61 protein-coding genes and 3 riboswitches (2 of these 64 running past the window's edge) are annotated in these 55,090 nt (G+C 54.9%); of the genes, 12 read left to right on the top strand and 49 right to left on the bottom strand.

What is annotated here, in order from left to right; genetic code table 11:
* From ACFSO0_RS16755 to ACFSO0_RS16745, 3 genes are all read right to left on the bottom strand, one after another.
* Positions 1-23, bottom strand: the beginning of a protein-coding gene (locus tag ACFSO0_RS16755) for a M23 family metallopeptidase (RefSeq protein ID WP_376882064.1). It extends 856 nt beyond the left edge of the window; only the first 23 of its 879 coding nucleotides appear in the window; its start codon is at positions 21-23; its stop codon lies beyond the left edge, outside the window.
* An 89-nt stretch (positions 24-112) separates the two neighbouring features.
* Entirely contained in the window at positions 113-370 is a 258-nt protein-coding gene (locus tag ACFSO0_RS16750; protein WP_376882063.1) for a hypothetical protein, read from the bottom strand.
* Between the two features lie 205 nt (positions 371-575).
* Positions 576-776, bottom strand: coding sequence for an alpha/beta-type small acid-soluble spore protein (locus ACFSO0_RS16745; protein WP_376882061.1), 201 nt, complete (start codon positions 774-776; stop codon positions 576-578).
* Between the two features lie 246 nt (positions 777-1,022).
* On the opposite strand from ACFSO0_RS16745, the gene ACFSO0_RS16740 reads away from it, so the two are divergent.
* Positions 1,023-1,901 carry a 5'-3' exonuclease gene (locus tag ACFSO0_RS16740; RefSeq protein ID WP_376882059.1) on the top strand — a complete coding sequence of 293 codons (879 nt, stop codon included), beginning with the start codon at positions 1,023-1,025 and terminating at the stop codon, positions 1,899-1,901.
* A 76-nt stretch (positions 1,902-1,977) separates the two neighbouring features.
* Here ACFSO0_RS16740 and ACFSO0_RS16735 read toward each other — a convergent pair whose 3' ends face one another.
* Both ACFSO0_RS16735 and ACFSO0_RS16730 read right to left on the bottom strand, forming a co-directional pair.
* A complete protein-coding gene (locus ACFSO0_RS16735; RefSeq protein WP_376882058.1) occupies positions 1,978-3,687 on the bottom strand; it encodes a hypothetical protein in 1,710 nt (569 codons plus the stop codon).
* A gap of 12 nt (positions 3,688-3,699) precedes the next feature.
* Positions 3,700-5,001: an AAA family ATPase gene (locus tag ACFSO0_RS16730; protein WP_376882056.1), complete on the bottom strand. Its 1,302-nt coding sequence runs from the start codon at positions 4,999-5,001 to the stop codon at positions 3,700-3,702.
* A 230-nt stretch (positions 5,002-5,231) separates the two neighbouring features.
* Here ACFSO0_RS16730 and ACFSO0_RS16725 point away from each other — a divergent pair, with 230 nt between their 5' ends.
* Both ACFSO0_RS16725 and ACFSO0_RS16720 read left to right on the top strand, forming a co-directional pair.
* Positions 5,232-6,629, top strand: coding sequence for a hypothetical protein (locus ACFSO0_RS16725; RefSeq protein WP_376882054.1), 1,398 nt, complete (start codon positions 5,232-5,234; stop codon positions 6,627-6,629).
* A gap of 137 nt (positions 6,630-6,766) precedes the next feature.
* Complete coding sequence (locus ACFSO0_RS16720; protein ID WP_376882052.1) at positions 6,767-7,795, top strand: YkvI family membrane protein; 1,029 nt, start codon at positions 6,767-6,769, stop codon at positions 7,793-7,795.
* Positions 7,796-7,874: 79 nt separating this feature from the next.
* Here ACFSO0_RS16720 and ACFSO0_RS16715 read toward each other — a convergent pair whose 3' ends face one another.
* On the bottom strand, positions 7,875-8,855 hold the full coding sequence (locus tag ACFSO0_RS16715) for an Abi family protein (RefSeq protein WP_376882050.1): 981 nt from the start codon (positions 8,853-8,855) through the stop codon (positions 7,875-7,877).
* A gap of 281 nt (positions 8,856-9,136) precedes the next feature.
* Here ACFSO0_RS16715 and ACFSO0_RS16710 point away from each other — a divergent pair, with 281 nt between their 5' ends.
* Positions 9,137-9,574: a VOC family protein gene (locus tag ACFSO0_RS16710; protein ID WP_376882048.1), complete on the top strand. Its 438-nt coding sequence runs from the start codon at positions 9,137-9,139 to the stop codon at positions 9,572-9,574.
* Positions 9,575-9,692: 118 nt separating this feature from the next.
* Here the strand turns inward: ACFSO0_RS16710 and ACFSO0_RS16705 are convergent, their stop codons facing one another.
* The 5 genes from ACFSO0_RS16705 to ACFSO0_RS16685 all read right to left on the bottom strand — a co-directional run bounded on the left by ACFSO0_RS16705 (position 9,693) and on the right by ACFSO0_RS16685 (position 13,225).
* Entirely contained in the window at positions 9,693-10,340 is a 648-nt protein-coding gene (locus ACFSO0_RS16705; RefSeq protein ID WP_376882046.1) for a nitroreductase family protein, read from the bottom strand.
* Between the two features lie 111 nt (positions 10,341-10,451).
* The gene (locus ACFSO0_RS16700) at positions 10,452-12,107 is read right to left on the bottom strand and encodes an AAA family ATPase (protein ID WP_376882044.1); all 1,656 of its coding nucleotides are present in this window, start codon (positions 12,105-12,107) and stop codon (positions 10,452-10,454) included.
* Between the two features lie 222 nt (positions 12,108-12,329).
* On the bottom strand, positions 12,330-12,623 hold the full coding sequence (locus tag ACFSO0_RS16695; RefSeq protein ID WP_376882043.1) for a hypothetical protein: 294 nt from the start codon (positions 12,621-12,623) through the stop codon (positions 12,330-12,332).
* Between the two features lie 70 nt (positions 12,624-12,693).
* Positions 12,694-13,002 carry a YolD-like family protein gene (locus ACFSO0_RS16690; RefSeq protein WP_376882042.1) on the bottom strand — a complete coding sequence of 103 codons (309 nt, stop codon included), beginning with the start codon at positions 13,000-13,002 and terminating at the stop codon, positions 12,694-12,696.
* 13 nt (positions 13,003-13,015) lie between these two features.
* Positions 13,016-13,225, bottom strand: coding sequence for a hypothetical protein (locus ACFSO0_RS16685; RefSeq protein ID WP_376882041.1), 210 nt, complete (start codon positions 13,223-13,225; stop codon positions 13,016-13,018).
* 124 nt (positions 13,226-13,349) lie between these two features.
* Between ACFSO0_RS16685 and ACFSO0_RS16680 the strand changes: the two genes are divergently transcribed.
* A complete protein-coding gene (locus ACFSO0_RS16680; protein WP_376882040.1) occupies positions 13,350-13,766 on the top strand; it encodes a hypothetical protein in 417 nt (138 codons plus the stop codon).
* Positions 13,767-13,918: 152 nt separating this feature from the next.
* Here the strand turns inward: ACFSO0_RS16680 and ACFSO0_RS16675 are convergent, their stop codons facing one another.
* Positions 13,919-14,122 carry a cold-shock protein gene (locus ACFSO0_RS16675; protein WP_055744215.1) on the bottom strand — a complete coding sequence of 68 codons (204 nt, stop codon included), beginning with the start codon at positions 14,120-14,122 and terminating at the stop codon, positions 13,919-13,921.
* A gap of 426 nt (positions 14,123-14,548) precedes the next feature.
* Here ACFSO0_RS16675 and ACFSO0_RS16670 point away from each other — a divergent pair, with 426 nt between their 5' ends.
* Both ACFSO0_RS16670 and ACFSO0_RS16665 read left to right on the top strand, forming a co-directional pair.
* Positions 14,549-14,893: a rhodanese-like domain-containing protein gene (locus tag ACFSO0_RS16670; RefSeq protein WP_376882039.1), complete on the top strand. Its 345-nt coding sequence runs from the start codon at positions 14,549-14,551 to the stop codon at positions 14,891-14,893.
* Between the two features lie 72 nt (positions 14,894-14,965).
* Positions 14,966-15,120: riboswitch (cyclic di-AMP (ydaO/yuaA leader) on the top strand.
* A 6-nt stretch (positions 15,121-15,126) separates the two neighbouring features.
* On the top strand, positions 15,127-15,813 hold the full coding sequence (locus ACFSO0_RS16665) for a CAP domain-containing protein (protein ID WP_376882037.1): 687 nt from the start codon (positions 15,127-15,129) through the stop codon (positions 15,811-15,813).
* 89 nt (positions 15,814-15,902) lie between these two features.
* Here ACFSO0_RS16665 and ACFSO0_RS16660 read toward each other — a convergent pair whose 3' ends face one another.
* Positions 15,903-16,913, bottom strand: coding sequence for a homoserine dehydrogenase (locus ACFSO0_RS16660; protein ID WP_376882036.1), 1,011 nt, complete (start codon positions 16,911-16,913; stop codon positions 15,903-15,905).
* Positions 16,914-16,940: 27 nt separating this feature from the next.
* Positions 16,941-17,465 (bottom strand): peptide deformylase, encoded by a 525-nt coding sequence (def, locus tag ACFSO0_RS16655; protein WP_376882034.1) that lies wholly within the window; start codon positions 17,463-17,465, stop codon positions 16,941-16,943.
* Between the two features lie 181 nt (positions 17,466-17,646).
* Here def and ACFSO0_RS16650 point away from each other — a divergent pair, with 181 nt between their 5' ends.
* Positions 17,647-18,954, top strand: a complete 1,308-nt coding sequence (locus ACFSO0_RS16650) for an aminotransferase class I/II-fold pyridoxal phosphate-dependent enzyme (protein ID WP_376882032.1) — start codon at positions 17,647-17,649, stop codon at positions 18,952-18,954.
* 136 nt (positions 18,955-19,090) lie between these two features.
* Here the strand turns inward: ACFSO0_RS16650 and ACFSO0_RS16645 are convergent, their stop codons facing one another.
* Positions 19,091-20,260, bottom strand: coding sequence for an acyltransferase (locus ACFSO0_RS16645; protein ID WP_376882030.1), 1,170 nt, complete (start codon positions 20,258-20,260; stop codon positions 19,091-19,093).
* Between the two features lie 263 nt (positions 20,261-20,523).
* On the opposite strand from ACFSO0_RS16645, the gene ACFSO0_RS16640 reads away from it, so the two are divergent.
* The gene (locus tag ACFSO0_RS16640; protein WP_376882029.1) at positions 20,524-20,658 is read left to right on the top strand and encodes a hypothetical protein; all 135 of its coding nucleotides are present in this window, start codon (positions 20,524-20,526) and stop codon (positions 20,656-20,658) included.
* Positions 20,659-20,717: 59 nt separating this feature from the next.
* Here ACFSO0_RS16640 and ACFSO0_RS16635 read toward each other — a convergent pair whose 3' ends face one another.
* The 12 genes from ACFSO0_RS16635 to ACFSO0_RS16580 all read right to left on the bottom strand — a co-directional run bounded on the left by ACFSO0_RS16635 (position 20,718) and on the right by ACFSO0_RS16580 (position 33,572).
* Positions 20,718-21,893, bottom strand: a complete 1,176-nt coding sequence (locus tag ACFSO0_RS16635) for a Ger(x)C family spore germination protein (RefSeq protein ID WP_376882028.1) — start codon at positions 21,891-21,893, stop codon at positions 20,718-20,720.
* Positions 21,890-22,591, bottom strand: a complete 702-nt coding sequence (locus tag ACFSO0_RS16630) for a YqjF family protein (protein ID WP_376882026.1) — start codon at positions 22,589-22,591, stop codon at positions 21,890-21,892. The genes ACFSO0_RS16635 and ACFSO0_RS16630 overlap by 4 nt, the downstream gene beginning before the upstream one ends.
* Positions 22,592-22,688: 97 nt before the next feature.
* Positions 22,689-24,101, bottom strand: a complete 1,413-nt coding sequence (locus ACFSO0_RS16625; protein WP_376882025.1) for an FMN-binding glutamate synthase family protein — start codon at positions 24,099-24,101, stop codon at positions 22,689-22,691.
* Positions 24,102-24,185: 84 nt separating this feature from the next.
* The gene (locus ACFSO0_RS16620) at positions 24,186-25,373 is read right to left on the bottom strand and encodes a Ger(x)C family spore germination protein (RefSeq protein ID WP_376882024.1); all 1,188 of its coding nucleotides are present in this window, start codon (positions 25,371-25,373) and stop codon (positions 24,186-24,188) included.
* A 2-nt stretch (positions 25,374-25,375) separates the two neighbouring features.
* On the bottom strand, positions 25,376-26,503 hold the full coding sequence (locus ACFSO0_RS16615) for a GerAB/ArcD/ProY family transporter (protein WP_376882023.1): 1,128 nt from the start codon (positions 26,501-26,503) through the stop codon (positions 25,376-25,378).
* Positions 26,504-26,556: 53 nt separating this feature from the next.
* The gene (locus ACFSO0_RS16610; protein WP_376882021.1) at positions 26,557-27,666 is read right to left on the bottom strand and encodes a GerAB/ArcD/ProY family transporter; all 1,110 of its coding nucleotides are present in this window, start codon (positions 27,664-27,666) and stop codon (positions 26,557-26,559) included.
* A 22-nt stretch (positions 27,667-27,688) separates the two neighbouring features.
* Positions 27,689-27,907: a hypothetical protein gene (locus ACFSO0_RS16605; RefSeq protein ID WP_376882020.1), complete on the bottom strand. Its 219-nt coding sequence runs from the start codon at positions 27,905-27,907 to the stop codon at positions 27,689-27,691.
* Positions 27,904-29,427 (bottom strand): spore germination protein, encoded by a 1,524-nt coding sequence (locus tag ACFSO0_RS16600; RefSeq protein ID WP_376882018.1) that lies wholly within the window; start codon positions 29,425-29,427, stop codon positions 27,904-27,906. The genes ACFSO0_RS16605 and ACFSO0_RS16600 overlap by 4 nt, the downstream gene beginning before the upstream one ends.
* A 312-nt stretch (positions 29,428-29,739) precedes the next feature.
* Positions 29,740-31,077 carry a branched-chain amino acid transport system II carrier protein gene (gene brnQ / locus ACFSO0_RS16595; protein WP_376882016.1) on the bottom strand — a complete coding sequence of 446 codons (1,338 nt, stop codon included), beginning with the start codon at positions 31,075-31,077 and terminating at the stop codon, positions 29,740-29,742.
* Between the two features lie 223 nt (positions 31,078-31,300).
* Complete coding sequence (locus ACFSO0_RS16590; protein WP_376882015.1) at positions 31,301-32,023, bottom strand: YheC/YheD family protein; 723 nt, start codon at positions 32,021-32,023, stop codon at positions 31,301-31,303.
* Positions 32,024-32,034: 11 nt separating this feature from the next.
* Entirely contained in the window at positions 32,035-32,427 is a 393-nt protein-coding gene (gene panD, locus ACFSO0_RS16585) for an aspartate 1-decarboxylase (RefSeq protein ID WP_376882014.1), read from the bottom strand.
* A gap of 80 nt (positions 32,428-32,507) precedes the next feature.
* The gene (locus tag ACFSO0_RS16580; RefSeq protein ID WP_376883239.1) at positions 32,508-33,572 is read right to left on the bottom strand and encodes an Ldh family oxidoreductase; all 1,065 of its coding nucleotides are present in this window, start codon (positions 33,570-33,572) and stop codon (positions 32,508-32,510) included.
* Between the two features lie 288 nt (positions 33,573-33,860).
* Between ACFSO0_RS16580 and ACFSO0_RS16575 the strand changes: the two genes are divergently transcribed.
* A complete protein-coding gene (locus tag ACFSO0_RS16575) occupies positions 33,861-34,403 on the top strand; it encodes a hypothetical protein (RefSeq protein ID WP_376882013.1) in 543 nt (180 codons plus the stop codon).
* Between the two features lie 428 nt (positions 34,404-34,831).
* Here ACFSO0_RS16575 and ACFSO0_RS16570 read toward each other — a convergent pair whose 3' ends face one another.
* From ACFSO0_RS16570 to ACFSO0_RS16465, 22 genes are all read right to left on the bottom strand, one after another.
* Positions 34,832-35,857: an ABC transporter substrate-binding protein gene (locus tag ACFSO0_RS16570; RefSeq protein ID WP_376882011.1), complete on the bottom strand. Its 1,026-nt coding sequence runs from the start codon at positions 35,855-35,857 to the stop codon at positions 34,832-34,834.
* Between the two features lie 13 nt (positions 35,858-35,870).
* Positions 35,871-36,647 (bottom strand): ABC transporter permease, encoded by a 777-nt coding sequence (locus tag ACFSO0_RS16565; RefSeq protein ID WP_376882009.1) that lies wholly within the window; start codon positions 36,645-36,647, stop codon positions 35,871-35,873.
* Positions 36,647-37,447, bottom strand: a complete 801-nt coding sequence (locus tag ACFSO0_RS16560; protein ID WP_376882007.1) for an ABC transporter ATP-binding protein — start codon at positions 37,445-37,447, stop codon at positions 36,647-36,649. Before ACFSO0_RS16560 ends, ACFSO0_RS16565 begins: the two co-directional genes overlap by 1 nt.
* Positions 37,441-38,112 (bottom strand): thiaminase II, encoded by a 672-nt coding sequence (tenA, locus tag ACFSO0_RS16555; protein ID WP_376882005.1) that lies wholly within the window; start codon positions 38,110-38,112, stop codon positions 37,441-37,443. The genes ACFSO0_RS16560 and tenA overlap by 7 nt, the downstream gene beginning before the upstream one ends.
* A gap of 7 nt (positions 38,113-38,119) precedes the next feature.
* Positions 38,120-39,406: an acetylornithine deacetylase gene (locus ACFSO0_RS16550; RefSeq protein WP_376882003.1), complete on the bottom strand. Its 1,287-nt coding sequence runs from the start codon at positions 39,404-39,406 to the stop codon at positions 38,120-38,122.
* 1 nt (position 39,407) lies between these two features.
* Entirely contained in the window at positions 39,408-40,178 is a 771-nt protein-coding gene (locus tag ACFSO0_RS16545; RefSeq protein ID WP_376882002.1) for a thiazole synthase, read from the bottom strand.
* A gap of 6 nt (positions 40,179-40,184) precedes the next feature.
* Positions 40,185-40,388, bottom strand: coding sequence for a sulfur carrier protein ThiS (gene thiS, locus ACFSO0_RS16540; RefSeq protein WP_376882001.1), 204 nt, complete (start codon positions 40,386-40,388; stop codon positions 40,185-40,187).
* A gap of 175 nt (positions 40,389-40,563) precedes the next feature.
* A riboswitch (TPP riboswitch) is annotated at positions 40,564-40,674 on the bottom strand.
* A 37-nt stretch (positions 40,675-40,711) separates the two neighbouring features.
* Positions 40,712-41,092 (bottom strand): sporulation phosphorelay system protein KapB, encoded by a 381-nt coding sequence (gene kapB / locus ACFSO0_RS16535; protein ID WP_376881999.1) that lies wholly within the window; start codon positions 41,090-41,092, stop codon positions 40,712-40,714.
* Between the two features lie 28 nt (positions 41,093-41,120).
* Positions 41,121-42,341 (bottom strand): alanyl-tRNA editing protein, encoded by a 1,221-nt coding sequence (locus tag ACFSO0_RS16530; protein ID WP_376881998.1) that lies wholly within the window; start codon positions 42,339-42,341, stop codon positions 41,121-41,123.
* 276 nt (positions 42,342-42,617) lie between these two features.
* Positions 42,618-42,845: a hypothetical protein gene (locus ACFSO0_RS16525; protein ID WP_376881997.1), complete on the bottom strand. Its 228-nt coding sequence runs from the start codon at positions 42,843-42,845 to the stop codon at positions 42,618-42,620.
* A gap of 173 nt (positions 42,846-43,018) precedes the next feature.
* Positions 43,019-44,302, bottom strand: coding sequence for a glycoside hydrolase family 18 protein (locus ACFSO0_RS16520; protein ID WP_376881996.1), 1,284 nt, complete (start codon positions 44,300-44,302; stop codon positions 43,019-43,021).
* Positions 44,303-44,367: 65 nt separating this feature from the next.
* Positions 44,368-44,676 (bottom strand): thioredoxin family protein, encoded by a 309-nt coding sequence (locus ACFSO0_RS16515; protein ID WP_376881995.1) that lies wholly within the window; start codon positions 44,674-44,676, stop codon positions 44,368-44,370.
* Positions 44,677-44,910: 234 nt separating this feature from the next.
* Positions 44,911-46,407, bottom strand: coding sequence for a long-chain-fatty-acid--CoA ligase (locus ACFSO0_RS16510; protein ID WP_376883237.1), 1,497 nt, complete (start codon positions 46,405-46,407; stop codon positions 44,911-44,913).
* A gap of 275 nt (positions 46,408-46,682) precedes the next feature.
* A complete protein-coding gene (gene nrdF / locus ACFSO0_RS16505; protein WP_376881993.1) occupies positions 46,683-47,636 on the bottom strand; it encodes a class 1b ribonucleoside-diphosphate reductase subunit beta in 954 nt (317 codons plus the stop codon).
* A gap of 57 nt (positions 47,637-47,693) precedes the next feature.
* Positions 47,694-49,778 carry a class 1b ribonucleoside-diphosphate reductase subunit alpha gene (nrdE, locus tag ACFSO0_RS16500; RefSeq protein WP_376881992.1) on the bottom strand — a complete coding sequence of 695 codons (2,085 nt, stop codon included), beginning with the start codon at positions 49,776-49,778 and terminating at the stop codon, positions 47,694-47,696.
* On the bottom strand, positions 49,765-50,124 hold the full coding sequence (nrdI, locus tag ACFSO0_RS16495) for a class Ib ribonucleoside-diphosphate reductase assembly flavoprotein NrdI (RefSeq protein WP_376883235.1): 360 nt from the start codon (positions 50,122-50,124) through the stop codon (positions 49,765-49,767). Before nrdI ends, nrdE begins: the two co-directional genes overlap by 14 nt.
* A gap of 140 nt (positions 50,125-50,264) precedes the next feature.
* A riboswitch (cobalamin riboswitch) is annotated at positions 50,265-50,463 on the bottom strand.
* A gap of 160 nt (positions 50,464-50,623) precedes the next feature.
* On the bottom strand, positions 50,624-51,136 hold the full coding sequence (locus tag ACFSO0_RS16490) for an ACT domain-containing protein (RefSeq protein ID WP_376881991.1): 513 nt from the start codon (positions 51,134-51,136) through the stop codon (positions 50,624-50,626).
* 35 nt (positions 51,137-51,171) lie between these two features.
* Positions 51,172-51,501: a hypothetical protein gene (locus tag ACFSO0_RS16485; protein WP_376881990.1), complete on the bottom strand. Its 330-nt coding sequence runs from the start codon at positions 51,499-51,501 to the stop codon at positions 51,172-51,174.
* 16 nt (positions 51,502-51,517) lie between these two features.
* Positions 51,518-52,636: a tRNA 2-thiouridine(34) synthase MnmA gene (gene mnmA / locus ACFSO0_RS16480; RefSeq protein WP_376881989.1), complete on the bottom strand. Its 1,119-nt coding sequence runs from the start codon at positions 52,634-52,636 to the stop codon at positions 51,518-51,520.
* Between the two features lie 150 nt (positions 52,637-52,786).
* Complete coding sequence (gene tlp / locus ACFSO0_RS16475) at positions 52,787-53,011, bottom strand: small acid-soluble spore protein Tlp (protein WP_376881987.1); 225 nt, start codon at positions 53,009-53,011, stop codon at positions 52,787-52,789.
* A gap of 128 nt (positions 53,012-53,139) precedes the next feature.
* Entirely contained in the window at positions 53,140-53,484 is a 345-nt protein-coding gene (locus ACFSO0_RS16470; RefSeq protein ID WP_376881986.1) for a DUF952 domain-containing protein, read from the bottom strand.
* 30 nt (positions 53,485-53,514) lie between these two features.
* Complete coding sequence (locus ACFSO0_RS16465) at positions 53,515-53,757, bottom strand: hypothetical protein (protein WP_376881985.1); 243 nt, start codon at positions 53,755-53,757, stop codon at positions 53,515-53,517.
* Positions 53,758-53,934: 177 nt separating this feature from the next.
* Between ACFSO0_RS16465 and ACFSO0_RS16460 the strand changes: the two genes are divergently transcribed.
* Together ACFSO0_RS16460 and ACFSO0_RS16455 are read left to right on the top strand one after the other, a co-directional pair.
* Complete coding sequence (locus ACFSO0_RS16460; RefSeq protein ID WP_376881984.1) at positions 53,935-54,933, top strand: glycerophosphodiester phosphodiesterase family protein; 999 nt, start codon at positions 53,935-53,937, stop codon at positions 54,931-54,933.
* 99 nt (positions 54,934-55,032) lie between these two features.
* Positions 55,033-55,090 carry the start of a hypothetical protein gene (locus ACFSO0_RS16455; RefSeq protein ID WP_376881983.1) on the top strand. The gene runs 152 nt beyond the window's last position, so the window shows 58 of its 210 coding nt (coding positions 1-58); it begins with the start codon at positions 55,033-55,035; the stop codon falls past the right edge of the window.

Here is a 55,090-nt window from a genome sequence, read left to right as displayed (position 1 = left end):
AATCCGACCATAGATTGCAACATAGCCGTTCCCTCCCAATTTCCAGTATAGCAAAAGACAGGGCGAAAGGAAAAAGAAAAAGAAGGCTGGAAAGCAAGCCTTCTCCAATTTGTTACAATTTTTTGGTGTAGTCGGCCATCATATCCATAATGGACTGGACGCTATTGAGCATCTCGCTGGCACGTTTGGTCTTCTGGGAGATTGTATGGAAATCGAGCCTCCCTTTTTTGCGGTCGCTCCATTGCTTGAACAATTCCTCTGCTGTTCCTGGATTGGTGCGAACGGCGCGCACGCGGGCCTCGTCTTCCATCAGCCACGATTCAAATTCAGGATGCTCCTTCAAGAGACGTTTGACTTCTTTTCTTTTCATCCGCGGACATCCTCCCCTCCGTGTACAAACGTACGTAGATATTTGTTCGTTACACCATATGACTAGTCCGCGAATATGCTTGTGTGTTTTCACCAGTTCGCAAAGAAAGGGCGTATGCGCAAATCCAATCCTGCCCAAAACAGAGAAAGGCCCCAGAGAGGGACCTTTCTGCATCCAGCTATTTACTTGTGTTGAGGCACGCGACTTAGCGACCAGCCAATTGCGATTCAGCGTAGCTTACCAGACGCTTGGTGATCTCTCCGCCAACAGAACCGTTTTGACGGGAAGTTGTGTCTGGTCCGAGATTCACACCGAATTCGGCTGCGATCTCATACTTCAGTTGATCCAGTGCTTGGTTCGCTTGAGGAACTACCAGGTTGTTGCTGCTGCCGTTGTTGTTCGCCATGATTGATTCCTCCTAACGCGTTTTTGTCTTCCGGGACGGGGTTGAACCGTCAGCGACGCTGCTTCTCGCCGGTCGAGACCGGAAGATGATTTTGAAGGAAGAGGTGTTTGTTCGCCTCTTGTGATACTATCATCCCACCATGGCGGTCATCCATACACCCATTCGGAATGTAAAATCTGTCAAGGTCCTGCCTCGCCTATGTGCTATAATGATGCTTATCTCTTACATTTGAGAGGAGCTGCCAACGTGAGTCAAACGGGTAAAGTTCTGCTCATCGATGGAATGAGCTTTTTATTTCGCGCCTTTTACGCATCTGCCTGGGGGGGCGGCTATCGCCAGACTTCAGCGGGCGTGTACACCAATGCCGTCCACGGCTTTACGAAAATGATGCTGGATTACGCCGACCTGATCCAGCCCACCCATCTGGCCGTCGGCTGGGACGTGGCCTCCCGTGAATCTCTCATCCGCAGCCAGTGGTACGACGGCTACAAGTCCAACCGTCAAGCACCGCCCGAGGAACTGATTCCGCAGTTTGATCTGGTCAAGGAAGTGACGGAAGCCTTTTCCGTGCCGAATCTCGGATGCCCGGGCTATGAAGGCGACGATATATTGGGGACGCTGAGTACGCGCTTATCCTCCGAGGGCCATCAGGTGGTCATTGCGACCGGCGATTACGACAGCCTCCAGCTCGTCTCGGAACTGGTGAGCGTGAAAATCTTGAAAAACGGCGGGAAACATGAGCATTACAACCCTGCCAGCCTGCTGAGTCTCCGCGGCATTTCGCCCGAGCAGGTAGTCGATGTAAAGGCGCTGATGGGCGACGCCTCCGACTGCATTCCGGGCTGTCCGGGAATCGGCGAAAAAACGGCGACGAAACTCATTACCGAACACGGCAATCTGGATCGTCTCTACAGCAACCTGCACATCTGCACGGCAAAAATGCGCAGCAAGCTCGAAGACCATCGCGAGCAGGTCTATTTGAGTCAAAAGCTGGCGACCATCATCCGCGACGTTCCTATCGAGTTTTCGTTGGACGAGGCCGTCTGGGAGTACGACCCGGACAAGGTCCGCAGCAAATTCGAGGAGCTGGAATTTGGGCGCAGCCTGGCTGCACGGGTAGGCTGAGGCAGCTTGCGCGCGAATACAAACAAAGACCAAAACATCCTGTACAAACACGGGAGGTTTTGGTCTTTTTTGTGCGTCATGCCTCAAAGACGTCGAGCAGCAAGCCGTCCCTTTGCTCCTGATCTTCCCACGATGCCGCGAAACGGACGCGGTGGGACACCCCCAGGATGTCATACGTCTGCACCAGATGCTGGCGCGCGGAACCGACGATGAGCGTGTGCAGGCGAACCTGCATGCGTTTCCCCAACTCCGCCAGCTGTTCCTGGACGTACCTGGAAATTCCTCCCACACCGTCCGTGACCATGACGAAATCTGCGCCCCGCAGCGACTTGTCCGCCTGCACCAGCTCGATCCCCCGCTTCATCGGGGAGTCGAAGTGCGTGCCCCCGCCAAACGCCATTTGCGCCAGACTGTAAAAGGCGGCCCAATCTGGCTGTTTGTGATACAGCTGCTGTTCCCGCAGCTCTCCCTTTGCCCCGAAGAGCAGCAGGACAAAATTGCGCTTCTCCAGCATGGCGAGCGCAGCAAACGTCATGACGAACACTTGCGCCAGCCGCAGCTTTGCGCCGCGCATCGAATGCGACGTATCGAGCATGCAGATGACTGGCCCTTTTGGCGGTTCCTCCACCCAGCCGGATGTGTCGTAGGTCATGAGCTTCTGCTCGACCCACTTGAGCATGAAATAAGTCTCGTAATCCGGGTCGGCCAAAAGGACTGCTTCCCCTGGCAGCATGTGGGCAATATCGCCGGATTGCCGCAAGTCGTAATATTCTTCCGGCAGCTGCTTCGTCCGCATTTCCTTGCGCCTGACGCGAAAATGCTGGACATTGCGGCCGACCTCTTCGAGAAAGGCGAGCAGGTCTGGATGTCGTTTCAGCTTTTCCACCCATTTGAGATACTGCTCAAAGCTTTGCCGGCGCAACCTGCCCAGATCATGTCCCCAGCTGCGGTTGGCAAAGCGCTGGCTCGCCGCAAACAGCTCCTCCACGAACAGCGTATCGAGGTCTTCCGTGGAAAGGGATTGCTTGAGGGACGATTCCAGCCATTGCCCCAGCTCGCTCTCGAAAGCCGCGATCGCTTCCTTTTCCTGCCGATGCAGGCGCTCCAGCTGCTTCTCCCGCTGTCCGAGCTCTTCCTCCAGCTTTTTCACCTTTTGCAGCAGCTTGGCACGCTTCGTAAACTGGATTGCCATCTCTTCCCGCAGCCCGGAAATCCGCTCCTTCAAGGTGCGAATCTCCGCGCGGACGAGCGGCTTCGTATCCAGCGCCTCCTGCTTGTCCTCGACCATCCGTTTGCCCTGCTGGAGCGTATAGCCGACCAGTTGCAGCCTGGCGATCTGCTTTTCCGTCAACAGCTCGGACAGCCGCGCTTCCTGGCTGCCTTCCTCGCCTTGCTGCTCCGTAAGCCCTGCCACCAAAGGGGTGAGCTTTTGCTCCTTTTCCCGCTGCTTGACTTCCGCTGCGAATGTCTCCGTCAGCCAGAGCAGCGCTTTAATCGCCGTCTTGAACGCGGCACTCTCCTGCCCTACCGTCCGCGGGTGAATCATCCGGGTGAAGTGCTGCTTCATCAATGTCCGAATCATCCATTGATGAAAGGGAGTCGACTCCTGCGTCAAATCGACCTCGGGCTTTTCCAAATAAAAGACGAGGAAAAAATCGGCAAACAGCTCCAGATCAAACCAGGAAGCCCGCGCCTGCGCTTCCCTGACCCATTCCTGGGCCGTGCGGGACGATGCAAGGTACGTGTCAAACAAATACCGGTCCACCTGACTGGCGCGAATGATCATGGCTTCCACCTCCTAGAGCGTGTAGTCGTACTCTGTTCCCGGTATTTCCTGATCGAACACCGTCCGGTACGCCTTTTGCAGCTGTTGCAGGAGCCGTTCGCCTTCGATGCGCAAGTAGGCGTATTTCACCGTGTACGTCTCCACGTTATGGATCAGCCGGTTTTTTTCCAGTATGTAGTCTGCCAGACCCTGTTCCCGCTTCTGCCATTGCAAGAGGCGGTTGCGCAAGTCTCTGGCCGTCTCTTCGATTTCCACGCGGCTTTCTTCCAGCAGCTGCCGGTTGCGCTCCAAAGCCTCCTTGCCCATTTTCGCCCCGACCTCTTTTTTGAACTGGAAGGCGTGTAGCTCGGATTCCTTCCCCTTCCATTTGTCGGCGATCTGTCCGAAATGGCGCAGGGGAAGCTCATCTTCCAGCTCTGCCTTGATCATTTCCGTAAACTGGCGCTCAAACAGCTCGCGCATCACGGGCAAGTCTTCCGGAACGTCCCACATCATATGCGGCGTAAAAACCGTGTCCCAGATCGTCACCTGCTCGCGGCCGTGCAGGGCAGCAGATGTCTTCCAGACGTTGGCGATTTTGCTCCAGCGCCGGTCAGAGAGCCGGTATTCTTTGGCTTCCATATCCTGCTTCAACCGGTACAGGAAGTAGACGATTGGCGCAGGGATGACGACCTCGGCTGCCGCCGCTTGTATATCGCTGACATCGTAGAGCGAAAACACGACCGGAAGCGGATTTTTCGGCAGGGCGAACATTTTTTCGTAGCTGGACGCATGCTGCAAATACCCGACCTCGTAGCGGAACAAAAAGCGGTCGTACAAGGCACTAAGCTGTTCGTCGTCATCCGGCAGCTCGTTGGAGGCCGCGATCAGAAACTGCAAGGGCACCGCTTCCTTTTCCCGCCCGTTAAAGTACATGCGCTCGTTCAAAATGGACAGGAGGGCATTCAAGATGGCGCTGTTCGCCTTGAAAATCTCGTCGAGAAAGGCAAACTGGGCTTTGGGCAAGTAGCCATCAGTCTTGCGCACATACTGGTCCTGCTTGAGCTGCTGCAAGGAAACCGGACCAAAAATTTCGTCAGGCGTCGTAAATCGCGTCAACAAATATTCAAACCAATGCTCGGAGCCGAATAGCTGCGAGATGGCGCGGGCCAGCTGCGATTTTGCCGTACCCGGCGGGCCGATCACCAGCGCGTTCTCCCCGCTGATAATTCCGAGCATCAACAGTCGAATGAGTTCACTTCGTTCCAGAAAGCGCCGTTCCAACAGCTCGATGGCTTGGTCCATTTTTCGCTGAATGGGTGTTGTTGTCTTCATCGCTAAGCGGCGCTGCTCCCATCAAAACGAAAAGTCGGGAAGCGCCTTTCCCCCCTCGTGCTAAGATCCCAAGTGTGCCAATGGGCCACTCTCATCGTCACATATTGTGGGCAAAAATGCCAGTTTTCCAAAGAACTCTGCTCCCCTCTGCGCTCTCACCCCTGCTCCGCGCGCCGCATATGGTGGAACAAACGCCTATACACAAAAGAAAACTAAAGGAGGGTTCGCAGATGGGTATCGAACTTGCCTGGATTCACGGTGTCTATGTATTGTTTGTGCTCGGCATCATTCTGCTCATGGTCTTGCGGCGGGACACCAGCCTGATCAGCATTGTCGGCATCGCACTCCTTGGCCTGGTCGCCACCGGTTCGCTCACGATGGCCATCGGCGGCATATTCGGCAGCTTTATTTACGCCATCACCGAGCTATTGCCCACCATTTTGGTGATCTGTATCATCGTCGCCATGAGCCATGTGCTGACAGATACGGGAGTCAACGAGACGATGATTCGCCCGATGACGCACTTGATCCGCAATCCCACCCTCGCGTACTGGGTGATCGGTCTTGTCATGATGGTCATTTCGTGGTTTTTCTGGCCGTCGCCAGGGGTCGCCCTGATCGGGGCCGTCATGCTTCCGGTCGCCCTGCGCGCCGGACTGCCAGCCATCGGGGTGGCTGTCGCCATGAACCTGTTCGGGCACGGAATCGCCCTGTCCGGTGACTACGTCATTCAGGGAGCCCCTACCTTGACAGCAAAAGCTGCCGGCATTCCCGTCCAGGATGTCATCACGGCCAGCGTGCCGCTCGTCATCGTCATGGGTCTGGTCACGACGATCGCAGCTTTCTGGTATTTGCGCAAGGACATGAAAATCGGGAATATCCCGGCGACATCGTCCGAAACTGCCGCGCCGGATTCCGTCTTTGCCCCGGTGCGCGTGCCGCTGTCTGGCGGCGTGCGGAAAACGCTCGCTGCTGCCGTGCCCATTCTGTTTTTGCTGGACGTCGTCGCCATGTTCGCCCTTGACTTGCGAGGCGGAGATGCGACCGCACTCGTTGGCGGCACCGCCTTGCTGATCCTGCTCGTCGCCACCATGCTCGCCCACAAACAAAAAGGGCTGGAGGTAGTCACCACGCATCTCATCTCGGGCTTCCAGTTCGGCTTTAAGGTGTTCGGGCCGGTCATTCCGATCGCTGCTTTCTTCTACATGGGGGACAGCGGCTTCGTCAAAGTGTTCGGAGAAGTCCTTCCTGCAGGCTCACAAGGCATCGTCAACGACCTTGGTATCGCGCTGGCCCATACCATTCCCATCAGCAAAGAAGTCGCCGCGCTCACCCTTTCCGCAGTCGGCGTCATCACAGGGCTGGACGGCTCCGGCTTCTCGGGGATCACGCTGGCAGGTTCCCTGGCCCAGCTGTTCGCGACCGCCCTGGGCTCCGGTGCTGCGACCTTGACGGCTCTCGGGCAAATTGCCGCCATTTGGGTCGGCGGCGGTACGATCATTCCATGGGCGCTAATTCCAGCAGCAGCGATCTGCGGCGTCGATCCGTTCGAGCTGGCCCGGCGCAATCTGTACCCGGTCTCAATCGGCCTGTTGGTCACGACGATTATCGCAATGTTCCTGTTGTAAACGCTTTCGGAATAAAGTCGGAAGTAGGAAGGGGAAAAAAGGCGATTGGCATCGTGCCAGCCGCCTTTTTCTCGTCTGTTTTCCCCGGTCGCTCATACACTTGTACTAGCATCCTATTCGGAGGGGAACAGACCGGTATGAACTTGTGGGGAAAAAGTATACAGGTCGCTGCCACGTATATCGGAACAGTGGTCGGAGCCGGATTCGCAAGCGGTCAGGAAATCCTTGCATTTTTTACATCCTACGGGCACGCAGGCACGATCGGTATCCTGGGTGCTACCGCCCTGTTCGTCTGGTTGGGCTACAAAATGATGCTGCTCGCACACCAGATGCGTACGCCATCTTATGAATCGTTTAATCTGCAGCTGTTCGGACCCGTCGTCGGGCGGACGATGAACATGCTTGTATTCCTGACCTTGTTCGGCGTGACCACCGTGATGCTGGCTGGTGCCGGCTCCTTGCTGGAGGAACAGTTTCACATCCCGTACGTCGCAGGCACTGTTGCCACGCTCTTTTTCGCCTTGCTAATCTTGCGGAAGGGTCTGGATCGGCTGCTCGTCGTCAACGCGCTCGTCGTGCCTTCCATGCTCCTGTTTGCCATCCTCATCTTGCTCGAAGGAACGGCCGATTCCCCGCTCCCGCTCGCAGCACCGGACCATTACATCTTTCTGTGGAAAACCATTCTCTATGTATCCTTCAACCTCGCGATGGCCCAATCCGTCCTCATCCCGATTGGTTACGCCATCCGCGAGCGAGCCATCCTGTTTCGCGCCGCTGTCATCGGGGGAGTCGTCCTCGGATTTATGCTGCTCGTCGTCCACACTGCCATGCTCGCCAACTGGGATGACGTCCGCTTCATGGACATCCCGATCCTGTTTGTCACCGACCAGTGGAACGAATGGCTGCAGCTGTTTTTTGTATTCGTCCTCTACTCGGAAATTTTTACGACGCTCATCTCCAACGTTTTCGGGATCGGCCAGCAGCTGCGGGAGCTGTTTTCCATACCGGAATCGCGCATCTACCTGTTTTTGTTTCTCACTGCGTTCGCGCTCTGTCTGATCGGTTACTCCCAACTGCTGATGTTTCTCTATCCGCTTTTTGGCTATCTCGGCTTGACGACGCTCTGCCGCATTGTTTTTCCGCCAAGGCGTCCCGGGTGGCCGTAGTGGTAGACGATCAGGTAGACAGTCGCCGATCCAGACAAGGACTCCGATGAAGCCATGAAGGTGGTCGCCTTGTCTGTTCTCACGGTTTTCGCAGCAACGCTTCCCAGTCTTCCGGAAAGCCGATCCTATGCAATTCCACGTCCTCATGGTACGCGGAAAACAAGGCTTCCAGTCGCACGAGAAAATCGGACCAGATCTGCGGATCGTGGATCAGCTGTTTAGCGATACAGATCGGGGCGAAAATCCGATCTTGCGGAATGCCTCTTGCTTTCCATTCGCGAGAAAGTCTCGGTTTACTCGTCAGAGGTCTGTTATACAGCCTGCCGTAATGCGCACAAATATTGCGAACATACGCAAAACATTTCAGCCAGCTTTTCAAATACACAGCTGGAACCCGGTAGTTCGTTTTGGCTATGTACGTCTGATCTTCTAGCTTCATATTGGAATAGAGTTTTGAAAGCGCACCGAAGGACAGCACTTCGACGGCCACCCAAATCGGAATATCGCCATGGTACTTATCCAGGTGATGCCGGATAAATTGCTCCTGTGATCGTTGAACTTCTTTCGTTAATGCATAGAGAAAACTTTGATGATAGTCAACATTGTCAAAATGGGCTGCTTCGAGATGCCCAAAAGCGCCGTACTGATGAGCGATATGGTAGGAAATATGCGTTCGGAACGCGATTTCCACCTGTTCTGCCAGCTCCAAGATGAGATAGCGAAATCGGCGATCAAATTCGTACAGGTTGTAGATACGGGCAAACGTTGTTCCCGGAATGTACGTGCCTCTCCGCTTCAGGCTCAGTCCGTAAGCGCTGAGTCGATAGTAGTTTATTTTTTTCAGTTTCCTGATCGCAAAATCTTCATCCTCTACGATCAAACCGCGACTTTTTAAGATTTGCAACTGCTCTTCAAAGGTAGCGGGTGGCTTGCTTATTTGATAGGATTGTGCAGTCATTGATTCCCCCGAAACAGAAAAAGGCCCACCTTGGTACGCATTGTTAAGAGGCGTGGTGGGATCTGTTACTTTTATGTTATTCAATATAGTAACAGGTGTCAATACAGGTGCACGCTTTTTCGCCTGTGCTTTGCCAGGCTTTCAGCACATTGCCCATTTTCGCGAAATGAGCGAGCAGTCCGTAGGTCATCCAGATGTCTGACCTGACTTTTTGTGAAAGCTGGATCTCGCCGGGTGTCTGGATGTCACCGTCGCCATGGAACCACACCAAGGTGACGAAATGATCGCTCACAATGCCGGAAAAAAATTCCGTCTAGTTTATTTGCAAAACTCCTGGTACAAGCTAAAATGGGTACAACTACCACTGAAAAGGAGAGAATTCGATGCCGATCAATCCTTATTTGAACTTCAACGGAAACTGCCGTGAGGTCGTCGAGTATTACGCACAAGTCTTCGGAACGGAAAAACCGCAAATCATGACCTTCGGAGATGCTCCCCCCAATCCTGAATACCCGCTCCCGGAAGAAGCAAAAGCGCTTGTCATGCATACGAACTTGACAGTATGCAAAACGATGCTCATGTTCTCTGACGTGTTCCCCGGCATGCCATTCACACCCGGAAACAATATCAGTCTCGCAATCGTTCATGACAACATGGATGAAATGAAGGAGTACTTCCAAAAACTCAGCGAAGGCGGGACCGTGCGCATGGAGCTGCAGGAGACATTCTGGAGCAAATTGTACGGCAGCGTAGTGGACAAGTTCGGCATCGAGTGGCAGTTCAACTACACCAACTGCGAAGCGGACGCTGCAAAAGAATAATGACCGTGACCTTCCCGCGGGCGATGCACGGGTCGTTCTCGACGGTCCTGCATCGAAGTCCCGCAACGAATAAAGGCACCGGACGTAAAGCCGGTGCCTTTGCTATGTGCTTGCCCGTTTATTGAATGTACGTCGTGATCTCGCTTACTTCTTTGCGAGGGAGCTTCTTCGGCGTCTCTTGCGGATGGCCAAGGGCAATGACCATGTTCATTTGCTTTTCGCTGGAAATATTCAGGAAGCTTCTGATTTTATCAGCGGCGAGCAGAACAGGTCCGGTCATCGGGCACGTTCCCAAGCCTTTGGCATAAGCGGCAAGCATCAGGTTTTGCGTGGCCAGGCAGCTGCTCTTGATGCCTTCTTCTTCCCAAACCGATTCGTTCACCAACTGGATCGGCTCGAAGATTTTTTCCCGGAATTTCGACTGGTACGGCGTCGCCAGGCAGATGATGAGTGCAGGCGCATCCGAGAAAGCAGTCGCATAGGGACCAAACGAACGAGTCAGCAGCTTGGCTTCTTTTTCAAACCCTCGCTCTGTCGCTTCCGCCGCTTTTTCATGAAGAGCATCCCAGGTGAGCTGCTCGATTTGCTTGATCTTCTCTTTGTTCGTGATGACGATAAATTCCCATGTCTGCGAATTCGTGTCGCTCGGCGCGTAACGAGCACAATCGATGATATCGTTGATGTCGTCAATCGACACAGGCTGGTCCGTAAATTTGCGTATGCTCCGTCTTCCGTGAATAATATCTTTTAGTGCGTGAAAATCCATGTAGAGTGCTCCTTTTGTTTATTTACACGATTACCATTATAACGTAAAACGGTTGATTGTCGAAACAGTCTTTGCGAATGCCGGATCGATGTGCCCTGCGCCCAATTGGATTCAGTTATTGGGGTCGGCTGCTTCTCTTTTTCTCACCCCATACAGCTGATGATGCAGCTCCTCGATTTCATCCCCGGTCAGATCGCCGCGCTTCAGCAGCTCTGCGGCGATGGCGTGCACGAAGTCGGCGTAGTCCACCAACAGTTTTTTCACCTGGGCCATCTGCTCTTTTAGCAGCTCGTTGATTTTGGGGCGCAGCGCCTTCAGACCGTCGATGCGCGAACCGGCCGCCAGCCAGCTGAACAGTTCATCCCCCATCCCGACGATGCCAAGGTATGCCCCGGCGAGTTCAGTAGCCTGGTGCAAGTCGGAGGTCACGCCGTTCAGCTTTTTCCCCAGAAATTCTTCCTCTGCCGCGCGGGCGGCGAGACAGACCTGAATGGCTGCCAAAATTTCGCTGTCGCTCTGGTTGTATCGCTCGTGCGTCGGCTTGGTCGCGGCGAGGCCAAGAGCGCCACCTCGCCGGATAATCGTGACTTTCCAGACGCGTTCATGCGGTTTCAGAAAAAACTGCGCGACGGCATGCCCCGCTTCATGATAGGCCACATTGCGCTTTTCGTCGTCGCTCATGGAACGCAGCGGCTGCTTGATCCCCCACTCGTACGTCTCCATGGCGGCGCGGAAGTCTTCGTAGTTGGCGAGAGCCGCCCCCCGCTGATGGGCGATGACAACCGTTTCGTTGACGATATGCTTGATCTGCGCAGGGCTGTACCCGATCGTATCGAGGGCTGCCTTTTCAGGAGTCAGCGAAGTTTCATCGTGTTTTACCTTATTAAGATAATATTGAAAGACATCAATCCGTCCGTTGTAGTCCGGGGAGTCGACCCAAAGCTGTCGGTCAAAGCGTCCCGGCCGCAGCAGCGCCGAATCGAGGACATCCGGCAAGTTCGTCGCAGCAATCGTCATGACGGCCGGCCGCTCCGCCTTTTTGCGGTGCAAGCCAAGCGTCCGCAGCAGCCTGGCGATTTTCGTATTGTCGATATTCGGAGGGTCCATCTGGAGCAGCAGCTCGTTCAACAGCCCTGCTCCGGCCATGCCGAACATTCCTGCGCCCATGCCGCCGCCAGCTTGCCTTTTCATCCCGATGGCGTCGATTTCATCAATGAAAATAATGCATGCGCCGTACTCCCTCGCCCGCTTTCTCGCTTTGCGATACAGCCCCATCACCTTGAGGTTGCCTACCCCGAAAAACATGTTTTGAAAGCTCGGTGCCGAAGCGTACGCGAAAGGAACCTGCGCTTCGTTGGCGATCACCTGTGCCAGATACGATTTTCCGGTCCCGGGAGGTCCGCAGAGAAGCAGTCCGCGGATCGCCTCGCCGCCCATTTCCTTGAACTCCTTGACGCCTTTGAGCAGCGTCACGATTCGTTTGGCGTTTTCCACAATTTCCGGGTTGCCCCGGTAGTCTTCCCAGGTCGAGCCGGTCTCCCCGGGCAAAATCCAGTACGTTCGTCCGCGAGCCAGAAACCAGAACAGCGCGACGAACTGAATGATGATGAACAAGACGGCAAAAAGCAGTTGAAACAGAAGGGTAAAAATCCCCCAGGCGACCGCCCAATAAGTCGGACCTCCTGTCACCAGAACGATTGCGAGAAAGACGATGATGCCAAGCCAGAGGAGGATTTTCCGCCACTTGATCCACTGGTATCTCCTCATGGCACCAACTCCTTTTGCAAAATATTTTGAATATAGTATGAAAGGACAAGCCATGTGGTGCCTTGGCCCTGTCGCGTGTTCACCCGGTGAGATGTGGCGATGATGTGAGCAGCTTCATTCCCAATTATATACAGGCGGACATGCCGTTCATGTCTCGGAGCGAAGATGATGTTTGGCAAAAAAACAGCCTCCCTGCAATCAGGAAGACTATCGGCCACTTGATTAGCCAGCAAACCTGCCTTTAATATCGAGCACATACTTGAGAATGACGGCAATCCCGGAAAGGAAGTAGAAGACGATCAAGGTGTATTTCGTCGGATCGATCGAGATCATGGAGACGATGACGTTCAGTGGCAGGATGTAGTACAAAATGTCCTTCAAATACCCCAGAATGAAGTTCGGGCTAAAGGTGCCTTCCCAAAATGACCGGAACAGGACAATCAGAAAATCGATGATCATAAGTCCAAAAATCGCCCAGATCGTGTAGATCATCCAATCAGCCAGCGAGTAGCCCACCTGTATCACCACCTTTTCCCCAGCATATGCGCCGGCGAAAACGCTGGTGAGCAAAAAGCGGGAAGGAAATTCAGGATCTGGATACACTCACGATGTCTTCCACTTTGATCCAGCATGATTGTTCATGGCCGACCAGCTTGACCGCATACTGCTTGACGTCAATCTCGCGGACAAGCCCCCAGGCGGAATGGACTGAGCCATAGGAGCCGCGCTCCCTGACAAACCATTTGACGTGAATCGGGTAATGGTACTGCGTGCTGTCGTAAATGCGGAAACACATCTCGCCAAAATCGTCTTCAGCGACAACGGGTCGCTGCACATACGATGTCTCCCCGCCGTAAAATCCGTCCGCTGATGGATATGAACACTTCTCCGCCATTTTCTGCCCTCCATTACACAAGAACTGCTGCTGAAAAGGACAAGTCGCTCGTGTGAACATAGCGAATGCCTTCTGCCTTTCCATTATAACAGATGGGAACTTGTGTTCGCAATTCAATCTTTTCGTTTCTGTCGGCGTCCCTGCCTACCTGTTCTACGCCTTCATACCCCCACTCGAATCTGGCTGTATAGTCAGCCTGCGAAAACACATCCGCCGAGTTCATAAATTCCACCTCTTCCTAGTTGAAATGGTTCCTTGTCCCAATACGTTCGCCGTTACAAAGGGAGACAGGTTGAAATAAAGTATTATGTCCCACAAAACAAAAATCGATGAATGGAGTGAAAAGAATGACAGATCACAACAGGACCCGTACTGCTCGCACTACTGGTATCCTTCAAAACAATCTTAATGTTGCCCTCACCGCGCACATCGACCTGGTCAACCTGAACAACGAAAATGTTGAGGTGCGGGTACAAGTGCTGAACTGGGGAAATGCGGTCACGCAAACCAACCCTGTCGGCACTTTGCTCGATGTCACGCAGACTCTTCCAGGAAATACCCGTATTGCACTCAATGCCAGTGTACCCGCTTCCTTCCATTATGAAGTTCGTCTGTTTGTTCGCAGAAATCACGGCAATGACGGCGGCAGCGACGATAGCAATGTCCTTCTGACCACCTACGGACGTACTTCCATCGGCGGTGGCCAGCTGGTCGGCCTTTCCGTACTGGACAGCCAGTTGCAGACCGTCCGCGTCGATGACTGATTCTAAGCAACATCTGCAAGAGCGAGAAAAAGGAATTATGGTAGGAGCCATAGTTCCTTTTTCTGTTCAGATGAATCCAGCTGGAGTCAATGGTTCTGTTTTGCAGGCACAAAAAAACTGCCCGCGTACGGACAGTTTTTTGCAAAGGAGACTTACAGTTTTACTACGTTCTCAGCTTGTGGGCCACGGTTGCCTTGCACGATGTTGAATTGAACGCGTTGACCTTCATCCAAAGTTTTGAAGCCTTCCCCCTGGATTGCGCTGAAGTGTACGAAAACGTCGTCTCCGCCTTCTACTTGAATGAAACCGAAACCTTTTTCTGCGTTAAACCATTTTACTGTTCCGTTCGTTTGCATTGAAAAAAACCTCCAAGAAAGTCAATTTTGAATATGCTAGTCATATTTACCGAAGCAAATAAAAGTTCACATATCATGAAGAAATACCTTCTGACCTAAAGATATGTCTTCATGATATGTGAATGCATACCTGCTACTGTCATATGAAAATCGTTAATACGGAACTACATCAGGAAAAGTACATCTTTTGAAAACCTAAAACAACGAAAGCCCTGCCTCTCTTTCATCCTTGCGGCTCCGATGACCGCGCCAGTGTGAATCGGGCATTCAAAAAACAAAACGTAAGATCCTGCTCGTGCGAATCTTACGTAACGGATTCTCAAGTAGTAACAACATTCTACCACACCTGCCTTGAAGTCGCAACCGTCCAGTCAGACATGCCATCCGCGCCCGCATCTGCTACAATGTATCCGAGGAGTGATACGAATGAACAAAGACGTGGTTAACCGCAGCGAACTCGAACAGCTGCGGAAGGAAAACGAAAAGCTGATCATCCTGGATGTGCGCGACGAGGAAAAATATCGGGCCGGCAGCCTGCAAGTGGACGGTCTCACCCCCGTGAACGTACCTTTTGTACATATGAAGGAACAGGATCAACCTCTGCAAGACCAGCTCGCTGCGGCTTGCAAGGACGCAACGATCATTACCGTTTGCACGACGGGAAACAAGGCGCAAAAAGCCGCTGCCCTGCTGCGGGAAAACGGCTACCGCGCAGTCGCTTTGGAAGGCGGACTGACGGCCTGGAATTCCGCTGAAAAACAACCGGAATAAGGAAGCTTTCCAGATCGTTGGCAAAAATTGTTCCTATCTTTCCACCCGACATGTCTGGTATTCTGGGTCATGCCAACAAAAAAGCCGAAACTTCCTCTCGAATGGAAGTGCGGGGGATTTTTTATTTGCAGTTGTGAGACTGCATGGGGTGAATCGCCAATGGGCGTAGGGTTGTTTCCTCAATCCGAATCCGTCAACTAACCTCGTAGGCCAAAAAAAGGAGAGATGTGAATATGAAACGCCTCGGAACGATTGCAATCGCGACTTTGGGATTGGGTTTTGCCCTGTCCGGCTTTTCTTCCACAGCTTCTGCCGCCGCTGCAACTACTTGCCCGATACAAGCGTCTGCACCTTACATGCAGCAAATCCAATGGTTCCCATATATGAGCTACTTGCAGCAATTTGGCTACCAATTGCCTGTGAAGCCGACGCAGCCGCAAAAGCCTGTCCAGGCTCCTGTGCAGCAGCCTGTCAAAAAGCAAACGCCAGCAGTTGCGCAGCCGCAAGCCAAGCCGGCTGCACCTGTCAACAATGCCGGGCAGCTGGCCGAAGCTTCTGATGTCGTAAAACAGGTAGCGAACCTGGTCAATCAGGAGCGGGCGAAAGCTGGACTGAAACCGCTGCAACTGGACACATCTCTGTCGAAAATGGCGCTCGCCAAAGCCCAGGACATGTCGAGCAACCACTACTTCGACCACAACAGCCCTACGTACGGTTCTCCCTTTGACATGATGAAGCAATACGGCATCTCGTTCATGACTGCCGGGGAAAACATCGCCATGGGTCAGCGAACGGCCGAAGAAGTCATGACGCAATGGATGAACAGCGAAGGCCACCGTCAAAATATTATGAACCCGGCTTTCACCAAAATCGGCGTAGGCTACGTCAACGGTTACTGGGTGCAAGAATTTATCGGATAAGAAAAAACCTGAGCTTGAAGCGAAAGCCGAGCCTCTCTGGAAGAGGACTCGGCTTTCTTTGCGTTGCTGTGATTGGCTGAAAATGCCAGCTAGCGGCTGATGATATGCTCCAGATCCTTCAAGGCAGCTGCGGCTGCGGCCGTCGGGTCCGACTTTCCGCCGATGACGAGCAGCTCGCCCATTACATCCGTTTCGACACGGATGGCTTTGGTCGTCCCTTTTACGCTTGCAAACGGATGGGTGGGCTCCACTGCCAATAGTTCCACTGCGGCGCGGACACCTGCAGACGTCTTGCGGATGCTTCCCACCAGCTTCGGCGTCAATCCCGCCTCTTTCCAGGCCGCGAGCTGTTTTCGGCTCACATCCCGCACGCCCATGATCGGCACATCCGCCAGCTTTAGCTGCCCAGCAAACGCGGCGTTGGCGAGAATTGTCACCTTGCATGCCGTATCCCAGCCGTCGAGATCAAATGTCGGATCAGGCTCGGCGACTCCCATTTGCTGTGCCCGGGCGATTGCTTCCTCGCAGGAAATGCCCTCGTCCATCATGCAGGTCAGCACGTAGTTGGCCGTTCCTGTAAAGACGCCCTCCACGGCCAAAATTTCGCATCCCGCCACGTTGTACTGCAAGAGGTCGATCGTAGGGAGCGCCGCAGCCGTAGCCCCACTGATTTTGAGCGAGACCCCGTGCTTGCGCGCCAAGCCGGATAAGTTCGCGTAGTCTGTCACCAGCGCCCCTTTGGAGACCGCGATCACATGCATTCCCTGCTCCAACGCACAGCGTATGTAAGCAAGCCCCGCCCCGCCTGTAGCAATGTCGGACGGCCCCGCTTCCACGAGAACATCTCCATAACAGGAGCGCATGAAATCAGTGCCGGAAAAGGACGCGTCCGACGCCCGTTCCGTCCTGCCAAAAGCATCCAATGCCGCGCGCGTCAGCCCTTCCCCGGCGTAAATGCCGCCAGTAGACCGGGCGACACCGACCAGGCGGACATCCGCGCCGTACTTTTCCCGATACCGCTCCTGCCGCTGCTCAAGCAAAGCCGCTACCTGCTTTCCAATCGTTCCGTATCCCGTCAACACGAGGTTCCATCGTTTCATTTGTCATCCATCCCGTACCCGATCCGCTTATCGTACGATTCTTCGCTGATGCATGAGAATCGGCTGTGCGTCTTGCGGTTTTAATTTTTTTCCTGTCTTGGCAGAATACAGCTCATCCACGTAATCGATGAACAAAATGCCTTCCAGATGGTCCATTTCATGCTGGAAGCAGCGTGCGGTAAAACCTTCCGCTTCCAGAATCACGTTCTCCCCGGCCCGGTTTTGCGTCTGTACCTTCACATACTGCGCCCGCTTTACCATCCCGACGACACCCGGAATTGACAGGCAAGCTTCCGGACCGATCTGCTCTCCCGCTTTCTCCAGCAGGACCGGATTGATCAGCTCGATCAGCCCGTCGCCGCAATCCATGACGACCAGCTGTTTGGCAATGCCGATCTGGATCGCGGACAGCCCGGCCCGTCCTTTTTCCGCGTAGATCGTCTGCGCCATATCGTTCAATATTTTCTCGGTATTGGCATTGATCGTCGCTACCTTCCTGGATCGCTCACGCAAAATCGGATCTCCCAAGCGAACGATGATTCGCTCCGCCATCCATCATCCCTCCCGTGCCTGCTCTGTTACGTTTTCACCGTAGCAAAGCCATTTTACTTTTGTCAAAGGAATTCCATGCAACTATCTGAAAAATCCTTCCCTGCCAGATGACAAATGGTTGTGAATACGCTATCTTTATTGGTAAACGATACAGATGTTCCACTAGAAGAGGGAGGCTACCATGCACGCATTAGCAGCACAGCTGAATGAGACCATCCAGCGCGAAAATCCACATGTATACGAAATGTTGTCCCACCTGGCGAAGCTGATCTACTTTCCAAAGGAGGGCATCCTGAGCCAATCAGCTGAAGCCAAGGCAAAAGCGAAAAAATACAATGCAACGATCGGGATTGCATTGGAGAACGGACAGCCTATGCACCTCAAGGTGATCCAGGATCATCTGTCCTCCTTCCAACCGAAAGACATTTACGAATACGCCCCGCCAGCAGGCAAACCGGAGCTGCGTGCCGCATGGCGGAAAAAAATGATCGAGGAACAACCCGCGCTGGCGAACCACTCCTTCAGCAACCCCATCGTCACCAACGCCTTGACGCACGGATTGAGCATCGTCGCGGACCTGTTTGCCGACAGCGGCGACAGCGTCATCATCCCGGACAAAAACTGGGAAAACTACGAGCTGACGTTCGGAATCCGCCGCGGTGCCGAAATCGTTCACTATCCACTGTATAACGACGAAATGAAGTTCAACGCGGCAGGTCTGCGCGATGCCATCCTGGCGCAAAAAGAAAAAGGAAAAGCGATCGTCGTCCTGAACTTCCCCAACAACCCGACCGGCTATACGCCAGGACCGGAGGAAGGCAAAGAGATCGTAGCCGCCCTCAAAGCTGGCGCCGAAGCGGGCATCAACATCGTGGCCGTGACGGACGATGCCTATTTTGGCCTGTTCTTTGAAGATTCGCTCCAGGAATCGTTGTTTGCCAGCCTGTGCGATCTGCATCCGCGCGTGCTGCCAGTCAAAGTGGATGGCGCGACCAAGGAAGAATACGTATGGGGCTTCCGCGTAGGCTTCGTGACGTATGCCTCGCCATCTGCCGATCTGCTGAACGCCCTGGAGCAAAAGACGCTGGGTATTATTCGCGCGACCATCTCCAGCGGCGCGCATCCTTCCCAGACCTTTGTCCTGCACGCCCTCACTTCTCCGGAGTTTCAGGCGCAGAAGCAAGAGAAATTCAACATCATGAAAGGCCGTGCGAACCGCGTCAAACAGCTTTTGGACAGCGGCAAGTTCGACGATGCGTGGAGCTACTACCCGTTCAACTCCGGGTACTTCATGTGCCTGAAGCTGAAAACGGTCGATGCCGAAACACTGCGCAATCACCTGCTCGACCAGTACGGCGTAGGCACCATCGCCCTTGGCGAAACCGACCTGCGCATTGCCTTTTCCTGCATCGAAGAAGAAAGCATCGATGAGTTGTTTACCCTGATTTACAATGGCGTCAAAGACCTGGAAAAAGCAGTGGCAAAATAATCTTGCCCAAAACAAGGCAGCAAGCGCAAAAACCAGTCCGCACGGGAGAACTCGTGATGGACTGGTTTCTTTTGTGTCCGGGTCTGTCAGGATTGCAAGGATGAAGCGGAGAGCAGAAATGGCATTCCCCCCCTGTTTATCCGGCATGCGGCAATTCTTTTCGCTGTACATCGGTCGTGGAACGTTTTTTCTCGGCTGCACCCACCAGCAAAGCGCCGAACGGCAATTTGCCCAGCCCGTACGAGATGCCGAACGAGAGCAGAGAGCACAGGAAAAAGGCAATGATGCTTCCAGACAAACCGCTGGAGAAGATCTGCCATGCATTCAGCCCTTTCATGACATAGGTCAGGACGAGCGCGTGCACCAAATAGGCCCCGTACGAGTATTTCCCCAGCAGGGCAAACCAGCGGCTTCCCTTTCCGCTTCCGAGCCGCAGTGCGAGAGCGTAGACGAGCAGCAATTGCGCGACCGTGTAGAGAAACATCGACGGCTTCAAGGAAGTTGCCACGTTCAGATTGATCTTGCCGCTTCCCGAATCCCGCAGCAATTCATACCCGATATAGCCGTACAGGATGACGAAACCAGCGCCGATCCACAGCCAATTGCGGATTACGGCCTGACGGAATGCGGACAGCGTGACCGCAGCCAAGCCCCCCATGAGAAAGTAGAAAAAATAATAGAATGCATTGCGGTCGCGGTATTTGATCCAATACGTGTCCAGCCACGCCAGGTCAAAGCGAAAGCCGTGATTCGGGATGTAGCGGGCCGAAAACCAGACGAGCCAGCCGTACAACAGGCCGAGCGCCGCGATGGCCAGCACGAGCTTGCTTCGCGTAGCGGACCATTTTTGCAACGCATGAAAAGCGCGCTGCCAGAGCGGATACAGCAGATAAAACTGGAAGATCATCACGACGAACCAGAGATGATAGGAGGCGCTGCCAGTCAGCAGGTTTTTAAGAACCGTCCAGCAAATGGATTGTCCATCTGCCTGCAAATTAGGCTGCAAGCTGAGGTACACCCCAGACCAGACGACGTACGGAACCAGAATTTCTTTCACCCGCTTGCGGATAAACGATGGATAATGGACGCGCTCGTAGTAGTTGTATAACAGCACGAGCCCTGTAATGAAAATGAAAGCTGGAACCGCGAATTTCAGCAGATGAAACAGCATGCCGTACAGGATGGCCGTCTGCTCCCCCACTCCCGGTTTTCGCATGTACACGCCGATGACGTGCTGGTAGACGACAGCCAAAAAAGCAAAAGAGCGTATCAGATCAAGTTCGGCGATTCGTTCTTTACGGATCATGTAAAATTTCCTAACCTTCCCACTTTTATTTGTTTTTGGTGACCTTTTCATATTACCCTCGCCCCATCCCTCCTGCAACCCTGCCCCAAAAGAAAAACCGCTGCCGAGTGCAACGGTTGCGTTATCATCTGCTGTCTATTTCTCCCGGGCGAAAGGCACCCCTTGCTGCGCGCTTGTCTGTTTCCGGTTGCGCAAACGGGCGACAAGCCACGGATCAAGGGAATGGCTGTAAACGCACGGTCGTCTGAAGGGAGTTCGCTTTGATGTTGGAAGTGAGAGGAGTGAAGTCCGGTGCTGTCCAGAAATTGAAAACGACGAGCAGGAACCCGAACGGCAAAACGAGCGGGCGATCATCGTCCAAACGAAGCCACTGTGCCGTTCCGTGCGCCAAGGCGTAAGTAAACACGGAGATTTTCAAAGATGAGCGCAAAAATCAGCGTGATTCCCGCGACACCCTTCACTTTTGCCTCACCTCTGCTCCCGGTATGCCGCCTGGGATGTTGATCAGGCCCGGGCGTCTGATGTACGAGGTGATTTGCAGATCGACGTCGATAGTCGGAAACACTTCATCCCACCTGTCCTTCACTTGGGCAAATTCCTTCGGGTACTTCCGGCGAAAAGCTGTCGCAAAACCGAAAACATCCGTTTTCATGTCGTGCTGCAGCAGATGGAACGTTCCTCTCATGCGCGCTTCGATGTCCTTGCGCAGAGCCACCTGCATGAGGTGCAAGAGATCCGGGTTGCTCAGATTCAGATTGGTCCCGTTTTGGATCAAAAAGCCCTCCGACTCGGCCTTTACCGTCATTTTCCATTTCCCTTTTTCGATGGACGGAACAAGCTCGGTGACCTCACGTATCGGAAGCAGCGAGACGAAGCCTTTTCCCTTTTTCGCCTTTACGGTCACAGTGGTCGAGTCGATTTCATTGCGGACCCACATGACTCCCCTCGTTGCTCTCTCCGACAACTGGCCGATCATCTTCCCTTCCTTGAAAATGGCACTGCCAAACAAATTAGGGGTTCGGGAAGTCTGTTGCGAGGAACCCGGAGTGGGGACCAAATCGATGATCGGCAGAATGGCAGCCTTGGAGGGGCTCTTGAGCATCTTCATGAGCTCAATCAAGGTCACCTCCATTCCGACATGCAGCCCAGACAGCTCGCGAATCGTTTCTGCGGAATCCCGTTCCAGCTTGGGATTCGACAGGAGGACATCGACCGCTCTCCCTTTGCTGACGTACATGAATGCCCGATTGCGCGGCTGGGGATGCCTCGCAAGATAATCGACCAAATCCGCAATGCCTTTCTTCGCGATCTCTTCCCCGTAGATGTATACCTTACAGTGCCCCCAGAAAATCAGTCGCGGAATCTTCATCTGGATTTTGGACATCGCGTCGGCAATGGTCACTCCTCTGGCGGAGCGTACGATAGTCAGGCTCTTCATGCCCGTTCCTTGCAGTCCTCCCCCACCCAACGCACGGGGGATGAATACCTGTATGGACAGCTCGAGTTCTTGATCCTCTGCCTTGTCGATTGCGGCTGCCGTTACGATGGCCACATCGTTCACTTCGATACGGTCCCAGCAGCCGCACAGGATTAAGCTGCACAAGAGAATGGCGAGATGGCAACGCGCTTTCAATTAGTCCCTCCCCTTTTCTGTGCTTCCCGGATTGGCCAAATGATGCTTTGCACGCCGCGAGCGTACAGGCAGAGGGGCGGGTACCCCGCCAGGGAAAAGAAGTTGTGGGTCATGGTGTTTTCCCGAAAGGTTACCGCAGCCTTTTGCAGCTTCCAAGGCTCGTGATAGACATCTGCCCCGTATATCTTCTTCGATCTCGCGCACTGGCAAAACAATGTGTAACGCTCCGTCAGCCAATGCTCCAGAGAGCCAGGCCGTGGCATAAACATGGCGGAATCAGGCCGATACACTGCGGAAAACCGTCCTGTCGCCAGTGGGCTGCGCCATCGCCTGGATTGCACATCAATTTCTTCTCCCCGATGGCGAAATTGCATCGTCGCGGGATGGTACGGAAGCCGGTACCATTTTTTGGCGATCGTAGTCATCAGCGGGTTGGCGGCATCCAGCGAGAGAAAGTAAATCCCTGATTTTCCACCTGCCTTGACATAGGTGCGCACATTGATCTCCGGAAATGTGTGCGTAAACGGAATACGGGGCGTAAAGCGAATGCGTACGCCCGTGAGCAGGAAGGGGATAATGCTGATCCAGGCTTGGCCGTCAAACGTATCCACCTCGATCTCGGCCGGGATCAAGGGACGAAGGAGGTCACAGGGAACCGGCCAATGCGCAAACAGCAAATGCTCCCATGTCTGCCACATGATCCACCCCGCTTTGCCTGCGGGATTCTGTATCGGAATGATTGACGTATGGATAAGAATCCCTCCTTCTCAAGCCTGAATCGTCCACTTGCACTCCTCATTGCTTCCCTTTTGGCTGGTAGGCCAGTGGCACATGCGTCACGCTGCTCGTCCATTCGTCCAGCGCCACCAAATCTTCGGCGGTCACCTCCCGCAACGATCTCTTTCCAAGAGCGAGGATGGCAATCTCCAGCTCCTCGACGAAAGCTGCGAAGAAGTTCTCCAAATGTCTCGCCGCTTTCTCGGGGTCAAATTCGTCCTTCAATGTCCCCGGATAAAATACGAGCTGGGTCGGCGGCTCCCACGGAATCGCCTTGATGACCTGGTCGTGTGTCATCGCCCACACAATCGCCGTTCCCATAAAAATCCCGTCAGCTCCGAGAGCCAGCGCTTTCAGGCAATCGCCAGGCGTCGCATAGCCGCCTCCGGACAAGAGGGACACCCGGTCCTTTACCCCTCTCTCCCGCAAATAGCGGACCGCTCGCGACAGCGCGTAAATCGTCGGCAGACCGAAGTCGTCTTCCAGGATCGGCGGACTTCCTTTCGTGCCTGCCTGTCCGCCGTCGATGCTGATGAAGTCCACACCTGCCTGAATGGCTATTTCCATGTCCGCTTCCAGGACAGCACTCGCGCAGATTTTCACGCCAATGGGCACTCCGCCCGTCAGCGTCCGCAGCTTTTCTACCACGTTCGCCAAATCTTCGGGACTTTGAATATCCGGATGAAGGGAAGGAATGACCACGACCTCCTCGCCTTCCACCCCCATGATCTTGCTCGCCCGGCCCTCGATGTACTCACCCGGGATAAAGCTCGCCGAGCCTGCGGAAGCGCCCTGGCCGAAGTGGATTTCGATAGCGTCCGCCTGTTTTAACGTCTCTGGCTCCTTGGCCCACGTTCCCGAGTTGTACTGGATGATCAAATGCTTGGCGTACTTTCTCTCCTCCGGCAGCAGCGGTCCTTCTCCCGTATTGGACGCCGTGCCTGCTGCTGCCGTCCCTTTGGCAATCGCAATCTTCGCCTGCTCGCTGATCCCGATCCCGTAGCCCATGCCACCTGACATGATCGGAATGTCCAGCGTCAACGGTTTTTTGGCATTCGGTCCAATCGTGATGCGCAAATCCACTTCTGCATCTTCTGGCGTGGGGAACACTGCCAATTGGGCGGGGGAAAATACCAGCCCGTCGAAGTTGAGAAATTTGCGCGGGCTGCCAAACGGCCGTTCAATCACTTGACCCGATGCGGCCCGCAAGCTGTTTTCCAGCACGATCTGCGGATTGATCTTTCTCATCGCGGAAACCATTTCAAAGATGTTTTCTGGGTATCTATCCCCCATGATTCGTTTCATGAACGTTCCCATCATCCATTGGGTAAGGGAACGAGACGAGAGGAACAACACCAGACCGATACACAAGCTCGCGAGCACCGTTCCGAAAAAAGAGCCAAGCAGGAAAGGAATCCAGTTTCCATCCATGTGCTACTCCCCCTTTTCATGGCCCTCGATCTTGCCTTTTTCATTAGATTGCCCAAAATTGGCAAGCTATAAGCGATTGCTCGTCTACTTGTGCCTTTTCACCTCTTCCCTGGGAATGCCGGCAGGATTTGCGATCAAGCCTGGACGGCGAATTTCCACATTCACTTGCATGTCCACGTCGACCTGCGGAAAAATTTCATCCCAATGCGGATTAGCCTTCTCCCATTCTTTCGGATACTTCCGATGAAAGGCAGCAGCGAAATTGACCACGTCCGCATTCAGCTTGTGCTGCAAAACGTCGAGAGCGCTTCTCATCCTTTGTTCAATATCGCTGCGTACGGCGTTCTTTACCATCTGGAGCAACTCCGGCCTCATCAAATCAAGCCGTGTCCCGTTTTCCACCACATCTGCTTCCGTGTCCACCTGCACGCGCATCAACCATTTTCCGTTCTCCACGGTGGGGATTAGCTTGGTCGTCGAGCGAATCGGGTTGACAGATACGACTCCCGCCTCGTCTTTGACCTTTACGGAGATCGCTGCTCTTGTGACTTCATTACGCAGCCAGAGCATTCCGCGGGTTTCTGCCAATGTCAATGTGCCGATCATTTTATCCTTCTTGAAAATGGCGGTGCCAGTCAATGTACTCTTCTTCTGGACTTCGCTCAGATGATTGATTTTCTTGCCGTTTTCCACCATGGGAATGGCTGCCGCTTCCGATTCCCCGCGAAGCATATTGCGATAATCCACCAACGTCAAGGGCATGCCGATGTGCAGATTTGCAAATTCCCGCAGCACTTCCGCGGTCGAACGCTCCAGCAAGGGCGTTAATTTCAGCAGATCGTGCCCGTTGCCCTTGGATACGTACAAGTACGAACGATTTCGCGGCTCGGGGTGGCGGACGAGAAAATCGATATGATCGGACAACCCCTTTTTGGCCACTTCCTCTCCGAACAGGTACACCTTGCAATGCCCCCAAAAAATTTCCCGCGGGATTTTGGTCTGAAGCTTGGACATGGCGTCCGCAATATTTACGCCTTCGCTGCTCTGCATCATGGTCAGCTTTCCTCCCCCTGCGCTGCTGCCGCCACTGCTTGCGCCGCCCGCACCGAGTGCACGCGGTACAAAAAGCTGCACGCTAAGCCGGATGTGGTCATTTTCCGCCTTGTCGACCGCTGCAACCGTGATGATAGCCAGGTCGTTAATTTCAGTGCGATCCCAGCATCCTCCAAGGACGAGGGAGCATAGCACGATCAGAAGCCATTTGGCACTCATCATCAGTTCACCTCTTTGGAATTTCCCTTGTCGATGCCACCTTGCTTGGCGCTCCCCTTGTTGGTCGCCGCCGAAATGAGCAACAGGCAACCGGGGAACACGACGAAGGACAGAAACAAAGAAACGGGAATCGCCAACTCGCTCCATTGCATATACGTTGTGAAGTTGGGCAGCCCCCAAAAGCTAAACAGCACCGTCAGCCATCCGATGGGCAAAACAGCCACCCGATAACTGGAAAGTTGCAGCCAATGCGCCGCAGTCTGCGCAGATGCGTAGTAAAACAACGAGACTTTGATAAATGCTCCGACGACCCAGATCGCCATGACTCCTGACTCCAGATTTTCAAAAAAGTCCGCAATGCTGACATACCTCGCTATGTCCATGATGGGGAACAAAAGCGCACTCGTTATTTCCCCCATCAGAAACAGCGTCACCAGATTGGCGATTACCATCGTGATCATGCTGAAGAAGACGGCAATATGTCCGGCCATCCCTCCCCTTTCTTTCTCTTTCAGCACAGGAAGCAGGAAAGTGATGAGAAAGGCTTCGCTGAACCAGCCCTGGGGCGTAACAGCACCGCGAAAAGTCGGCAACAGCCCGTTTTCCAGGATCGGGAGCATGTTCTGCGGTTCCATGTCTTTGAGGACGAGCAAAATCATGATGACAAACGGCCCTACGAAAAAGGGGGAAAAAATTTGCCCCGACCTCGCGATGACTTCGATTCCTCCCGTGACGGCTACGGCGCTGACGAGGATGAGCGCCATGGAGATGACGGACATCGGCGTATCGCGCAAAAACAGGCCGATAAATTCGGCGTAGTCTCGGACGATAGAACCGTTGATTTGTAAAAAAATGAAAAAATAATAAAATCCGATTATCTTTCCAGGAATTGCTCCTGCAATATGGGCACTTTGCTGGATGATGTTCATGTTCGGATGCCGCTTGTACAACCGGCATGCGATGAAAATCGCCAAAAAGCCGCTGATGGATGCCCAAATGGGAGAGAGCCACATATCGTTCAACGCTTTTCTGGCCATGACACTCGGCCCTGCGATCATAGCGGTCGCCATGATACTCGGGTACAAGAGCATTCCAGTCTGCGTAGCAGAAATTCTCTCCCCACTTTGCATCGCTGCCCCTCCTTCCATCCGCAATCACACGGTTAGCCAACTTTTTTGTCCTTTTATTGCTTGCCTGCCATCTGCTTTGCTGTCTGTCTTCTTTTCCGCAATACTCCCCCAACCAGCAACATCAGGGGGAGCAGCAGTTGGATGCACACACTGTAGAATGGAAACGTGAGCGTATCAAAATGAAGCTCCACATCGAAATTGGGAAACGACCAGAAGCTGAAGACCACAATCCAAAAACCAAGCGGCAGGACGAGAGGCCGATAATCCGAGACGCCGAACCACTGGCTGAACCCGAGTACGGACACGTAGTAAAAAAACGAGATTTTTACGAACATCCCCAAGATCCAGATCGCCATCACGAGTGACTCCAAGTTCTCGAAAAAATCTGCGACACTGATGTAGCGAAAGGCAACCATGACGGGAAAGAAAAAGTCAGACGACTGCCGCCCCAAAACGAGCAGGATAAACAGGTTCTCCACGAAAAAAAAGCCGACGATCGCCACAACGGTGAAATAACTCGTACGCACACTGTTTTGGTGATCCTGGATGAACGGCAGCAAAAACGACAGCAAAAACATTTCACAGAGCCAACCTCCAGGAATGACAGACCCTTTGATCGAGGGAAAGATGCCGTGCTCCAGGACCGGGAACAGAAAGTCAATATGCATATCCTGAAGCAGCATAAACATGAAAAACAGAGGCGTCAAAAATATGGGAAAAAACAGCTGCGCCGTTCTTCCAATGACCTCCAGCCCTCCGCTGACCGCAAAGGCGGAGACGATGACAATCGTAATGATCACGACGCTGATCGGTGTTTTACTCAGAAAATTGGAAGAGATAAAATCTGCGTAGTTGCGCAGGATCGTACCTGTCAGCTGGGTGTAAAAGAAGATGTAGACCAGACTGACCCCTTTTCCCAAAAACTTTCCCAGAATCTGCTGGCTATATTCCACAACGGTCATTTGAGGATACAGCTTGTGCAATCGAAGGGCGATGAAAACGGTGAGAAAACCGGGAAGCATCGCCCAAAAAGGAGAGAGCCACATATCATTGTGAGCGTATTTGCCCGTGATCCCGGGAGCCCACATCACACTGGAGGCGACGACGGCAAAAAACATGATGTTCATGGATTGCAAGGCAGAAATCTTGCCTTTTTCCAGCATTTCCTCACTCTCCCCCACCGTTCTACTCTAATAACCTCTCCAATGGTTTGAAGATCGCCTGCAACACTGTTGTCGGGCCAGGCAATTGTTGCAAATCAAACATGGACAACCCCCACGCGATGATGACGAGAGAGATGAATGCCACCTTGTCTCTTTTCGGCAGCTTGCTCAGTCTCCGCCACTCAAACAGGATCATGGTGATCGCCAAAGCTGTCATGCTGATCATCAGCCCCCACTTCACGACGATTCGCCACCTTTATCCGGTTCCGGCTTCTGACCGGGTGCTTGTCTGTATTGGTTCGGTTCCCCCGTGTATCTGGGGCGTGTATTCATCATCCACCAGGGAGCACGGAGGAGGGTATCTTTCAATTCCAGCGTTTTCAGGGGACCTACCGGGCTCAGATACGGCACGCCCAAGGAGCGCAGCGAGCACAGATGCACGACCGTCAGGATGATGCCCAGCATGATGCCTAACAAGCCGAGCGACCCGGCCAGGAGCATCATTGGAAAGCGCAGCATCCGAATGGAAATGCCTGCGACGTAGTGCGGAATCATAAAGGAGGCGATCCCGGTAATCGCCACCACGATTACCATCGGTGCCGATACCAGACCTGCCTGGACGGCTGCTTGCCCGATAACCAGTGCCCCCACAATGCTGACCGCTGCCCCTAATTGGTTGGGCAGGCGCACCCCCGCCTCTCGCAACGCCTCGAACGTGACCTCCATGATCATTGCCTCTACAAGTGCGGGGAACGGCACAGCTTCCCGGGAGGAGGCCATACTGATCAGGAGAGAGGTGGGCACCATTTCGTAGTGAAAAGTGATGAGTGCGACATACAGAGAGGGCAGCACAAAAGACATGAGGGTAAAAATGTAACGTAACCAGCGAATAGCCGTGCTGATAATCGAGCGCTGGTAGTAATCTTCACTGGATTGAAGCAGGGAAAACAGCGTAGTCGGAGCGATCAGGACAAACGGCGTTCCATCCACCAAAATTGCGATCCGCCCCTCCAGCAAATTGCCGCAGACGACATCCGGGCGCTCGGTGCTCAAAATTTGCGGAAATGGAGAAGAAGGCTGATCTTCTATCAGCTCTTCGATGTAGCCGCTCTCCAATATACCGTCAATCTCGATCCTGTCCAGCCGCGAATTCACTTCCGTGACCAGCGTCGGATCAACAAGTCCTTCTATATAGGCAACGATGACGCATGTCTTTGTGTATCCCCCGATCAGCTTGCGCTCCATTTTCAGTGCAGGCGTCTTGATCGCGCGCCTCAGCAAGGAAGTATTGACGCTGATGCTTTCCGTAAAGCCTTCCCTTGGTCCGCGAACGACTCTTTCTGCAACAGGCTCCTCGATCCCCCGCTTTTCCCATTGGGTCAGTCCGATGGAGATCGCCGTTTCCTTCTGATCGATGAACAGAACCGGGAAGCCGCTGGAGATCGAATCGACGCACTCCTCCAGAGACACCAACTCCTGCCACTTGGATACAGGAACGGTTTTTTGCAGAAACTCATGCGCCTTCATTTCGCGATTGCCTCGCCCCTGCATGAGCGGAGTCAATACTCGCGCATCCAGCTCTTCAATATGGGCCATACCGTCGATATAGATCAGGAGGGCCGGTGTAGAGCCGAATATGAGAAAGGGGCGAAACACGATATCGGAACAGTTGTGGTAGAGACTGCGCATATACTCGTCATTTTTTGCAAGATTTTTATCCAGCGGCGTCCGCGTTGGTGTGTGCTGCTCTTTGATTTTCATCCTGTTTGCTCTCCACCATTTGCGAGCGTTCCCTTTCACCTTCTCGCCCCCTTTTCTGTCCGAGTATAGGAAAATTTTGTCCAGGCTGTTCCTCTTTTATCCACCGTTCACATGCGGATAAAAAAAGCAGCCTACGGACAAAATCGTCTGGTTGCTGCCAAGCAGCTCCCATTCCCTTTCACAGAACCCTTCCCGAGACATCTTGCCCAACAAAAAAACGCCCGCACTGGCGGACGCTTTCTGTAGTTCATCGCGATCTGGATCGGATCGGCGGAACTCGATCTTGCTGGCTGCTTGCCATAACGGCATGCGCTATTCAGTCATTGGACCTTTTTTATAGACGGACGATGACTTTTTCCCGAAATCGAGCAGTGTCCCTGCCAGTCCAGCAACCAAAGCGGGCATGATCCATCCCGCACCTTCCGCGTAAAACGGCAGAGCATTCAGCCAGAAATCCCACTGATGCTGCAGGAAGGTCACATTCACCATGTCGATGATGCCGAAAATGGCGACGACGACGACGGTCACCACATACACGCGGGAATTGGGCGGAATCAACTGTCCCAAAAGCGCCAGCACGATCAGGACGATCGCAACCGGATAAATGGCGCCAAGGATCGGCACGGATACACTCAAGATTTGATTCAGCCCCAGATTGGCGATCGCCATGCTAAGCAAGCACAGGATCGTCACCCACACCCGATAGGACAGATGACCAAACAGCCCCTGAAAATATTGGCTGCAGGAAGTGACGAGGCCGATGGATACACACAGGCAAGCGATGGTGAAGACAATCCCGAGCAGGAAGGTACCGCTGCTGCCGAACAGATGGTTCATCAAGCCCGTCAAGATTTGCGCTCCATTCTCCGAAACGCCGAGGAATGAGCTTTGGGCACCCAGCACACCAAGGATGACGTAGATGATGGTCAGCAAGATTCCCGCACCGACACCGGCTTTGATCATCGCTTTCGACAGCGCTCTCGGTTCACTCATGCCTTTGTTGCGCAGCGTATTGGCGATCACGATGCCGAAGACGAGCGCCGCCAGTGCGTCCATCGTCATGTACCCTTCCAGAAAGCCTTTGATCACCGGAGCAGAGGCATAAGCATCAGCAGGCTTTGCAAGCGGCCCCATCGGCGTGAACAAGCTCTTCACGAAAATGAGCGCGATCAGCGTCAGCAGCGCAGGCGTCAGCCATTTGCCGAAGCGGTCTACCAGCTTGGACGGCGACAGGCTCAACCAGAAGACGATCCCGAAAAACACAATCGTGTACATCAAGAGGCTGACAGGCGAGACAGCCCATTCGTCGGGCATAAAAGGGGCCATCCCCATCTCAAAAGCGAGACTCCCGGCACGAGGAATAGCGAGTCCGGGGCCGATCGAGACGTAGATCAGAAACGGGAAGAGCAGGGCAAAAATCGGATGCACCCGGTTGGCGAGGTCGTAAAATGTGCCTGCCTTGGCGACGGCCATTACCCCCAAAATAGGAAGTCCTACGGCGGACAGAATGAAGCCGACAAGCGCTACCCATACATCGTGCCCGGCCGATTGTCCGAGGAACGGCGGAAAGATGAGATTTCCCGCGCCGAAAAACATGGAAAAAAGCATAAAACTAATCCAGATACTTTCACGTTTTGACAGTTTTGTCATTGTCGATCATACTTCCTCCCATTATAATGAGAGGCATTCTATCAATTTTTCATGCGGCTTTCCAGTCTTTCGCCCGTATTCGCAATTGCAAAATGATTGGCAGTTTTCTCTTTCTGCGATTCGATTCAGCTATCCTCCCCGTGAGAGCGGTGAACAGCTCGTCCCCGTTTCCCCTGCAAAAAACCACCTGCCTCCTGCTGGATGGGGCAGGTGACTCAAAGAGTTACCGCTGCTTTCTCATCGCGATGATTTTGCGGTAATAGGACTGGTCCTTCAGCTTTTGAAAGAGGGAGAGATTCGGACGGAAATTCGCCTCGATAATCCACGGCTTGCCTTCGATGTCGATCCCAAGGTCCAGTCCGACCTCCCGCAACGTCGGGTAGGCTGTTCCCAGTACCTTTGCAGCTGCCAGTGCCACCTGGCGGATTTCCTCAAACAGATGATCTGGAGCCGAGACGTTGGACAGACGAATCGCTTTCTCCAAAGGGAGCACCTTCCCCCTGCTGCGCGCAACGTTCGTCACGACGAAGCCGGGCCCAGCCAATTTGGCGACCCAGCCGGTTAAGACCCATGGAGACTCGCTGCCCCTGCGCTGCACCATGACACGAACGTCAAAAGGCCGACCGTCGATTCTCCCCAACTGAATAAGCGGCTGCAACAAATAGGGCTTGGGACGGAACAGAGACTTCACGTACGAAACGGTGTAATCCCTTCCCTCTACGATGCGCCGGGTATTGCCGGCATGCACCAGATAACGGTTGTCCCCTTTGTCGCTCACCTGGATGATGCCTGCCCCTCCTCCCCCGCCTGAAGGCTTCAGTATGACTTTTTCGTAGTCCTCTACGTATTCCCACAACCTTTCCGGGGTGAACAACCGTGTGGCAGGCAAATAATCCCGCAGAAATTCATCCTTGACCAGGTGCTGATGTTTGCTCCACTTCCCCACATTTGGCGCTTTTATGTCAATGCCTCCCCGTTCGTGATGAGATGATGCTCTTCGATTTTGACAATCTGGTTCTGTTCGTCTACAAATACGACGCGCGGCACCAGGTCCGCGATTTCGTTCTCCTCGTACATCCCCATGCTGAGGATGATGACCAGATCACCGGGCTGGAACAGATGGGCTGGCGGTCCGTTCAGGCAAATCTTCCCCGAACCTTCCGGCGCCGGGAGGGCGTACGTCTTCCACCGCGTTGCATTGCGCAGACTGGTGACTTGCACGATTTCATACGGCCTGATGTCCGCAGCCGCGAGGAGCAGGGCGTCGATCGTGATGCTTCCGACGTAGTCGAGCTCGGCCTGGGTCACTGTCGCGCGATGGATCTTTCCTTTGCACATAAGTCGCTGCATGAACTATCCTTCCTTTCCAAACCGATGACAACAGTCTATGTGAGAACGTCTGTCCGCGAAACCACTCCCTCACGTTCTATTCACGCGTTGATCCGCGTTCGCCCCCAGTCTACCCCGTACGCCGCGCACAGTTGCTCCAGCTCCTGGGCAATGGCAGGCGAGAGGGACACCCCGTTTGCCTTTTGCTCGCGCATTTTCCGCCCCTCGATCTCTCCCGGAATCAAAATTTCTGCCACGCCGGCTTGTCGCGGAACGGACTTGATCTCGCGGATGTAAGCATCCATCCTGTCCTGAAAGACCGCCAACGGCCAAAAACGCCGGACGTCGACAGCGAGGAAGACGTGCCCGATATTTTGCGGCTGCGTCCAGTTGTCGTACAGGCTTTTCACATCTGGCCCGCTCGCCGCTCCTGTCAATAGTCCACAGAGGATATCGATAAACATGGCGAGGCCGTAGCCTTTCGCCCCGCCGATGGGCAAAAGCGATCCCAGCAAGGCCCGTTGCGGGTCAGTCGTGGCAAGTCCCTCCTGATCGATCGCCCATCCTTCCGGGATTGGCTCCCCCTTTTTCGCTGCGAGCGCGATCTTGCCACGGGCAACCACACTTGTCGCCATATCCAAGAGGAAAGGAGGCTCGCTTCCTGCAGGAATGCCGATTGCGATCGGATTCGTCCCGAAAAAAGGGCGTATCCCCCCTGTCGGCGCCATTGCTTCCGGAGCATTCGACAGGACGAGCAAAATCAGCCCCTGCTCGATCGCTCGCTCTGCGTAATACGAACACGACCCGAAATGATTGGAATGACGCACACCGACGAAGCTGATTCCTGCCTGGCGGGCTAAAGACATGGCCAAATCCATCGCAGCCACGCCCACGACGGCTCCCAGATGATTGCTGCCGTCGATCAGCGCCATCGCCCCCTCCTGCTTCACGACTTCCGGCTCCTTGTCCAGACAGATGACCCCGGCTTCGATCCTCCTGAGATAAATGGGCAGGCGCGACAGCCCGTGAGATTCGACGCCGCGCAAATCAGCGTGAACCAGCGATTGGGCAACGGTCTGTGCATGATTGTGGGGTACTCTCGCGCGCATGAACAGCTCTGCCGCCGCCTCCTCCAGCCGTTTCCAATCATAACGTATCCGATTCACCGTCATGTCTCCCCTCCCCGTCTTGATGCCGCACTACTTTCTCGAAATCATCTGTTATACATATGTACACAAAAAAAGCGCCGACACCGGCATTGGCCCAGCGACACCGGTATCGTCGCGGTCTGATCGCGCAAATCAGTCTTGACCTTCCTGCTCGCGGCGAAGCCATTCACGATGATCGGGAAGTCCGGATATTTTGCCGCCCATCTTTCTAAAAACAAAATCCGGGATACTCGCTCCCTCTGCGACCATACTATAGTCAATGACAGAAAAAAGGAGGATCTGGGTTTGCTCCGCCGTCTATTACTCTCTTTTCTCCTTCTAGGGACACTGACCTGTCCGGCATCCGCAGCGCCCGACATCGGCAGCGTCCGCATCGATTCCACACCTGTCCGAACCTGGCAGGAGCTTGTAAAAAAAAGTGAGCTGATCGTCGTCTCCTGGGTCGACACCGCCAGTCAATCGGCTGCCACCGGGCGCACGGTCAGCGGAGGAAAACTGTTCAATTACGTCCAAACGGTCCAGGTCAAGCAAGCGGTAAAAGGCTCGGCGCCGCGCCTGATCAAACTGGTCAGCACAGGCGTAGAGCCGCTGCCTGATGCGCGAAGCCCTTTGAACCTGACTTACCCAGGGCCGCTCGCCGAGGGCAGTTACGTCCTGTTTCTCCATCGGGTCGCAGGGGACGGGCTGTACAGTACAACGGGAATTTGGCAAGGCGTGTACCCTCTCCAGCAAGGCAAGACCATCGCCCTGGAAGGCACCGGCTTCCCGGAGTTGAATCAGCTAACCGTCGAGGAGATTACGCGCAGGATCAAGAGCGTCTCCCCGTAGCCCCGCGGCCTGCTCGCACAAAAAAGAAACCGCACCTCCGGCTGTTGGATATGCCCAACCATCGGGGTGCAGTTCACTCCGGGCCTTCTTTTTTTGTGCAGCTATGTCCAATCAATGTCGCATGACGTAAATAAACACAACCATGGACAACGCGCATGCCAAAATGGTGCCGATAAAGCCCCATATGACAAGCTTGTTGCCGCTTTCCCGTTTGTCGCTCATGCCTTCTTCTCCTTACACCAGCTTTTGCTCTTTCATTATAAAGGAAAAGGGACTCGGTCGAAAGAGTGATACACGTGTGCGGGACATGGCCGGAGAACTGCCTGCTCGTTCGACCGCAGGTGCAGCCGTACATACTGATTAAAAATGAAAAAGCAACGGTCGTCCGGGACAAGCTCACGCGCTTCGGACTGCCGTTGCTTTCTTTGTTATTTCGCCAGGTCGCGCATAACCTCGTCCACCTTGACATCCTGGGTGATCAACTGTTCTTTTTTCATCCAGTCAATCAACGTCTGCCACGATTCTGCCGCCTGGCTGCCGAATGGCTTGTCTCCTGCGTCCATCAGCGGGAGCAAAATATCCAGGCTCTTCGTTTCGACGTCTTTGTCCAGCGGGAATTCATTCGCCTGCTTGCTCAAGAGAAGATCGAGCGCTTTCGCCTTGTTAGCCTTGACGTACTCCTGACCTTTGGCTGCAGCCCGCAGGAAGGCTTCGATCGCCTGCTGCTTTTTGCCCAGCGTGTCGTCACTCGTCGTCAAGACCAGCTCATAGAAGTCCGGCACGCCGAAGTCGGTCGGAGAGAAAGCGTTGACCGGCACGCCGTTTTTCTCGAGAATCAGCTGCTCATGGTTTTTGTAACCGCCCACGACGGCATCGACCTTTTTCCCGGTCAAGGCCGGTACGATGTCAAAGCCGATGTCGGTAAACGAAATGCCGGAGTCATCGCCTCCTGCTTCCTTGACCACATTGCGCACGATCGACTCATCCAGCGGCACGGATGGATACCCGACATTTTTCCCTGCCAGCTTCTGCGGCGTATCAATGCCGCTGTCCTTGCGGGTCATGATGACGTTGAGCGGGTGGCGTACCAAAGCCGCTACGGATACGACCGGAATACCTTCTGAACGGGCCTGCACCACTTGGGTCTGGTAACTGATCGCCAGGTCTACCTTGCCGGCGGCTGCCATTTTCAACGGATCATTGCTGTCCGACGGCATCTGCAAGTTCACTTTCAGGTTTTCCTCTTTGAAGTAGCCTTGCTCTTCAGCCGCGTACAGGAAGGAGTGCACTGCGTTCGGATACCAGTCCAAGGCGACGGTAAGCTCTGTCGGTTCTTTCGCATGATTGGCATCCGGTGCCGCCTGCTGGCCTCCTGATTGGTTTCCGCATGCGGCCAGTCCCGCGCTCAGAAGCAGGGCCACAACGGTTTTGCTCCATTTTTGTATCGATTTCATGGGTACGTCCCCCCTATTGTTCCTTCGATGTTTGTTTGTTCGCTCGTTTGTGTGGGGCGAAATGCCTCTCGACGCGACCGACCAGCCAAAACATGAGCATCCCCAGCACGGAAAGCAGCAGCACAGAGGCGAAGAGTGCCGGCGCCTGAAAATTGCCGGAAGCGCGGCGGCCAAAATAGCCGAGTCCTTCGCTCGAACCGAGCCACTCCCCGATGGTCGCTCCCGCCACACTGTAGGTTGCAGCGACTTTCAAGCCGCTGAAAAAATGCGGCAAGCTGGACGGCAGCTGCAGTTTGGCAAAGATTTGCCAGCGGTTGGCGCCCATCGTCCTCAGCAGCTGCAGCATTTCTTTATCCGTCGAACGCAGACCGTCGTACGTATTGACGACGATCGGGAAAAAGGTAAAAAGAATGGTGATGGCAATTTTTCCGGTCAGGTCGTAGCCGAACCACAAAATAAAGACCGGTGACAGCGCGATAATCGGGATCGTCTGGGAAATGACGATGTACGGGTAGAACAGCCGCTCCACGATGCGGCTCATGTTCATCGCAAACGCCAGCAGAATGCCGAACAGGATGGAGACGCCAAGCCCGAGCAGCACTTCCTTCAGCGTCACCCACAAGTGCAGTCCCAGCAAAGTCGCGCGCAGCTCCCACAAGGCCGCGACGACCGTACTGGGCGGCGGCAAAATAAACGGAGGCACATGCAAAAGGCGGCAGACCGCTTCCCAGACGATCAGAAAGAGCGCGATGGATACTACGAACCAGACGCCGCGATTCCACTGACCCATTACGCATCCCCCCCTGCCGTCCTGGCGGCTGCTTCCTGGCGCGGCAAAGTCACGACATTTTGCCGCAGCAGCCCCCACACCTGCTCCCGCAAAGCCTGAAACTGCGCCCGATTGCGAGACGCTGTCGTTCGCGGCCGCTCCATGTCTACCTTCAGCTCCACCGGCTGTTCGATGGGCCGCCCGGTAAGGACGATGACGCGATCAGCCAGCAGGATGGCTTCGTCGATGTCGTGGGTAATCATCAGCATCGTGCTCCCGGTCTCCTGCCACATTGCCATCAGCCACTCCTGCATTTCCATCCGGGTGATTCCGTCCAGGGCGCTGAACGGCTCATCCAGCAGCATGATGTCCGTGCCGGAGAGCAACGCCCGCAAAAACGAGACGCGCTGCCGCATTCCGCCAGACAGCTGGCCTGGATATGCCTCAGCCCATTCGGCAAGGCCGTAGCGAGGAAGCTGTGAGCGCACGGTTTCCCGGGCTTCTTTTTTGGGAACACCCTTGATCTCGAGTGGCAGCGCCGCGTTTTCCACGACGGTACGCCACGGCAGCAAGGCATCCCGCTGCGGCATGTAGCCTACCATTCCCAGCCGGTTTTCTACAGGCGACCCGTCGACGAGAATGGCTCCGGCCTGCGGCTGCAAAAGGCCCGCGATCAGCTGAAACAACGTGCTTTTGCCGATCCCGCTCGGTCCGATCAGGCTGATGAACTCGCCCTGCTTGACGCGCAGGTCAAAATGCTGCAAAATCGGTTGGTCTCCGTAGGAAAAGCGGACACCGGAAAAAGCCAGTTTGTCTAGCACGGCCAAAGTTCCTTTCTATACGCCATATCCCAGAACAAATACTCCATGCGGGATGTGGTCACGAAATGCTCTTCCAGACGGGAGAGTTCTTCCTCATTTTTCCCTTCCGCCAGCCTGTTCATCACGCCGATCAGCCATGTGGCCAGCTCGCCGAATTCTTCCGAGCTGTACGTGCGCACCCATTCGCCGTAAAGCTCATGGTCCAGCGCCCCTTCTACCTGTGCTAGTTTCTTGCCGATCTCCCAGTAGCTCCACATGCATGGCAGCAGTGCGCTGACCAGCTCGGCGAGCGAGCCTTGATGCGCGACCTTCAGCATGTAGCTGGTGTAGGCGAGCAGCACAAAGGACGGCTCGGTCGCCTCCAGCTCTGCGCGGGAAATCCCGAATCGCTCCGCGTACTGCCGGTGCAGTTCCATCTCCCCGTTCAGCGTCGCTTCCTGCAAGCCGGCAAACCTGGCGCTCGTCTCCAGGTCGTACGCCTTCGTGCTGGCGATTGCAAACATTTTGGCGTAATCGATCAAATACACATAGTCCTGCTTCATATAAAACTGGAAGGATTCTACTGGCAAGCTGCCATCCCCGAGTCCGGTTACAAACGGGTGTTGATGCGTACGTTCCCAGATGGGAGCCACGCTCTTCCACAGACGGTCGGTAAACGCTGCCATGCCGTCTTCACTCCTCTCCTGCTTTTTCCGTTTGGCACCAGTCCGCGATAAATCGTGCCATGACCTGGGCGAATTGAACCAACTGCTCCGGATCGATTGACTCGTCAACAGCATGGGCATGCTTCAGCTCACCGGGACCGAACAGCACGGCGGGAATCCCCGCATGGGCGAACCAGCCGACATCCGTCACGGTTGGCGAAATGTCGATGACAGGTGACTGCCGCAGCTGCTGTTCGTAGGCGCGTTGCAAAGTCACGAGGCCGGGGTGAGCGGTGTCCAGCTCCAGCGACGGGAAGATTTCTCCGCGCTCCTCGATCATGGAGCGCCCTCCCCAGCGGAATGTCGGCGGATTGTCGCGCAGCCAGATGTCTGCCTCCGCCGTTCTCCCCACGTGGTCTTCGATCTCGCGGATGATGTCTTCGTACGATTCGTTCGGGTAAAAGTGGACCGTGATCCACAGGGCGCATTTGTCCGCGAGAAAAGCCGCGTGCCGTCCGCCTTCGATGACGGCCGGATTGATCGTGCTGGTGCCTGGCGGAAAGCCCGGATACACCTTCATCACCGCCCAGTGACGCTCCAGCTCCTGCAGCGAAGCGATCACTTTCATCATCTTTTCAATCGCCGATGCGCCGTGGACGCGGCCGCCAGCGTGGATCGTCTTCGCCCGCATGCCGTCGTGCAGCGTCGTCTTGCTCTCGATGGTAATCCATCCGGTAATGACGCCGCCCTGCCCCTGCATGTGCAGGTTGCTCGTATCGACGACGACGGCGTAATCGGCGCGATGCCCTCGCTCGATGGCAGTCAGCGTCCCGGCCTCTCCCGCTTCCTCGCCAATTACGGACTGGAACAAAAGATCGCCGCTCAGCTCGACACCGTGCTCGCGAAGCTTTCGGATGGCAAACAGGCTAGCGGCAAGTCCGCCCTTCATATCGGCAACTCCGCGGCCGTACCAGCGTCCGTCGCTGCCTTTCGTCAACGCGAACGGCGGATACGTCCAGCCCCCGGCGTCCCCGACTTCGGCTACGTCGATATGGCCGTTGATGATCAGGCTGTTGGCTCTGCCGGACGCCGTACCTGGCAATCGGCCGACAACGTTGTCATCTCCGGGAAAGACGGGCCAGCGATCTACCGCAAAGCCCATCTGCTCGAGTTCCTGTGCGATCAAGTCCTGTGCTTGCCCACTGTTTCGTGCAGGGGGGCTGACTGTCGGACACGCGACCAGCTTGGCCAGCAACGCAAACAATTCATCCTGACCCTTGGCGATCGACTCCATTGCTGCTGCAAGGCGCTCCACGTTACTCGATCATTCCTTCTGTCGGGCTGCTCGCAGAAGCGTACCGTTTTTTCGGGATGCGCCCGGCGAGGAATCCTTTGCGGCCTGCTTCTACCCCCAGTCGCATCGCTTCGGCCATGAGCACCGGGTTGTCGGCGAGCGCGACCGCCGTATTTAACAGAACGCCGTCTGCGCCCAGCTCCATCGCCTTCGCGCAGTCCGCTGGTGAACCGATGCCCGCATCGACAATGACCGGCAATTTCGCGTCCTCGATGATGAAGCGCAAATTGTTCTCGTTGATGATCCCTTGTCCGGAACCGATCGGCGATGCACCCGGCATAACCGCATGCACGCCGACTTCCTGCAGGCGGCGTGCAAGGATCGGATCGTCGTTGGTGTAGGTCAGTACGATGAAGCCTTCTTCTACCAGTATGCGGGAAGCTTCCAGCGTGCCGATCGGATCAGGCAGCAGCGTCTTCGGATCGCCGATGACCTCTACCTTGATCATGTCGCAGAGCCCGGATGCTTTCGCGAGACGGGCAATGCGCACCGCTTCTTCCGCCGTGTACGCCCCTGCGGTGTTCGGCAGCAAGGTGTACTTTTTCAAATCGAGCTGTTCCAAAAAGTTGGGCTCGTGCGGATTTTCCAAATTCAGCCGGCGAATGGCAAACGTCAAAATCTCGGCTTGCGAAGCATCCACCGCCTTTCCTTGCGTCTCTAAATCAGCAAATTTTCCCGTGCCCAAGAGCAAGCGGGAGCGAAACTCGTAAGGTCCTATTTTCCATGTATCCATGTTGATTCATCCTCCTCCGACAAAATGAACGATTTCGATCCGGTCCCCATCTGCAATCGGTGCATCTTCATAACGGCTGCGGTCGATGATGTCGCCGTTTTGCTCCACGACGACGATCTTCTCCTGCAGCTGATAGGACGCGAGCAGGGCGCGAACCGTACGGATTTCTTCGGCCAGCTCGACTTTTTTTCCGTTCAGCACAACGACCATCGTATTCCTCCCATCTATGCAGATAACTTGGCAGCTTCGAGCCATTGGCGAGTCTGCACAAAAAAACGACTTCTCCTGCCGCTGGACTCTTGCCAGCAATAAATAGAAGAAGCCGTCATTCCACACATCCTGCAGATAGTAAAAAAACCATCCGCCGTGGATGGTTTGGTTCATAACGATACGTTATACCTCTTCCTCCGCTGGCATGACCCAGTTCAGGTTCAACGGTCAGTAACACACTCGTTACAATCTCAGCCGACGATGCTCGGCTCCCGCTTGGTAGTCGTCTATTCGGTTGTTGTTCCGTGATTTACAGTACCACTCTACTTCGGATTTGTAAAGGTTTCCTTGTACAATGCCTCCAGCTCGACCAGGCAGCGCTGTGCCCATTTGGACATTTTGCGCATTTTTTCCATCTCTCGCTCCATAGCTGACCGGACGGATTCCTTGTAGTCCGGTATGGAACCGTTATAGCGCATCAAGGCGTTGCCCGCGGCGTAAAACTTCTCCTGGTAAGACAAGGCAGGGCGCTGGTGAAACAGCGGCACGTCCACTTCAAAGGAGGTGTGCAAATCCCCCTGGGTAGGAAACCTGGTGACCGCCAGCACTTTGACGAGCACCTTGGCGTCGCCCCCCTCCACGACTTCTGCGATGTACTCGCCCGTTTTTTGCGATACACGCACGATATCTCCCGGATTCCACATGCGTTTCGTTCCTCCTCGTTGACTTTCGTTACTTGCTTCCTTGCGCCAGCGCGGCTTCCAGCTGCTCTCTTGCGTGTGCCAGCACTTCTTCCGCAGGGCGAACAGGCTGGCCGCCGCCCTGTGCCATCGCCGGATTCCCGCCGCCTTTTCCTTCGATCAGGGGAAGCGTCTCCTTCATCAACTGATTGACGGCGACGCTCACTTCAGGTCCGCGGGCAAACACGAGCTGCAGCTTTTCGCCGGTCGCGGCCAGCAGGCAGATAACGTCAGGCGCCTGCGCGACAGCTTGCTGGGAAAACTGCTGAAGCTGTTGAATCGAACGGTCTGCAAACGTCAGCTGCAGCAGACGGCAAGCTCCGAGTCGCTCCGCTTGTGCGAGCTGCTGGCGGACTTCGCCTTCGAGCAGCAGCCTCTCTTTTTCCTGCAAACTCTGCTTGAGCGCATCGCGTTCGGCCACGAGCCGCTCAGTCTGGGCGACGAGTTCGGCATCGCCAGTCATAAGCAGCCTGGCCGCTTCCCGCACTGCCGCCTGCTTCCGGCTGTAATCGCGCAGGGCGCGCCAGCCGCAGATGAACTCCAGCCGGATGTTGCCCCGATGGCGTTCCCAGCCGAGAATTTTGATCATGCCGACCTCGCCGGTGCGTGCCGGATGTGTCCCGCCGCACGGGTTGTAGTCGTATTCCGGAATGATGACCACACGTATGTTTTCCGTCACAGTCGGCTGCTTTTTCAGCGGCAGCGTCGCGAGTTCCTCGTCATCGACGAAGCGGGCTTCAATCGGGCGGTTTTCCAGCACGACCTGATTGGCGCGCAGTTCGACGGCCTCCCACACCACAGTCGTCAGCTCATCGAGCCGCACGTCGATGGTGACACGCTCTTTTCCCAAATGGAAAGCGACGGTCTCCGCCCCTGCGACCTCCAGAAAAGCCGCGGACAAAATATGCTGGCCCGCATGCTGCTGCATATGGTCGAACCGCCGCTCCCAGTCGATCCGGCCAGCAACCGTTCCGACGTCTTCTGGCAAGGTAGCCGCCAGCCGATGTCGAATTTCTCCCTCGACTTCCTCCACATCGATGACTGCTACGTCGCCGAGCACCCCTAGATCACAAGGCTGCCCGCCGCCTGTCGGGTAAAACGCCGTCTGGCCAAGCACGACAAACGGAGTTCCGTCCGCTTCCGTCCCCCGCTTGACCACGTCTGCCGTAAACGTCTGCACGTAGGCATCCTGATAGTACAATCTGTCTTTCATATTTTCATGACTCCTTGCTCCGCGATGCAAAAGCTGTTGCCTTTGCAACCGGCATTTTCTCCCGCTGTAGGTTGCGGGTTGAATAGGTACTGGAGGTGATCTCCTTGTCCAATAAGTATTTTACACGTGAAGAAACCAACGAACTGTTGCCGTATGTACGCGAAGCGCTTACCTTTTTGCAGGTAGCCAATCGCACTTTCTATATGCTATGCCAGCGCAGAGAACCGCTCAAAAAACAGCAGCCAACCAGCGAGGGCGAGCAGTTTGCCAGCGGCTTTATCCCAACAGCAGCGCCATTTTCGCTTCCCGCTCTTTGCGCTCCTCTTGTGTCGCCAGGTCGTATTTTTTCAAAAGGTGAAACAGTTCGTTCAGTTCTTCCTGGGATCGTTCGACTTTCAGCCATGCGCGCAGTTGTTCTGCCTGCTGCTGCGGCAAAAACGGCGCTTGCTCGGCCAGCTTTTTCTGCACATCCTCCGCACTGTGATCCAGCTTGCATTCCCCCATCTTCTTCCCTCCTCCCGGCGCAGACGCTTCCAAGTTCTTTTTCCCATCATACCACGTTTGCGGCGGGGAAGAAAACGCTGCGGCTGTACTGGAGAGACGAGTCTGCCATGCACTTTTGACCCGCTTTCGTAAAAAAGGCGTGCAGCCCGGCCGGATTGCACGCCTTTTTGTCCTCACGCACGCTTGCGTACGCGAAAGTTGTTTTCGATGAGCAGCCAGTTTTGCGGAAACGGCAGCCCGAGCTTCCAGTAGCTCACGCCGCGCAGCCCGAGCCGCTTGACGAGGTCAAATTTGGCCTGGATGGAACGGGCGTCCTCGAACCAGACCTGGTGCCGCCTCCCCTGATCGTCCGTGTATTCAAAAAAGGGAGCTTGCGCCCGGTAGTCGTACTGGATAGCGACTTGATGCTCCGCTGCCAGGGCGATTGCTGCCTGCGGACTTAATGCCTTGGCCGTCGTCCCCGGCTCGAAAGGCAGCGTCCAGTCGTAGCCGTACAAATTTTGCCCCATCAAGATTTTTTCCGCCGGCATTTCCGTCAGGGCGTACTGAAGCACTCTGCGTACGGGACCGATTGGGGAGACAGCCATCGGGGGTCCTCCGCTGTACCCCCATTCATACGTCATGATGACGACAAAATCCGCAATTTCTCCGATCGCCCGATAGTCGTGGGCGGTGTACCATCTTCCTTGCTGCTGCGCGCTCGTCTTGGGTGCAAGTGCGACGGACATCATCATCCCGGCCGCCTGTGCCCGCTGCTTGGCTCTGCGCAAAAAGCGGACATACGCCTCGCGATCCGACGGGGGCAATGCCTCCATGTCGAAGTGGATGTCCCCCATTCCCAACTCTCGCGCCGTAGCAAAGACCGAATCGAGTACCTTGTTTTGCAAATCCATATCGTTTAGGACCAGCCCGCCCAGCTCCGTGCTGAACTGGTCGCCTTCCAGATTGGTCACGACCAGCATCATCACGACCTGGTTATCGCGTGCGATCGCCGGAAAATTGTTCAGCGGCGGCCGCGCCAACGTCCCGTCGCGCCTGATGCGAAAGCTGAACGGCGCCAGATATGTCAAATGCGGTGCCGCTCTGCGCACGTCGTCCTCCAACGCTTGGGAAACCTGCCGCCGCGGCTCCGCATACGCATTAAAATCAGCTGCTCGCCTCGGCCGCGGCGGAATGTACAGCTTTTGTCCGACCTGCAAGGGGCGGTATTGGGAAATGCCGTTCACGCGTGCCAGCTCTGCCGCACTGATGTTGTACCGCTGCCCGATCGTGTACAGCGTATCCCCTTGCCGCACCCAGTAAAAGCTGCCCTCAATCGGAATCACCAGCGCCTGTCCGATGACAAGGTTCGCAGGATCGGGCAGCTCGTTGGCCCTCGCAATTTCCGCTGCAGTCGTCCCGTATGTTTCGGCGATGCCAGACAGCGATTGGCCACGTTCCACTACATGAATCTGCATACGCCTCCTCCTTCGCAAATCTGTCTCACTCTTTTTTATGCCGCGCGAAGGAAATAGGTGTATGTCTAGTGCAATCCTTTTAACCGCTCAAAGAGAAAGCCCGCAGACTGCATGGCAAAGTGGCGTTCGCGCAGTTCACCTGCACAAAACAGCAGCAGTGCGGGCACGCTCTGAATCTCCCACTGGGCGGCGATCTGCGGTGCCGTGTTGACGTTCATACGGCAGACTTCGACTTGCGGCAGCGCTTCGCAGACGACCGCGAGCATGCGCTCCGCCAGCTTGCAGGTGCCGCACATCGGCGTGTAGATGAACAGGGCAAACGACTCCTTTTCCTGGAGCTTTTGGCGGAAATGCTCCGCCGATACTTCCTGCACGCAAATTTCCCCCTTGGCTTCAAGTTTGCTCTACCTAACTTACTACAATACAGCCATTCAGGCATGAGAACAAGGGAATGCACGCACCCATGTCATCTACCCACCCGTTTACCGACAACCCGCAAAAAATTGCACCCCCAGCTATCAGATGTGTCCAACAGATGGGGGCAGTTCACCCGATGCTCGGTCTCCACGAGAAGCCTGTCGGCACTTCCCGGCACCGTGCTTCACCCGCTATTTGCGGAGCGAGCGGCGTAAAATTTTGCCTGTGCTGTTTTTCGGCAACTCCTTGACGAATTCGACTTGCCGCGGAATCTTGTACTTCGCAAGCTTATCGGAGCAGAACGCGACGATCTCTTCCTGCGAGACAGCGACTTCCTTTAAGGCGACGAACGCTTTGACTGCTTCGCCGTGCACTTCGTCCGGCACGCCGATCACTGCCGCCTCGATGATGGCCGGATGCTGGTAGAGCACTTCCTCTACCTCGCGGGGATAGACGTTGTAGCCGTCTACGAGAATCATATCTTTTTTCCGGTCGACAATGTAGACGTAACCGTCCTCGTCCATCCGGGCAAGGTCTCCGGTGTAGAGCCATCCATCCTTCAATGTTGCTTTGGTCTCTTCCGGAAGACCGAGATAGCCCAGCATGACGTTGGGACCTTTGACAATCAGCTCGCCGACTTCACCTCTTGGCACCTCGTTGCCTTCCGGATCTACGACTTTGTTGCTCACGCCCGGCAGATCGATCCCTACAGAGCCTGGCTTGCGCGTGCCGCGAATCGGATTGAACAAGGTTGCCGGAGCCGCTTCGGACAGACCGTAGCCTTCCATGATCTTCACGCCGAATTTGTCCTCGAATTTGTGCAGCAATTCGACCGGCATCGAAGCCCCGCCGGAGCAGCACACGCGGATGGTCGCAAAGTCCCTGCGCGCAGCGTCAGGAGTCTGCAGCATGTAGTTGTACATGGTAGGCACACCCGCGAAGCAGGACGCTTTCTGCTCGCGGATGAGCGCGATGACCTCTGCGGGATGGAATCGCTGGGCGATCAGCACGGTCGCACCGGCGCGGATGGGTCCGTTCAGGCAGACCGTCATGCAAAAGACGTGGAACATCGGCAGCACGGCCACGACCCGATCGTCCGGCTCCAGCTCGAACAAGACGCCCATCGCCTCCGCATTGGAGTCCATGTTGCGGTGGGAGAGCATCGCTCCTTTCGGCTGCCCGGTCGTGCCGGACGTGTACAAAATGACAGCCAGATCATCTTCATGCCGCTCGGGTCTGGCAAATTCCGTCTCTCTTTCAGCAATCAATTGCGGGATCGTCAGCTCGCTGCCAGTCGGTTCGGTGTAAACGACGAACTGCAGCTCGGCAAGCTCCGGACGCAAGGCGGAGAGGGTCTTCTCCAGCGCGGAGAGAGCGATCACCGCTTTTGCCTTGCTGTTGGACAAAATATAGCCGATCTCTCGCGGAGTATAGATAGGATTCATCGGGACGACCGCTGCGCCCACTCGCAGGATCGCATAGTAAGCGCTTACAAATTCAGGACGATTGTCCAGCAAAAGCGCCACTGCATCCCCTTTCCCAATTCCCCGCTTCGCAAGAGCCGCTGCCAGATACTCGACCTGCTGATCCAGCTCTGCGTACGTCACGCTCTCGCCCTGGAACACGTACGCGGCACGATCAGGGAATCGCTGGGCACTACGCTTCAAATTCTCGTTCAAATCGTACATCACATGTCTACCTCCTTTTGAAAAATTTTAACATTCTGAATACTATCAGGAAAGCATCACTTTTCCATTTTGTCCGAGTTTTGCGAGGAACGACGCGGCGTGTTTTCTTTGCGTATGGTAAAGGACTGGATGGAAATGCCGCCGAGATGCTGCCGGTACAGCCTGTCACCGAGCGAAGGGAGGGAGAGCGGGAACGAACGACCCGTACAATTTTTAGACGGAAAAGCAAAGAACCCAATCCCTGGCAGGAACGGGCTCTTTGCGGACGCTGCCGATCAATCAAACCGGAAATCGTCGTCCGTCAGCGGCTCGACATGAATGGAACGCACGTAGCCATTCCCTTTTTTGGAGAAAAAGTCATGCTGTTTCGTATGCGTGCGGATGCCGTTGAGCACGATCGGATTGACCTCTTCTTCCGGGAAAACGGGGTCCAGCCCCAGATTCATCAACGCTTTGTTGGCGTTGTACCGCACGTAGGCATGCACTTCGTCAGCCAGACCGATGGCGGTATACAGCTCGGTCGTATACGCTTCCTCATTGCGCTGCAGCTCGCCCAGCAGCTGATGCAGCTCCTCCCGGCACGCCTGCTGCTCGCTTACGCTCAGCCGCTCGAATACTTCCTGTGCCAGGACGCCTACGTACAGACCGTGGATGCTCTCGTCGCGGACGATCAGGTCGATGATCTCCCCGCTGCTCGTCATCTTGCCCTGTCCGGCCAGATAAAGCGGGTAAAAGAAGCCGCTGTAAAACAGGTAGCTTTCCAAAAATACAGACGCGACCATCGCCATGTACAAGTCCTTTTGCGTGCGGATCTCCTGATAGCGGCTGGAGATCAGCTTTGCCTTCAGCTGCAGGCGCGGATTTTGCTCCACCCAGCTGAAAATTTCGTCGATCTCCTCCGTCGCCGCCAGCGTCGTGAAAATACTGCTGTACGACTTGGCGTGGATTTGCTCCATCATGCCCATAAAGGCGAGCACAGCCTTGCGCTGCAGCCCGTCGACATGTTCCATGATTTTCGGCATGCCCACGCCGCCCTGGACGGTATCGAGCAAGGTGAGGCCGCCAAGCACTTTTTTGTACGTGTCACGCTCGGCTGCCGTCAGCTCCATCCAGGACATCTTGTCGTCGGAGAGGGGGATTTCATCATCTGTCCAAAACTGCATGATGTTCTGGTTCCAAAAGGTCATCGTAAAATCGTCGTCTGGCCTGTTCCAATTGACAGCTTTCATTGCGTTGTTCCTCTTCTCTCTCGTTTGCTTGTTCGTCCCTCTATCGCTCGCCGCCCGCTAGACCGCGCAGCTGATGCACTCCTCCACGGTCAAATGCTTCGTGCGGGTATAGTACAGCGATTTCAGCCCTTTTTTGGCTGCGTAAATGTAGTAACGCGCCAGCTCGCGCGTGGAGATGCTGCTGTTCACATGCAGCACGGTCGAGATGCCCTGGTCGACATGCTCCTGGATTTCGGCGATCAGATCGATCACTTTGAACTGATCCATGGTATACGCGGATTTGTAGTAGAAGTAATTTTCCGGCGACAGGTACGGCATCGGGTAGTAGGTCGTCGAGTTGGCGTACGTCCTCGTCTCGATGTGCTCGACAATCGGCATGACGCTCGACGTCGCGTTCTGAATGTAGGAAATGCTCTGTGTCGGCGCGATGGCCAGACGGTACGCGTGATACAGGCCGTACGTCTGGACAAGCTGCTTCAAGGCTGCCCAATCCTCTGGTGTCGGCACGTGCATGCCGGCAAAAAGCTGCTTGCCTCGCTCCGTCCGCGGTCGATAATCGTTTTCCAGGTATTTGGCAAAATACGTGCCTTTGGCGTACTCCGACTGCTCGAAGCCAAGGAAAGTCGTGCCCCTCTCCCGGGCGATCTGCATGCTCTTTTCCAGCGAGTAGTAATTCATCATCATAAAGAAGGTACGGGCGAAATCTTTGGCTTCCTCGCTCTCGTAGGCGATCTTGTTTTTCGCCAAAAAACCGTGCAGATTCATGGCGCCGAGCCCGACGGAATGCAGCTCGCGGTTCGCCTTCTGGACGCCCGGGGCATTCTCCACCGTCGTCATGTCGCTGACCGCCGTGATGGCTTCGATCCCTTCGTAGACGGACTCACGGATCATTTTTTGCTCCATGACGTTGACGATGTTGAGCGAAGCCAGATTGCAGCTGATGTCGCGGCGGATGATGTCCGGCTCGCCGTAGTTGTTGATCGTCGACGTGTCCTGCAGTTGGAAGATCTCGGTGCACAGGTTGGACATTTTCACAGAACCGATGTCTTTTAAGGCGTGGTTTCTGTTGGCGTTTGTCTTGTTCATGATGTACGGATACCCGGACTCGAGCTGGACCATGGCGATCTTGGTCAACATCTCGCGTGCGCTCATGAGCGTTCTTTTCTTCACGCGGTCGTTGGCGAGCAGCTCTTCGTACATCTCGTCCATGTCCATGTCGTCCAGGTGTCTGCCATACTCTTTATAAACCGAGTACGGGGCAAATACGGTCAGCGGCTTGTCTTCCTCCGCCAGCTTGTAGAACATATTGGGGACGATCAGACCGATGGACAGCGTCTTGATCCTCGCTTTTTCGTCGGCGTTAATCTTTTTGCAGTCGAGAAATTCGCCTACATCCCAGCCAAAAATGTTGTAGTACGCAGCTCCGGAGCCTTTGCGCTGCCCCATCTGGTCGGCGTAGGAGAAGGCGTCCTCCAGCAGCTTGAGCACAGGCATGATACCTTTGGCGGCACCTTCCACGCCTTTGATCGGCTCTCCCCGGCCGCGCAGCTTGGACAGATTGACGGCGACGCCACCGCCGATCTTGGACAGCTGCATGCACGTCCCGAGAATGTAGTTGATCGAGTTGAGCGAATCGTCCATTTCGAGCAAAAAGCACGATACCATCTCTCCCCGCCGGCTCTTTCCGGCATTCAAAAAGGTCGGCGTGGCCGGCTGCAAGCGTTGGTCCATCATGGACACCGCAAGCCGTTTCGCCCGTTCAAAATCTCCCTGTGCCAGCGACAGCGCGACGATCGCGACGCGGTCCGAATATTGCTCCAGATAGTACGCCTTGTCGTCCGTCTTGAGCGCGTAGTCCTTGTAAAACTTCGAGGCCGCCATGTAGGAGGCAAACCGGAACGGCGCTTCCTTCGTCAAGCGGGTCACTTCCTCCACCTGCTCCTCGGAATAGCGCTCGTATACATTTTCGTAGTAATCGTTCTCGATCAGGTACTGCATACGTTCCTTCACGCTGGCGAAGGTCATCGTCTTCGCTTCCACTTCGCGCAGAAACTCCTGCACGGCCTCCCTGTCTTTTTCCAGCTGGTAAAAGCCGTCTTCGCCCCGCTGCATTAATTCATTGTTCAGTTCAATATGCCGCAATCCTGGCCACCCCGCTCGTAAAATGTTCAACATCCCGGATAGTACCGGACAGTTCAAATTTGGATATGATCGGCACCCCGTACTCGCGGGCAATCGTATCCGCGCTTTTGGCAAAGCTCGCTCCCCAGTTGCGGTTGCCGCTGGCAGCGACGCCGCGCAAATAGCGATGGTTGCTTCTGAGGAAGGCGGTCACTTTTTCCGGGACTTGTCCGAAGCCGGTTGTATATGTGACCAGCACAAACGGCTCCTCAATCACCATATCTCCGGCAATTTCTACACTCGGCAAACCAAGCTTCTTGACAAATCGACGGACGTTTCCCGTCTTGGAATCGTACGCGATGAGCATCTGCCCCATCCTTTCTTCCCCGGCAATAGAAAAGCGCACTCGACGTCATGAGAATGTCGAATGCGCAAAAATCCACAGTTAGTTAAATCGACTCGCACAGCGAATCGAGCGCCCGAACACATCCCCTATCTCCCGTAGGTTTTCGTGTCAGCGGCTAGGCAGGTCTCCTGGCTCCAGTATCATGGCTTCATTTCGCCTTCCCGATCCGGTCGATCAGTGGCCTGTACGAGAAATGAAGCTCCTCTGTCACAGTGGCGGGACCGCGTCGGAATCGCACCGACTTCCCTATTAAGTCTCCCAGTTATTTTCTGGCAAGACACCCATCCGCATCAATATGTAGTTGGCAGAAATTACTTTATCTCAATATATCGTGTTCGTCAAGAGAGAGTCGAGAGTTTGCTGGCAGCTGCCGCAAGCGTGCCCGTACCCACAGACAGCAAAAAGAGAGCACCGCCCGCGAGTTTGCGGACGGTGCGCCAATCAAAGCCGACATGAGAAATTATTGCAGGGATTGCACTTTGGTAATCTGCGGCAGAGCCTCGATCGCCGCTACGACTGTCGGGGTAATCTCCTCATCCGTTACCGAGACGAGCAGCGCGTTTTTGCCCTTTTGCTCCCGCGAGACGTTGAGTTTGGAAATGTTGATCTCGTGCTCGGCCAGCTTCCGCGACACATCGTAGATTACGCCGGGATAGTCGATGTGATGCACCAGCAGGCCGTGTGCGCCAGCGGGGATGCGGCATGTGCAAAAATTGATTTCGCTGATGTACACCTCCCGCCAGTCTTGGGCAAAGGTGTACTTGTTGCCGCCTGCGCGAAGGATCGCCAGATGATTGGCGTACTCTCCGGAGCTGTGCTGCACCGGAATGCGCACCCCCAGCCCCTCCAGCAGCAGATTGGAAATTTCTTCCTTTCGTTCATGAGCCAATATGCTCAAGGAAGCTGTCTCCAGCTCAGGTTCGATCCGCGCAATGAGCCTGGCAAGCTCGCGGAGTCCAGCAAATTCGGTCATGTTATTCCCTCACTCTCCCGATATTTCCCCTCTCATCAGGGAAGAATCCACTTTTCCGGTTCTTTCACAATAGAGGAATGGTTTTCGGCGCGATACCAGGCGGTGTATGTCTTCCCATCCTTCGTATATTCAATCCTGAAAATGGTGTTGCCTTTTCCGCTGCGCTCAAACGGGCTCTCGTCCACCGGAACGGCCGTCACGCCGCCGGCCACGATGGTCCCGCCGTTTTCCTCGATCACTTTTTTGATCGTGGCCATCTGTTCCTTGCTCGTCGAGGCCATGCTCATGTAGGCAAGCCCTCCCAGCAAAAGCGCTCCCGCCAAAAAGGAGACGATAATGATTTTCGATTTTTTCGTCGGGTCCACCGCGTTCCCTCCCCCGTTACTTCCGGCTATCCTGGTCCATCAAAGTGACTCGATCAATCGTACCGCCGCCCAGACAGTATTCGCCATCGTAAAAGACGACAGCCTGGCCGGGAGTGACGGCTTTTTGCGGCTTATCGAACACGACTTCGACGGTGCCGCCTTCTCGCAAATGGACCGTAACCCCCTGATCTGGCTGGCGGTAGCGGAATTTGGCCGTACACGTAAACGTAGCAGGCGGCTCCTTGCTGCTGACCCAGCTTACGTCGGTCGCGAACAGGCTGGTGGAATACAGGCGGGGATGGTCGGAGCCTTCGCCTACGATCAGCACATTGCGCTTCAAGTCTTTGTCGACCACGAACCAGGGCTGCCCGGTCGTGCCGTGCCCGCCGCCGATACCAAGTCCCTGGCGCTGGCCCAGTGTGTAATACATCAAGCCGTCGTGGCGGCCGATGACGGTTCCCTCTACGGTCTCGATGTCGCCAGGCTTGGCCGGCAAATAGTTTTGCAAAAACTCGCGGAAATTCCGTTCCCCGATAAAGCAGATGCCGGTGCTGTCTTTCTTTTTCGCCGTCGCAAGCCCTGCCTGCTCGGCGATTTCCCGCACTTTCGCTTTAGGGAGATGGCCGATGGGAAACATCGTGCGGGACAATTGGGCCTGTCCCAGCACGTTCAGGAAGTACGTCTGATCCTTGTTGGAATCTGCGCCGCGAATCAGCTTGAATTCGCCGTCCACTTCCTTTACCTGCGCGTAGTGACCGGTCGCGATGTAGTCAGCCCCAAGGTCCATGACCTTGGCGAGCAGCTCGCCGAACTTGATCTCCCGGTTGCACATGACGTCGGGATTGGGGGTGCGCCCCCGTTTATATTCATCCAAAAAATACTGGAAGACTTTTTCCATGTACTCTTTTTCAAAATTGACAGTGTAGTATGGAATGCCGATCTGTTCACAGACGCGCCGGACATCCTGGAAATCATCTTCCGCCGTGCAGTGGCCGAATTCATCGGTATCGTCCCAGTTTTTCATGAAGATGCCGATGACGTCATATCCCTGTTGCTTGAGCAGGTAAGCCGTCACGGAGGAGTCGACTCCGCCGGACATGCCGACAACGACGCGTGTATCCTCTGGTCGTTTCATGGTCTTTCTCCTCTTTTTTCAAATAGTTCCTCTAACAGATTACCACGTTTCGCAAAACAAATCATGTCTAGTTGCACTTCTGCCGGATGGAATCTGTTCATGACAAAAAAACGCCTGTCGCACAAGCGCAACAGGCATTCTTGCGTGTATTCAGCTTTGGCTTTGGGACGCTTCGTCCTTGATCTCGGAGCGGAAGCCTTCAATGCTCTCTGCACGGCGTCTGTTTTTCGCCTCGATGTTCGCTCTTTCTTCAGCGGAAATTTCGTTCGCGTTCGCTGCGACATACGCTTGGGACTCGCGAATGTTCTCCTCCGTATTTTGCAGCATCTCCTGCAGCTTCTCTACGTTGTCTGAACGATCATCCGGTTTTGCCATCTTCTACAGGCACTCCTTTGCACATGGTTTCGTGGTGATTGCACCTGTACCATTGTGCGCCATCGCAGGAGAAAATATGTGTCAGCAGGTGGGGGACCTGTTGAAAAGGAGCAATCGGTAACGCCTCGTCAAAGGATGCTTTGCCCCAGCGTCCAATGTCCGTCCGCGCGCTGCATCTGCCTGATGTCCACGATCGCATCGCGGTTGAGCGGACCGTAAATATGGGGATAAAAAAGGCCGTCCTTTGCCTGCTCGTATTTGATGGGCGAAGCGGACTTGTCCTCATCGACGACGAGCGCAAACAGTTCGCCTTCATAGGCTGCATACACGCGGTCCGCCACTTTTCCCAGCAGCTCGTCCCCTTTGGTCGCGTGGATGAATCCTTCCTGCTCGTAGTCGCGCGGGAGGTAGTGATCCCGCCCTTCCCACTGCTGCCAGTATCCTTTTGGCACCAAACAATAGATCGTCTTCATACCGGCTTTCTCCGTTTCTCGCATCGGCTGCTACCGACGCAGATATTTGTCAATTTGGCGAATCGCCTTGTCGTAAAACATCGCTTCGATCCGTCCTTGGTCCCGTCTCCACTGGATGAAGTTTCTCAAGGAATGCAGATCGACCCAGGCGTCCTTCGATTGAGGATTGTTGCCAGGCACTTCGCCGGTAATTTCCCCATCGTACACCAGCCTGGCCATCTCGTTTGGATGATACCCGATTTGATAGGCAATCTGATGAAGTGCGATTTTCATGGAACCTCCTAGCTCCTTGCTCATGTTTCTTTTTATTTTGCCAGTCTTTCAACCGGATGCCAAGTCCTGAAAGGGCGTGCCAGAAGCCCATGGGCCGTACGCCATTTTTCAGGCCAGTCTTCCTCTGCTACAATAGGGAGATTCGATCCGACTTTCTGGAGGTGTGACGAACCGCTCATGTTCACTCGCAGGAAACAGCCGCAGAGGCCGATCTGGAAACGCAAAAGCCTCTGGTTTCTTCTCGTGCTGATCGGATTCATCTACGTCAACAACAGTTCGCTCCTGACCGCGCCATCGGGGCGTGCGCCTTTTCTCCTCGCGCACCGCGGGATGGCGCAGACCTTTCATATGGAAGGCATCACAAACGAGACGTGTACAGCGGAGAGAATTTATCCCCCGGAGCACCCTTATCTGGAAAATACGATTCCCTCCATGCAAGCCGCCTTCGCTGCCGGAGCCGATGTCGTGGAGCTGGACGTCCAGCCGACCAAGGACGGACACTTTGCCGTCTTTCATGACTGGACGCTCGGCTGCCGCACGAACGGGCAAGGCGTGACCCGCGATTACACCCTGTCCGACCTGAAAAAGCTCGACATTGGCTACAACTACACGGCGGACGGTGGCGCCACCTATCCTTTTCGCGGCAAAGGAATCGGCCTGATGCCCTCATTCGATGAAGTCATGGAGAAATTCCCGATGCAGTCCTTTTTGCTCCATGTAAAGAGCAATGATCCCGCAGAAGGAGTCATGCTGGCCGAATACCTCTCCCGCCTGCCTGCGGAGCGGCGAGCCTCCCTGACCGTATACGGCGGGGACGAGCCCATCGCGACCCTGCACGAGCATTTGCCGGATATTCGGGTCATGTCGATGGCGACGCTCAAAAGCTGCCTGATCCCGTACATCGCAGTTGGCTGGACGGGCTATATGCCAGAGGCTTGCAGCCGGACGCAGGTGCACATCCCGGACAAGATCGCTCCGTGGCTGTGGGGGTGGCCGAACAAGTTCATGGAACGGATGGACAAGGCCGACACACGAGTCATCCTGGTAGCCGGCAGCGGCGATTATTCCAGCGGCTTCGATACGCTCGAGGACCTGCAGCGCATCCCGCCTGGATTTTCCGGCGGCATCTGGACGAATCGCATCAACCGGATCGCCGGTGCCTATCCGAAACCGTGACGGGCTGCTGCCTTCAGGGAAAACCTGAAACCTTCCCGCCGCCTGTTCGTATACCTTGGTAACACTTGTTCCGTAACGATACTTCAAGGAGTGATGAGCATGCTGAAAAAACTGCTGAAAAGCCTGATGGGGAACCATTCCACGCATCACGGCTACC

This window comes from Brevibacillus sp. GCM10020057 (assembly GCF_042683565.1).
GTDB lineage: Bacteria > Bacillota > Bacilli > Brevibacillales > Brevibacillaceae > Brevibacillus.
Note: the sequence above shows the minus strand (reverse complement) of the source record. Positions and strands in the feature narration are given on the sequence as shown.

What these genes read in the sequence shown, in the direction of transcription:
- ACFSO0_RS16750 (WP_376882063.1), bottom strand. Translation starts at nt 370, where the DNA reads ATGAAAAGAAAAGAAGTCAAACGTCTCTTGAAGGAGCATCCTGAATTT.
- ACFSO0_RS16745 (WP_376882061.1), bottom strand. Translation starts at nt 776, where the DNA reads ATGGCGAACAACAACGGCAGCAGCAACAACCTGGTAGTTCCTCAAGCG.
- ACFSO0_RS16735 (WP_376882058.1), bottom strand. Translation starts at nt 3,687, where the DNA reads ATGATCATTCGCGCCAGTCAGGTGGACCGGTATTTGTTTGACACGTAC.
- ACFSO0_RS16730 (WP_376882056.1), bottom strand. Translation starts at nt 5,001, where the DNA reads ATGAAGACAACAACACCCATTCAGCGAAAAATGGACCAAGCCATCGAG.
- ACFSO0_RS16725 (WP_376882054.1), top strand. Translation starts at nt 5,232, where the DNA reads ATGGGTATCGAACTTGCCTGGATTCACGGTGTCTATGTATTGTTTGTG.
- ACFSO0_RS16720 (WP_376882052.1), top strand. Translation starts at nt 6,767, where the DNA reads ATGAACTTGTGGGGAAAAAGTATACAGGTCGCTGCCACGTATATCGGA.
- ACFSO0_RS16710 (WP_376882048.1), top strand. Translation starts at nt 9,137, where the DNA reads ATGCCGATCAATCCTTATTTGAACTTCAACGGAAACTGCCGTGAGGTC.
- ACFSO0_RS16705 (WP_376882046.1), bottom strand. Translation starts at nt 10,340, where the DNA reads ATGGATTTTCACGCACTAAAAGATATTATTCACGGAAGACGGAGCATA.
- ACFSO0_RS16700 (WP_376882044.1), bottom strand. Translation starts at nt 12,107, where the DNA reads ATGAGGAGATACCAGTGGATCAAGTGGCGGAAAATCCTCCTCTGGCTT.
- ACFSO0_RS16690 (WP_376882042.1), bottom strand. Translation starts at nt 13,002, where the DNA reads ATGGCGGAGAAGTGTTCATATCCATCAGCGGACGGATTTTACGGCGGG.
- ACFSO0_RS16685 (WP_376882041.1), bottom strand. Translation starts at nt 13,225, where the DNA reads ATGAACTCGGCGGATGTGTTTTCGCAGGCTGACTATACAGCCAGATTC.
- ACFSO0_RS16680 (WP_376882040.1), top strand. Translation starts at nt 13,350, where the DNA reads ATGACAGATCACAACAGGACCCGTACTGCTCGCACTACTGGTATCCTT.
- ACFSO0_RS16675 (WP_055744215.1), bottom strand. Translation starts at nt 14,122, where the DNA reads ATGCAAACGAACGGAACAGTAAAATGGTTTAACGCAGAAAAAGGTTTC.
- ACFSO0_RS16670 (WP_376882039.1), top strand. Translation starts at nt 14,549, where the DNA reads ATGAACAAAGACGTGGTTAACCGCAGCGAACTCGAACAGCTGCGGAAG.
- ACFSO0_RS16665 (WP_376882037.1), top strand. Translation starts at nt 15,127, where the DNA reads ATGAAACGCCTCGGAACGATTGCAATCGCGACTTTGGGATTGGGTTTT.
- ACFSO0_RS16660 (WP_376882036.1), bottom strand. Translation starts at nt 16,913, where the DNA reads ATGAAACGATGGAACCTCGTGTTGACGGGATACGGAACGATTGGAAAG.
- def (WP_376882034.1), bottom strand. Translation starts at nt 17,465, where the DNA reads ATGGCGGAGCGAATCATCGTTCGCTTGGGAGATCCGATTTTGCGTGAG.
- ACFSO0_RS16650 (WP_376882032.1), top strand. Translation starts at nt 17,647, where the DNA reads ATGCACGCATTAGCAGCACAGCTGAATGAGACCATCCAGCGCGAAAAT.
- ACFSO0_RS16645 (WP_376882030.1), bottom strand. Translation starts at nt 20,260, where the DNA reads ATGATCCGTAAAGAACGAATCGCCGAACTTGATCTGATACGCTCTTTT.
- ACFSO0_RS16640 (WP_376882029.1), top strand. Translation starts at nt 20,524, where the DNA reads ATGTTGGAAGTGAGAGGAGTGAAGTCCGGTGCTGTCCAGAAATTGAAA.
- ACFSO0_RS16630 (WP_376882026.1), bottom strand. Translation starts at nt 22,591, where the DNA reads ATGTGGCAGACATGGGAGCATTTGCTGTTTGCGCATTGGCCGGTTCCC.
- ACFSO0_RS16625 (WP_376882025.1), bottom strand. Translation starts at nt 24,101, where the DNA reads ATGGATGGAAACTGGATTCCTTTCCTGCTTGGCTCTTTTTTCGGAACG.
- ACFSO0_RS16620 (WP_376882024.1), bottom strand. Translation starts at nt 25,373, where the DNA reads ATGAGTGCCAAATGGCTTCTGATCGTGCTATGCTCCCTCGTCCTTGGA.
- ACFSO0_RS16615 (WP_376882023.1), bottom strand. Translation starts at nt 26,503, where the DNA reads ATGCAAAGTGGGGAGAGAATTTCTGCTACGCAGACTGGAATGCTCTTG.
- ACFSO0_RS16610 (WP_376882021.1), bottom strand. Translation starts at nt 27,666, where the DNA reads ATGCTGGAAAAAGGCAAGATTTCTGCCTTGCAATCCATGAACATCATG.
- ACFSO0_RS16600 (WP_376882018.1), bottom strand. Translation starts at nt 29,427, where the DNA reads ATGAAAATCAAAGAGCAGCACACACCAACGCGGACGCCGCTGGATAAA.
- brnQ (WP_376882016.1), bottom strand. Translation starts at nt 31,077, where the DNA reads ATGACAAAACTGTCAAAACGTGAAAGTATCTGGATTAGTTTTATGCTT.
- panD (WP_376882014.1), bottom strand. Translation starts at nt 32,427, where the DNA reads ATGCAGCGACTTATGTGCAAAGGAAAGATCCATCGCGCGACAGTGACC.
- ACFSO0_RS16570 (WP_376882011.1), bottom strand. Translation starts at nt 35,857, where the DNA reads ATGAAATCGATACAAAAATGGAGCAAAACCGTTGTGGCCCTGCTTCTG.
- ACFSO0_RS16565 (WP_376882009.1), bottom strand. Translation starts at nt 36,647, where the DNA reads ATGGGTCAGTGGAATCGCGGCGTCTGGTTCGTAGTATCCATCGCGCTC.
- tenA (WP_376882005.1), bottom strand. Translation starts at nt 38,112, where the DNA reads ATGGCAGCGTTTACCGACCGTCTGTGGAAGAGCGTGGCTCCCATCTGG.
- ACFSO0_RS16545 (WP_376882002.1), bottom strand. Translation starts at nt 40,178, where the DNA reads ATGGATACATGGAAAATAGGACCTTACGAGTTTCGCTCCCGCTTGCTC.
- thiS (WP_376882001.1), bottom strand. Translation starts at nt 40,388, where the DNA reads ATGGTCGTTGTGCTGAACGGAAAAAAAGTCGAGCTGGCCGAAGAAATC.
- kapB (WP_376881999.1), bottom strand. Translation starts at nt 41,092, where the DNA reads ATGTGGAATCCGGGAGATATCGTGCGTGTATCGCAAAAAACGGGCGAG.
- ACFSO0_RS16530 (WP_376881998.1), bottom strand. Translation starts at nt 42,341, where the DNA reads ATGAAAGACAGATTGTACTATCAGGATGCCTACGTGCAGACGTTTACG.
- ACFSO0_RS16525 (WP_376881997.1), bottom strand. Translation starts at nt 42,845, where the DNA reads ATGGGGGAATGCAAGCTGGATCACAGTGCGGAGGATGTGCAGAAAAAG.
- ACFSO0_RS16520 (WP_376881996.1), bottom strand. Translation starts at nt 44,302, where the DNA reads ATGCAGATTCATGTAGTGGAACGTGGCCAATCGCTGTCTGGCATCGCC.
- ACFSO0_RS16510 (WP_376883237.1), bottom strand. Translation starts at nt 46,407, where the DNA reads ATGTACGATTTGAACGAGAATTTGAAGCGTAGTGCCCAGCGATTCCCT.
- nrdF (WP_376881993.1), bottom strand. Translation starts at nt 47,636, where the DNA reads ATGAAAGCTGTCAATTGGAACAGGCCAGACGACGATTTTACGATGACC.
- nrdI (WP_376883235.1), bottom strand. Translation starts at nt 50,124, where the DNA reads ATGCTCATCGCGTACGATTCCAAGACGGGAAACGTCCGTCGATTTGTC.
- ACFSO0_RS16490 (WP_376881991.1), bottom strand. Translation starts at nt 51,136, where the DNA reads ATGACCGAATTTGCTGGACTCCGCGAGCTTGCCAGGCTCATTGCGCGG.
- mnmA (WP_376881989.1), bottom strand. Translation starts at nt 52,636, where the DNA reads ATGAAACGACCAGAGGATACACGCGTCGTTGTCGGCATGTCCGGCGGA.
- tlp (WP_376881987.1), bottom strand. Translation starts at nt 53,011, where the DNA reads ATGGCAAAACCGGATGATCGTTCAGACAACGTAGAGAAGCTGCAGGAG.
- ACFSO0_RS16470 (WP_376881986.1), bottom strand. Translation starts at nt 53,484, where the DNA reads ATGAAGACGATCTATTGTTTGGTGCCAAAAGGATACTGGCAGCAGTGG.
- ACFSO0_RS16465 (WP_376881985.1), bottom strand. Translation starts at nt 53,757, where the DNA reads ATGAAAATCGCACTTCATCAGATTGCCTATCAAATCGGGTATCATCCA.
- ACFSO0_RS16460 (WP_376881984.1), top strand. Translation starts at nt 53,935, where the DNA reads ATGTTCACTCGCAGGAAACAGCCGCAGAGGCCGATCTGGAAACGCAAA.